51 protein-coding genes and 1 pseudogene are annotated in these 56,798 nt (G+C 65.4%); 23 read left to right on the forward strand and 29 right to left on the reverse strand.

What is annotated here, in order from left to right:
- Nucleotides 1-99: 99 nt before the first annotated feature.
- Nucleotides 100-414 carry a multidrug efflux SMR transporter gene (locus tag FHY18_RS12925; protein ID WP_005990694.1) on the reverse strand — a complete coding sequence of 105 codons (315 nt, stop codon included), beginning with the start codon at nt 412-414 and terminating at the stop codon, nt 100-102.
- Nucleotides 415-577: 163 nt separating this feature from the next.
- Entirely contained in the window at nt 578-1,372 is a 795-nt protein-coding gene (gene speD, locus FHY18_RS12930; protein ID WP_005990692.1) for an adenosylmethionine decarboxylase, read from the reverse strand.
- A gap of 137 nt (nt 1,373-1,509) precedes the next feature.
- On the opposite strand from speD, the gene crp reads away from it, so the two are divergent.
- A complete protein-coding gene (gene crp / locus FHY18_RS12935) occupies nt 1,510-2,202 on the forward strand; it encodes a cAMP-activated global transcriptional regulator CRP (RefSeq protein WP_029218612.1) in 693 nt (230 codons plus the stop codon).
- A 295-nt stretch (nt 2,203-2,497) separates the two neighbouring features.
- Here the strand turns inward: crp and FHY18_RS12940 are convergent, their stop codons facing one another.
- The 12 genes from FHY18_RS12940 to rpe all read right to left on the reverse strand — a co-directional run bounded on the left by FHY18_RS12940 (nt 2,498) and on the right by rpe (nt 13,019).
- On the reverse strand, nt 2,498-3,214 hold the full coding sequence (locus FHY18_RS12940; protein ID WP_259155798.1) for a haloacid dehalogenase-like hydrolase: 717 nt from the start codon (nt 3,212-3,214) through the stop codon (nt 2,498-2,500).
- On the reverse strand, nt 3,207-4,004 hold the full coding sequence (gene trpC / locus FHY18_RS12945; protein WP_259155799.1) for an indole-3-glycerol phosphate synthase TrpC: 798 nt from the start codon (nt 4,002-4,004) through the stop codon (nt 3,207-3,209). The genes FHY18_RS12940 and trpC overlap by 8 nt, the downstream gene beginning before the upstream one ends.
- A gap of 142 nt (nt 4,005-4,146) precedes the next feature.
- The gene (trpD, locus tag FHY18_RS12950) at nt 4,147-5,184 is read right to left on the reverse strand and encodes an anthranilate phosphoribosyltransferase (RefSeq protein ID WP_259155800.1); all 1,038 of its coding nucleotides are present in this window, start codon (nt 5,182-5,184) and stop codon (nt 4,147-4,149) included.
- 125 nt (nt 5,185-5,309) lie between these two features.
- The gene (locus FHY18_RS12955; protein WP_259155801.1) at nt 5,310-5,942 is read right to left on the reverse strand and encodes a flavin reductase family protein; all 633 of its coding nucleotides are present in this window, start codon (nt 5,940-5,942) and stop codon (nt 5,310-5,312) included.
- Nucleotides 5,939-6,136, reverse strand: a complete 198-nt coding sequence (locus tag FHY18_RS12960) for a hypothetical protein (RefSeq protein ID WP_259155802.1) — start codon at nt 6,134-6,136, stop codon at nt 5,939-5,941. The genes FHY18_RS12955 and FHY18_RS12960 overlap by 4 nt, the downstream gene beginning before the upstream one ends.
- Before the next feature lie 5 nt (nt 6,137-6,141).
- Complete coding sequence (locus FHY18_RS12965; RefSeq protein ID WP_259155803.1) at nt 6,142-6,720, reverse strand: aminodeoxychorismate/anthranilate synthase component II; 579 nt, start codon at nt 6,718-6,720, stop codon at nt 6,142-6,144.
- 10 nt (nt 6,721-6,730) lie between these two features.
- Entirely contained in the window at nt 6,731-7,513 is a 783-nt protein-coding gene (locus FHY18_RS12970) for an SIMPL domain-containing protein (RefSeq protein WP_259155804.1), read from the reverse strand.
- A gap of 18 nt (nt 7,514-7,531) precedes the next feature.
- Entirely contained in the window at nt 7,532-8,608 is a 1,077-nt protein-coding gene (locus FHY18_RS12975; protein ID WP_259155805.1) for an aminotransferase class I/II-fold pyridoxal phosphate-dependent enzyme, read from the reverse strand.
- Nucleotides 8,608-10,083, reverse strand: a complete 1,476-nt coding sequence (gene trpE, locus FHY18_RS12980) for an anthranilate synthase component I (RefSeq protein WP_259155806.1) — start codon at nt 10,081-10,083, stop codon at nt 8,608-8,610. Before trpE ends, FHY18_RS12975 begins: the two co-directional genes overlap by 1 nt.
- A gap of 455 nt (nt 10,084-10,538) precedes the next feature.
- The gene (gene yegS / locus FHY18_RS12985) at nt 10,539-11,468 is read right to left on the reverse strand and encodes a lipid kinase YegS (RefSeq protein WP_259155807.1); all 930 of its coding nucleotides are present in this window, start codon (nt 11,466-11,468) and stop codon (nt 10,539-10,541) included.
- Nucleotides 11,469-11,829: 361 nt separating this feature from the next.
- The gene (locus FHY18_RS12990) at nt 11,830-12,321 is read right to left on the reverse strand and encodes a GNAT family N-acetyltransferase (protein ID WP_259155808.1); all 492 of its coding nucleotides are present in this window, start codon (nt 12,319-12,321) and stop codon (nt 11,830-11,832) included.
- The gene (gene rpe, locus FHY18_RS12995; RefSeq protein WP_259155809.1) at nt 12,318-13,019 is read right to left on the reverse strand and encodes a ribulose-phosphate 3-epimerase; all 702 of its coding nucleotides are present in this window, start codon (nt 13,017-13,019) and stop codon (nt 12,318-12,320) included. Before rpe ends, FHY18_RS12990 begins: the two co-directional genes overlap by 4 nt.
- A gap of 289 nt (nt 13,020-13,308) precedes the next feature.
- Here rpe and FHY18_RS13000 point away from each other — a divergent pair, with 289 nt between their 5' ends.
- A complete protein-coding gene (locus FHY18_RS13000) occupies nt 13,309-14,148 on the forward strand; it encodes an outer membrane beta-barrel protein (protein ID WP_259155810.1) in 840 nt (279 codons plus the stop codon).
- 117 nt (nt 14,149-14,265) lie between these two features.
- Here the strand turns inward: FHY18_RS13000 and FHY18_RS13005 are convergent, their stop codons facing one another.
- Nucleotides 14,266-14,595: a J domain-containing protein gene (locus FHY18_RS13005; RefSeq protein WP_046963407.1), complete on the reverse strand. Its 330-nt coding sequence runs from the start codon at nt 14,593-14,595 to the stop codon at nt 14,266-14,268.
- Nucleotides 14,596-14,802: 207 nt separating this feature from the next.
- On the opposite strand from FHY18_RS13005, the gene FHY18_RS13010 reads away from it, so the two are divergent.
- From FHY18_RS13010 to FHY18_RS13030, 5 genes are all read left to right on the forward strand, one after another.
- Nucleotides 14,803-15,729 (forward strand): phosphoribosylaminoimidazolesuccinocarboxamide synthase, encoded by a 927-nt coding sequence (locus tag FHY18_RS13010; protein ID WP_259155811.1) that lies wholly within the window; start codon nt 14,803-14,805, stop codon nt 15,727-15,729.
- A gap of 118 nt (nt 15,730-15,847) precedes the next feature.
- Nucleotides 15,848-16,534, forward strand: a complete 687-nt coding sequence (locus tag FHY18_RS13015; protein WP_259155812.1) for a hypothetical protein — start codon at nt 15,848-15,850, stop codon at nt 16,532-16,534.
- 290 nt (nt 16,535-16,824) lie between these two features.
- Nucleotides 16,825-17,331, forward strand: a complete 507-nt coding sequence (locus FHY18_RS13020) for a hypothetical protein (RefSeq protein WP_259155813.1) — start codon at nt 16,825-16,827, stop codon at nt 17,329-17,331.
- Between the two features lie 546 nt (nt 17,332-17,877).
- Nucleotides 17,878-19,476, forward strand: a complete 1,599-nt coding sequence (locus FHY18_RS13025; RefSeq protein ID WP_259155814.1) for a M4 family metallopeptidase — start codon at nt 17,878-17,880, stop codon at nt 19,474-19,476.
- A gap of 110 nt (nt 19,477-19,586) precedes the next feature.
- On the forward strand, nt 19,587-20,072 hold the full coding sequence (locus FHY18_RS13030; RefSeq protein ID WP_259155815.1) for an Mpo1-like protein: 486 nt from the start codon (nt 19,587-19,589) through the stop codon (nt 20,070-20,072).
- Between the two features lie 116 nt (nt 20,073-20,188).
- Here the strand turns inward: FHY18_RS13030 and FHY18_RS13035 are convergent, their stop codons facing one another.
- The gene (locus FHY18_RS13035) at nt 20,189-21,091 is read right to left on the reverse strand and encodes an NAD-dependent epimerase/dehydratase family protein (protein ID WP_259155816.1); all 903 of its coding nucleotides are present in this window, start codon (nt 21,089-21,091) and stop codon (nt 20,189-20,191) included.
- Between the two features lie 167 nt (nt 21,092-21,258).
- Between FHY18_RS13035 and FHY18_RS13040 the strand changes: the two genes are divergently transcribed.
- From FHY18_RS13040 to FHY18_RS13065, 6 genes are read left to right on the forward strand one after another with little or no spacing between them, the layout of a single operon-like run.
- Complete coding sequence (locus tag FHY18_RS13040) at nt 21,259-24,087, forward strand: monovalent cation/H+ antiporter subunit A (protein ID WP_259155817.1); 2,829 nt, start codon at nt 21,259-21,261, stop codon at nt 24,085-24,087.
- Complete coding sequence (locus tag FHY18_RS13045) at nt 24,087-24,461, forward strand: Na+/H+ antiporter subunit C (RefSeq protein ID WP_259155818.1); 375 nt, start codon at nt 24,087-24,089, stop codon at nt 24,459-24,461. The genes FHY18_RS13040 and FHY18_RS13045 overlap by 1 nt, the downstream gene beginning before the upstream one ends.
- A complete protein-coding gene (locus tag FHY18_RS13050; RefSeq protein ID WP_259155819.1) occupies nt 24,458-26,002 on the forward strand; it encodes a monovalent cation/H+ antiporter subunit D in 1,545 nt (514 codons plus the stop codon). The genes FHY18_RS13045 and FHY18_RS13050 overlap by 4 nt, the downstream gene beginning before the upstream one ends.
- Nucleotides 25,999-26,505, forward strand: coding sequence for a Na+/H+ antiporter subunit E (locus FHY18_RS13055; RefSeq protein ID WP_259155820.1), 507 nt, complete (start codon nt 25,999-26,001; stop codon nt 26,503-26,505). Before FHY18_RS13050 ends, FHY18_RS13055 begins: the two co-directional genes overlap by 4 nt.
- Entirely contained in the window at nt 26,502-26,786 is a 285-nt protein-coding gene (locus FHY18_RS13060; RefSeq protein ID WP_029218577.1) for a K+/H+ antiporter subunit F, read from the forward strand. The genes FHY18_RS13055 and FHY18_RS13060 overlap by 4 nt, the downstream gene beginning before the upstream one ends.
- Nucleotides 26,783-27,205 carry a Na+/H+ antiporter subunit G gene (locus FHY18_RS13065; protein ID WP_259155822.1) on the forward strand — a complete coding sequence of 141 codons (423 nt, stop codon included), beginning with the start codon at nt 26,783-26,785 and terminating at the stop codon, nt 27,203-27,205. Before FHY18_RS13060 ends, FHY18_RS13065 begins: the two co-directional genes overlap by 4 nt.
- A gap of 389 nt (nt 27,206-27,594) precedes the next feature.
- Here FHY18_RS13065 and FHY18_RS13070 read toward each other — a convergent pair whose 3' ends face one another.
- Nucleotides 27,595-28,218 (reverse strand): lectin, encoded by a 624-nt coding sequence (locus tag FHY18_RS13070; RefSeq protein ID WP_259155983.1) that lies wholly within the window; start codon nt 28,216-28,218, stop codon nt 27,595-27,597.
- 164 nt (nt 28,219-28,382) lie between these two features.
- On the opposite strand from FHY18_RS13070, the gene FHY18_RS13075 reads away from it, so the two are divergent.
- The gene (locus tag FHY18_RS13075; protein WP_259155823.1) at nt 28,383-28,940 is read left to right on the forward strand and encodes a hypothetical protein; all 558 of its coding nucleotides are present in this window, start codon (nt 28,383-28,385) and stop codon (nt 28,938-28,940) included.
- A gap of 341 nt (nt 28,941-29,281) precedes the next feature.
- On the opposite strand, the gene hmgA is transcribed toward FHY18_RS13075, so the two are convergent.
- The 3 genes from hmgA to hppD all read right to left on the reverse strand — a co-directional run bounded on the left by hmgA (nt 29,282) and on the right by hppD (nt 32,447).
- The gene (gene hmgA / locus FHY18_RS13080) at nt 29,282-30,595 is read right to left on the reverse strand and encodes a homogentisate 1,2-dioxygenase (RefSeq protein ID WP_259155824.1); all 1,314 of its coding nucleotides are present in this window, start codon (nt 30,593-30,595) and stop codon (nt 29,282-29,284) included.
- Nucleotides 30,596-30,697: 102 nt separating this feature from the next.
- Nucleotides 30,698-31,090 (reverse strand): endonuclease domain-containing protein, encoded by a 393-nt coding sequence (locus tag FHY18_RS13085; protein WP_259155826.1) that lies wholly within the window; start codon nt 31,088-31,090, stop codon nt 30,698-30,700.
- 241 nt (nt 31,091-31,331) lie between these two features.
- Nucleotides 31,332-32,447 (reverse strand): 4-hydroxyphenylpyruvate dioxygenase, encoded by a 1,116-nt coding sequence (gene hppD / locus FHY18_RS13090; RefSeq protein WP_259155828.1) that lies wholly within the window; start codon nt 32,445-32,447, stop codon nt 31,332-31,334.
- A 122-nt stretch (nt 32,448-32,569) separates the two neighbouring features.
- Between hppD and FHY18_RS13095 the strand changes: the two genes are divergently transcribed.
- Nucleotides 32,570-33,058 (forward strand): MarR family transcriptional regulator, encoded by a 489-nt coding sequence (locus tag FHY18_RS13095; RefSeq protein ID WP_005990619.1) that lies wholly within the window; start codon nt 32,570-32,572, stop codon nt 33,056-33,058.
- Between the two features lie 256 nt (nt 33,059-33,314).
- Here the strand turns inward: FHY18_RS13095 and FHY18_RS13100 are convergent, their stop codons facing one another.
- The 3 genes from FHY18_RS13100 to FHY18_RS13110 form a co-directional block, all read right to left on the reverse strand.
- Entirely contained in the window at nt 33,315-33,905 is a 591-nt protein-coding gene (locus tag FHY18_RS13100; RefSeq protein ID WP_259155829.1) for a thioredoxin family protein, read from the reverse strand.
- Nucleotides 33,906-33,916: 11 nt separating this feature from the next.
- Nucleotides 33,917-35,437, reverse strand: a complete 1,521-nt coding sequence (locus FHY18_RS13105) for an oligopeptide:H+ symporter (RefSeq protein WP_046962817.1) — start codon at nt 35,435-35,437, stop codon at nt 33,917-33,919.
- 627 nt (nt 35,438-36,064) lie between these two features.
- Complete coding sequence (locus FHY18_RS13110) at nt 36,065-36,961, reverse strand: tryptophan 2,3-dioxygenase family protein (RefSeq protein WP_259155837.1); 897 nt, start codon at nt 36,959-36,961, stop codon at nt 36,065-36,067.
- Nucleotides 36,962-37,546: 585 nt separating this feature from the next.
- Here FHY18_RS13110 and FHY18_RS13115 point away from each other — a divergent pair.
- The 6 genes from FHY18_RS13115 (at nt 37,547) to FHY18_RS13140 (ending at nt 47,611) form a co-directional block, all read left to right on the forward strand.
- Complete coding sequence (locus FHY18_RS13115; RefSeq protein ID WP_259155839.1) at nt 37,547-41,134, forward strand: lamin tail domain-containing protein; 3,588 nt, start codon at nt 37,547-37,549, stop codon at nt 41,132-41,134.
- A gap of 177 nt (nt 41,135-41,311) precedes the next feature.
- Nucleotides 41,312-42,400, forward strand: a complete 1,089-nt coding sequence (gene pdhA, locus FHY18_RS13120) for a pyruvate dehydrogenase (acetyl-transferring) E1 component subunit alpha (protein WP_259155841.1) — start codon at nt 41,312-41,314, stop codon at nt 42,398-42,400.
- Nucleotides 42,393-43,463, forward strand: a complete 1,071-nt coding sequence (locus FHY18_RS13125) for an alpha-ketoacid dehydrogenase subunit beta (protein ID WP_259155845.1) — start codon at nt 42,393-42,395, stop codon at nt 43,461-43,463. The genes pdhA and FHY18_RS13125 overlap by 8 nt, the downstream gene beginning before the upstream one ends.
- Nucleotide 43,464: 1 nt before the next feature.
- Complete coding sequence (locus FHY18_RS13130; protein ID WP_259155847.1) at nt 43,465-43,848, forward strand: SH3 domain-containing protein; 384 nt, start codon at nt 43,465-43,467, stop codon at nt 43,846-43,848.
- Nucleotides 43,845-45,440, forward strand: coding sequence for a dihydrolipoamide acetyltransferase family protein (locus FHY18_RS13135; protein WP_259155852.1), 1,596 nt, complete (start codon nt 43,845-43,847; stop codon nt 45,438-45,440). The genes FHY18_RS13130 and FHY18_RS13135 overlap by 4 nt, the downstream gene beginning before the upstream one ends.
- An 881-nt stretch (nt 45,441-46,321) precedes the next feature.
- Complete coding sequence (locus FHY18_RS13140; RefSeq protein WP_259155853.1) at nt 46,322-47,611, forward strand: DEAD/DEAH box helicase; 1,290 nt, start codon at nt 46,322-46,324, stop codon at nt 47,609-47,611.
- Nucleotides 47,612-47,919: 308 nt separating this feature from the next.
- On the opposite strand, the gene FHY18_RS13145 is transcribed toward FHY18_RS13140, so the two are convergent.
- Together FHY18_RS13145 and FHY18_RS13150 are read right to left on the reverse strand one after the other, a co-directional pair.
- The gene (locus FHY18_RS13145) at nt 47,920-48,252 is read right to left on the reverse strand and encodes a DUF6172 family protein (protein WP_115045272.1); all 333 of its coding nucleotides are present in this window, start codon (nt 48,250-48,252) and stop codon (nt 47,920-47,922) included.
- Nucleotides 48,253-48,647: 395 nt separating this feature from the next.
- Nucleotides 48,648-49,052 (reverse strand): helix-turn-helix domain-containing protein, encoded by a 405-nt coding sequence (locus tag FHY18_RS13150; protein ID WP_259155854.1) that lies wholly within the window; start codon nt 49,050-49,052, stop codon nt 48,648-48,650.
- A 130-nt stretch (nt 49,053-49,182) separates the two neighbouring features.
- On the opposite strand from FHY18_RS13150, the gene FHY18_RS13155 reads away from it, so the two are divergent.
- Nucleotides 49,183-49,938, forward strand: coding sequence for an SDR family oxidoreductase (locus FHY18_RS13155; protein WP_259155855.1), 756 nt, complete (start codon nt 49,183-49,185; stop codon nt 49,936-49,938).
- A gap of 161 nt (nt 49,939-50,099) precedes the next feature.
- Here FHY18_RS13155 and FHY18_RS13160 read toward each other — a convergent pair.
- The 4 genes and pseudogenes from FHY18_RS13160 to FHY18_RS13175 all read right to left on the reverse strand — a co-directional run.
- Nucleotides 50,100-50,192: pseudogene (locus FHY18_RS13160) on the reverse strand (short-chain dehydrogenase/reductase); the annotation flags it as partial.
- A gap of 47 nt (nt 50,193-50,239) precedes the next feature.
- Complete coding sequence (locus FHY18_RS13165) at nt 50,240-53,332, reverse strand: efflux RND transporter permease subunit (protein WP_259155856.1); 3,093 nt, start codon at nt 53,330-53,332, stop codon at nt 50,240-50,242.
- Nucleotides 53,329-54,477, reverse strand: coding sequence for an efflux RND transporter periplasmic adaptor subunit (locus FHY18_RS13170; protein ID WP_259155857.1), 1,149 nt, complete (start codon nt 54,475-54,477; stop codon nt 53,329-53,331). The genes FHY18_RS13165 and FHY18_RS13170 overlap by 4 nt, the downstream gene beginning before the upstream one ends.
- A 77-nt stretch (nt 54,478-54,554) precedes the next feature.
- On the reverse strand, nt 54,555-55,172 hold the full coding sequence (locus FHY18_RS13175; RefSeq protein WP_259155858.1) for a TetR/AcrR family transcriptional regulator: 618 nt from the start codon (nt 55,170-55,172) through the stop codon (nt 54,555-54,557).
- 89 nt (nt 55,173-55,261) lie between these two features.
- Here FHY18_RS13175 and FHY18_RS13180 point away from each other — a divergent pair, with 89 nt between their 5' ends.
- Nucleotides 55,262-56,734: an efflux transporter outer membrane subunit gene (locus tag FHY18_RS13180; protein ID WP_259155859.1), complete on the forward strand. Its 1,473-nt coding sequence runs from the start codon at nt 55,262-55,264 to the stop codon at nt 56,732-56,734.
- Nucleotides 56,735-56,798: the final 64 nt, after the last annotated feature.

The following is a 56,798-nucleotide window of genomic DNA, read 5'->3' on the forward strand; positions in this document are numbered from 1 at the left end:
AAGGGGGCGCGCCGAAGGCGCGGGGATAGGTAGCCACGAAGTCGGGGCCCAAGATTTGCAAAGCAAATCTTGGGGGTCAGAACCGCGAAGCGGAGCTGACTACGACACCAACTTCAATCCAATCACCCCGGCGACGATCAGCCCGATGCAGGCCAGACGCGACCACGATGCGCTGTCGCCAAACAGGGCGATGCCGGCAATGGTCACGCCCAGTGCGCCGATGCCGGTCCAGATCGCGTAGCCGGTACCGACCGGAATCGTCTTCAGCGCCTGGGTCAAGAACCACAGGCTGATGCCGGCCAGGCCGATCGTCAGCACGGTTGGCCACAGCCGCGTAAACCCGTCGCTGTATTTCAGGCCCATGGCGAAGCCGATTTCGAACAGGCCGGCCAGTACAAGATAGATCCAGGGCATTGCAGTACTCCTCACAGAAAAAACGGACAAAAAAAAAAGCGACCCAGTGTCTGCACACTGGGCCGCCGTCGGCTGTGGAACGCGAGGTCATCGCGTGGCGGGCCGTCCCGCCTTGAGTCGTTGACGCACCTGAAACAAGGGCGCAACCGGTCGTTCTTTACGATTACTCGCTCAGGTTACGCCCATGGAAAAGCTCTTCGATCTCGCGCTTGAGCAGCGTCTCGATCTTCATGCGCTCCTTGAACGACAGGTTCTTGGCACGCTCCTCGAACAGGTACTGGTCCAGGTCGAAATCCTTCAGGTGCATCTTGGTGTGGAAGATGTTTTCCTGATAGACGTTCACATCGAACATCTCGTAGCGCGACTTCACGTTCTTGGCGAGGAAGTGCTGGATCGAGTTGATCTTGTGGTCGATGTAGTGCTTCTTGCCCTTCACATCGCGGGTGAAGCCACGGACGCGGTAGTCCATGATCACGATGTCCGATTCCAGGCTTTCGATCAGGTAGTTCAGGGCCTTCAGCGGCGAGATGACGCCACAGGTGGCGACATCGATGTCGGCGCGGAACGTGGCGATGCCTTCCTGCGGATGCGTCTCCGGGTATGTATGGACAGTTATATGGCTCTTGTCCATATGAGCAACCACGGCGTCGGAGATCAGCTCCTTACCGGCCTGCTTCTTGTCGATCACCGGTTCTTCGGAGATCAGGATCGTCACCGATGCGCCCTGCGGATCGTAGTCCTGACGTGCGATATTGAGGATGTTGGCGCCAATGATCTCGGCCACATCGGTCAGGATCTGCGTCAGACGATCGGCGTCGTACTGCTCATCGATATACTCGATGTAGCGCTGACGCTCTTCTTCGGTACGCGCATAACAGACGTCGTAGATGTTGAAGCTCAACGCCTTGGTGAGGTTGTTGAACCCCTGTAGCCTCAGGCGAGGCAACGGCTTGACCACGTCGGTCTGTCCTTATGGAAAGCGGGAAAGGAGTCAATTATGAGCCAAAGATCCCAGCAACGAAATGCCGATGTTGAGAATGGTTTACCTTGCATGACTCATGCCGTTAAGCTTCAGGAATTACACGCGGAACTACCATGAGCCCAGGAAACACGACGGTTGTCACTACGACGGTACGTAACGCTACCCCTTCACTGGCGCTGGACGCGGGCACCATCGAGCGTTTTCTGGCGCACAGCCACCGCAGGCGCTATCCGACCCGGACCGATGTGTTCCGGCCAGGAGACCCGGCCGGCACCCTCTACTATGTGATCAGCGGCTCGGTGAGCATCATTGCCGAGGAAGATGACGATCGTGAGTTGGTGCTGGGCTACTTCGGTAGCGGCGAGTTCGTCGGCGAGATGGGGTTGTTCATCGAATCCGACACGCGCGAAGTGATCCTGCGCACCCGCACCCAGTGCGAATTGGCGGAGATCAGCTACGAGCGCCTGCAGCAGCTGTTTCAGACCAGCCTGTCGCCGGATGCCCCCCGCATCCTGTACGCGCTGGGTGTTCAGCTTTCGAAACGGCTGCTCGATACCACAAGGAAAGCCAGCCGCCTGGCGTTCCTGGATGTGACCGACCGCATCGTGCGCACCTTGCACGATCTGTCCAAGGAACCGGAAGCGATGAGCCATCCACAGGGCACGCAGCTGCGTGTTTCGCGGCAGGAGCTCGCACGCCTGGTCGGTTGCTCGCGCGAAATGGCCGGACGGGTGCTCAAGAAGCTGCAGGCCGATGGCTTGCTGCATGCACGCGGCAAGACCGTCGTGCTGTACGGCACGCGCTAAGCGCACGGCGCAGCCAGTGCCCAGTGCACTGGCTGCCTGCCGATGTCACAACCAAGACAGTGCCGCTCTGTGCTTTAGCGCTCGCTTGGCACCACTCGATGGCGCGGTTTTGCGCGATACCTCTTATAAGAGAGTTTGCAACCGATCAGGCCGCACGGTCTGTACTGCGATTGCATCACAGTCCTGACGATCCGTTGATCGCAGCAGCCTCAGGCGTCTGCCGACCAATCACCTGCGAGACGGGCGGTCTGTCGGTGCGACTGGGCAATGTCTTGGCCAGACGCTTGCGCCTGTCTCAGAGCGCCTTGCCTCCACGGTCGCGGCAACCCCAGTTGAGGATCGGCGTGCCGGCGGGCAGCACCTGCCGGAACAGCTCTTCGCGATTGGCCTTGGGATTGACCACCACCGGCGCGCGTGCAGCCTTCAACAGCGGCAGGTCTGCGGTGCTGTCCGAATACGCGATGGCGATGTCGGCGTAACCGCGCTCGCGCAGCATGCGCATCTTTTCTTCGTTGTGGCAGTGGCGCCGCGCGGTGACCGCGCCCAGCCGCGGCCCGACCAGGCTGCCGATCACCGGCACGTCCTGATGGGCCACGAACCCGAGAATCGCGCGCGCCAGCTCGGGCGGCGCGCCGGTGGCGACCACCACGCGATCGCCGGCAGCGCGGTGGTCGGTGAAGACCTTCAGTGCGTGCGGAAGCAGGCGCTGCCGGATCTGCGCTTCATGCTTGAGCACGTAAGCGTCGATGAAACGATTGAACTCGCGCGCACGGTGCAGGCCGAAGGTGGCAATCCAGACGTAACCGGATACGCCGCGGCGGCGGGTGGGCAGCATCGCCACCATGGGTCCGAGAATCGGCGAGGCCAGCAGCGCAACCAGCAGACGCAGCGGGTTGCGCTTGATCAACCAGGCGAACAGATGGCTGCCCGAATCGCCATCGTACATGGTGTGGTCGAAATCGAAGACCACCAGCGGCGCATCGTCGCGCGGTGCGGGAAACGACTCAGTCATGCGCGAAGAATAGCTGACGCAGCGACTCGCCGGGTTCGGGCGCACGCATGAAGGTCTCGCCGACCAGAAACGCGTTCACGCCATGGCTGCGCATCAGCTGGACGTCGGCATGGGTGACGATGCCGCTTTCGGTGACCAGGATGCGGTCGCGCGGCACTGCAGCGCGCATGTCCAGCGTGGTCTGCAGCGACACTTCGAAGGTGCGCAGATTGCGGTTGTTGATGCCGATCAGAGGCACCGGCACCTGCACCGCGCGCTCGAGTTCGTCGATGTCGTGCACTTCCACCAGCACGTCCAGCCCCAGTTGCATCGCCAGGCCGGAGAGATCGGCCAGCTGCGCGTCTTCCAGCGCCGAGACGATCAGCAGGATGCAGTCGGCCCCCAGCACGCGCGCTTCGTAGACCTGGTACGGGTCGACGGTGAAATCCTTGCGCAGCACCGGCAGCGTGCAGGCGTCGCGCGCCTGGCGCAGATAGGCATCCGAACCCTGGAAGAAATCCACATCGGTCAGCACCGACAGGCAGCTGGCGCCGCCGAATTCGTAGCTGACCGCAATGTCGGCCGGATGGAAATCCGGGCGGATCACGCCCTTGGACGGGCTGGCCTTCTTCACTTCGGCGATCACGGCAGGCTCGCCAGCGGCGATACTGGCCTGCATGGCGGCGGCGAACCCGCGCGTGAGCGGCAGGTCTGCGCTGCGTGCGACCAGTTCGGCCAGCGGCACGCGCACACTGCGCTCGGCGATTTCTTCGGCCTTGCGGGCAAGGATGGTGTTGAGGATATCGCTCATGGTATCGGGTCCTGGCGGGCGGGCATTATCGGTCAAGACGACCACAACGGGCCGTTGCTGCACGCGAACATGCGCAGCATGCCCATTGGAGGGGTGAGGATGCGGCCGCGCGATTGCCGCAACGTTGCGGCCGGATGCATGGTCAGCGCGATGCACCGAGCTGACGCGTAAAGGCGACATACGCGTCCAGACGGGCGCGCGCCGAACCATCGGCCAGCACCGCACGCGCACGCACCACGCCGGCAGCGATGCTGTCGGAGACGCCTGCCACATACAAGGCCGCGCCCGCGTTGAGCGCGACGATGTCCAGTGCCGGGCCGGGCACGTTGTCCAGCACCTGCAACAGCATCGTGCGCGATTCGGCCGCATCGGCCACCTTGAGGTTGCGGCTGGCCGACATGGCGATGCCGAAATCTTCCGGATGCACTTCGTATTCGCGCACCTGGCCATCGCGCAATTCGCCGACCAGGGTGCCGGCGCCGAGCGAGAGTTCGTCCATGCCGTCGCGCCCCCACACCACCAGCGCGCGTTCGGCGCCAAGTTCCTGCAGCACGCGCGCCTGGATGCCAACCAGATCCGGATGGAACACGCCCATCAGGATGTTGGGCGAACCGGCCGGGTTGGTCAGCGGGCCCAGGATGTTGAAGATGGTGCGCACGCCCATTTCGCGACGGACCGGCGCTACCACCTTCATGGCCGGGTGATGCACCGGCGCGTACATGAAGCCGATACCGGTCTGTGCCAGCGATGCGGCAACCTGCTCGGGCTGCAGTTCGATCACCGCGCCCAATGCTTCCAGCGCGTCGGCGCTGCCGGATTTGGAGGACACGCTGCGGTTGCCATGCTTGGCGACCTTGGCGCCGCCGGCTGCAGCCACGAACATCGCGCAGGTGGAGATGTTGAAGGTATGCGAGCCATCGCCGCCGGTGCCGACGATGTCGACCATGTGCTGGCGGTCGGTCACTTCCACGCGGCGCGAGAATTCGCGCATCACCGTGGCGGCGCCGGCGATCTCGCCGATGGTTTCCTTCTTGACCCGTAACCCGGTGAGGATGGCGGCGACCATCATGTCCGAGACCTCGCCACGCATGATCTGGCGCATCAGCTCGACCATTTCGTCGTGGAAGATTTCGCGGTGTTCGATGGTGCGTTGCAGGGCTTCTTGGGGCGTGATGGGCATGGAAACGGCCATAGACAGGTGGAAAACGGCTGCAGGCGAGGCCTGCAGTGTGTCGCGCAAGGGTGACCGCACAGGGCTGGCACAGGCAGCCAGGTGCGCAGGACCGAATCGACGCGGTCAGTCGGTCATTGCCCGGGCCGATGCATGCGGAAGCGCGCCTGCGGCTGCACTTCGAAATAATCGGCCGGACCACCGGCCCGCAGAATGGTCTGCACCCTGGCCGGGTCGTAGACGCCGTCATCGAGCGCGGCATGCGCAAGATGCACACCTACCACTTCGCCGAGCACCAACCAGGTTTCTACGGCCTGGCCGCTTGCGCTGTGCAGCTGCAGCAGTTGACTCAACCGGCACTCGAAACTGACCGGGCTTGCGGCCACACGCGGCGCATCGATCACACGCGACGGCGCCATCTGCAACCCCGCAAGTGCGAACTCGTCGACCTCCGACGGCACCATCGCGGCGCTTGCGTTCATCGCCTCGGCAAGCGGGCGTGTGGCCAGATTCCAGGTGAACTGGCCGGTGGCTTCGATGTTACGCAGGCTGTCCTTGCGCCCGATGCTGGCAAAACCGACGATCGGCGGAGTGTAGTTGAAGGCGTTGAAGAAGCTATACGGCGCCAGATTGGCGATGCCCTCGGCGCTGCGCGAGCCGATCCAGCCGATCGGGCGCGGGCCGACGATGGCATTGAACGGGTCGTGCGGCAGCCCGTGGCCTTGCGCCGGCTCGTAGAAATGCATGCTGTCGTTGGACGTGTTCATCGCGAAATGACCTTGGGTAACTGCGAGGCATGCAGGCCTTGCTCGGCGATGCAGCGATGTCTGCGTGCGGCAGTGAAGCCGTCAGCGAACCACTGCGCCTTGCGCTGGCGGCAGCCATGCCGGCGCCGGTAACGCGCTGGCGCATGGATGTCGATGAAAGCCGTGCCGCCGGCGGCAACATGCGTTGCGAGCATCGCGATCAACGCTCCAGAAAGTTTTTCAGCAGGGCATGACCATGCTGGGTCAGGATCGACTCGGGATGGAACTGCACGCCTTCTACCGGGAACTGACGGTGGCGCAGACCCATGATCTCTTCCACCGAACCATCCGGATTCTCGGTCCAGGCGGTGACCTCCAGTGCATCCGGCAGGGTGGTCTTGTCCACCACCAGCGAGTGATAGCGCGTGGCCTCGTAGCTGTCCGGCAGGCCGGCGAACACGCCCTTGCCTTCGTGGCGGATCGGCGAGGTCTTGCCATGCATGATGTTACCGGCACGGATCACATCGCCGCCATAGACCTGGCCGATGCTCTGGTGGCCCAGGCACACGCCCAGGATCGGCGTGGTCTGGCCCAGCTGTTCGATCAGCTGCAGCGAAATGCCTGCCTCGTTGGGCGTGCACGGGCCGGGCGAGATCACGATGCGCTCGGGCTTGAGCGCAGCGATTTCATCGACGCTCATCGCATCGTTGCGCACCACCGTGACCTCGGCGCCCAGCGCCTGCAGGTACTGCACGAGGTTGTAGGTGAAGCTGTCGTAGTTATCGAGCATCAGCAGCATGGCAAGGGACTCATTGCGCGATCAGGAAGACCGCATAGATGTTTTCTGTGTAGGTGATGGTGCCGGTCAGCAGGCTTTCGCCCACGCCCTGCACGCCAGCAGCCGGTGCGGGCGGCGGCGGTGGGGCCGGCGGCGATGGCGGAGAGACCACCGAGCCCGGCCTTGGCGCATTGGGTGCCGACCAGGTGCCTGCTTCGACACCGTAGGCAAAGCTGGGGGCAACATCGGAGATGCTGTAGATCCCGCCAAGCCGCACACCGTAGGCGGCGGCAAGCCCCTGGGCAGATTCGCGCGACTGCGTGGCCGCTTCGCGCTTGAGGGCTGCACGCAATGCGGCCGCATCGGCGAACGCTGTCTGCATCGACAGCACCTGGACATTCTCGTTGGCATCCAGTCCGCCGAGAAAGGCACGCACATCCTTCAAGGACGTGAAGGTGCCGCGGATCTTGCGCTCCACCTGGGTTCCCTGGAAGGCCAGCTTGCCGTTCTCGTAGCGGGATTGCGGAGAGATCGACAGTGCCGAAGCGTAGAGCGAATCCTTCATCACGTGATTGCGCTGAAGCCCCTGCAAGACCTGCTTGGCGCGCTCCTCGACGAATTGCCGTGCCAGATCCGGCTGCAGGTCGGTCTTGCTGATCTTCAGATCGACGATGAAACGATCCGGATCGACGGTACGAAATGCCTGCCCTTTCACCAGCAAATGCGGTTGCGATGGCAAGGTATTGATCTGCGCCGATGCCATCGCGGGCAACATCAGGGCGCCAGCGATCATCCAACCTGCGAGTCTTTTCATCGTCATCATCCTTGTATCCTAGAAGCGGTCCTGAAATAGGGGATCTTGATGAAGAACTGCGACATCCGCACACAGGCGATCGACCGCATCGGCCGTGGTCGCCCATGAGGTCACCAAGCGAATGACCAGCCGCCCATCGCTGCGCGTTTCCCAGCGTTCGAAGTCGTAGCGCTGCGCGAGCCCCTCGGCCTGCTGCGCGGTGACGGCGACGAATTGCTGATTGGTTGGCGAGTCGCTGGTGAATTCCACGCCTGCGGCCAGCAGGCCGGCGCGCAGGCGCTGCGCCATGGCGTTGGCGTGCGCGGCAAGCTCGAAGAACAAGCCATCTTCGAACAAGGTGGCAAATTGCACGCCGAGCACCATGCCCTTGGCCAACAGCGCGCCACGTTGCTTGATCAGATAGCGCAGATCGGCCTGCAGGGCGGGATGGATCACGACCAAGGCTTCGCCGAGCAGCGCACCGTTCTTGGTGCCGCCGATGTAGAACGCATCGGTGAGCGCGGCAATGGTCGGCAGATCCAGATCGTTACCGTTGGCAGTCAGCGCTGCGCCCAGCCGCGCGCCATCCAGATACAGCAGCAGATCGCGTTCGCGACAGAAGCGCGACAGCGCTTCGAGTTCGGCACGCGTGTAGATGGTGCCGCTTTCGGTACTGTTGGAGAGATAGACCAGCCGCGGCTGCACCATGTGCTCGTTGCTGTGCACCGCAAGCACCGGCGCGATCACCGCAGGCGTCAGCTTGTCGTGCAGCGCCGGTACGGTAAGCACCTTGTGGCCGGTTGCCTCGATGGCGCCGGTCTCGTGCGTTGCGATGTGCCCGGCTTCGACCGCAATCACCGCCTGGTGCGGGCGCAGGAATGCGCTGATCGCAATCAGGTTGGCCTGCGTGCCGCCCACCAGCAGCTGCACGGCGGCCTGCGGCTGCGCGATGGCATCGCGAATCAATGCCGCCGCACGCTCGCTATGCCGATCGGTGCCATAGCCGCCGTTCTGCTCGACACTGGCCTGCACGACCGCCTGCAGCACACGCGGATGCGCGCCTTCGCTGTAATCGTTGCGAAAACTGATGCGCGCAGCGCTGCCCTGCCCGTCCATCACAGCCCCTTGGCGGCCTGGGCGACGGCGCGGAACAGCGCGCGTCCCTTGTTCATGGTCTCCTGCCATTCCAGGTCCGGGTCGGAGTCGTAGACCACGCCGCCGCCGGCTTGCACGTACAGATAACCGTCCTGGATCACCGCGGTGCGGATCGCAATCGCAGTGTCGGCATCGCCGTGCCAGCCGATATAACCGACCGCACCGGAATACACATTGCGCTTTACCGGCTCCAGCTCACGGATGATTTCCAGCGCGCGGATCTTCGGTGCGCCGCTGACGGTGCCGGCCGGGAAGGTGGCGCGCAGCACGTCGCTGTAATTGAGGCCGGCCTTGAGCGTGCCAGTGACCTCGCTGACGATATGCATGACATGGCTATAGCGTTCGATGACGAACTGCTCGCCCACCTTGACCGTGCCCGCTTCGGCGACGCGACCGACGTCGTTGCGGCCCAGATCGATCAGCATCACGTGCTCGGCGCGTTCTTTCGGGTCGGCCAGCAATTCTTCTTCCAGCGCCTTGTCCAGCTCGGGCGTGGCGCCACGCGGGCGGGTGCCGGCGATCGGCCGCACGGTGACCACCCCATCGCGCAGGCGCGCCAGGATTTCCGGCGACGAGCCCACCACCTGGGTGCCGCCGACATCGAGAAAATACATGTACGGCGAGGGATTGAGCGCGCGCAGCGCGCGATACACATCCACCGGGCGCGCCCGAAACGGCACGCGCAACCGCTGCGATGGCACTACCTGGAAGATATCGCCGGCGCGCACGTATTCCTGCGCCTTGCGCACCACCGCGTGGTACTCCTCGCGGGTAAACGAGGAATGGAAATCCGATTCGTCGATGGCATCGGAAATCTGCGCCTGCGGATACCCGGCGCCGCCCTGCCGCAGGCGGTGCGCCAACTCGTCCAGTCGACGGTTGGCGCGCACATAGGCCTGCGGCTGGCGCGGGTCGGCATGCACGATCAGGTACAGCCGGCCCTTGAGGTTGTCGAACACCGCCAGCTCTTCGGAGAGCATCAGCAGGATGTCGGGCGTGCCCAGCTCATCGGGTTTGTCGCCCGTGCCCAGGCGAGGTTCGATGTACTGGATGCATTCGAAGCCGAACCAGCCCACCAGCCCGCCGGTGAAGCCGGGCAAGCCGTCGAGTTGCGGCACCGAATGCTCGGCGCGCAACGCGTCGACTTCGGCCAGCGGATCGGCGACCTGCCGGGTGTCGATGACCTCGCCGTGCTCGCTGACTTCCAGCGTGTGGCCGCGGAAGCTGTACACACGCCGCGCCGGCAGGCCGATGATGGAATAGCGCCCGAAGCGCTCACCGCCTTCGACCGATTCGAACAGATAGGTGTAAGCGCCGTCGGCGAGCTTCAGATAGACCGACAGCGGCGTGTCCAGGTCGGACAGCACTTCGCGGACAACGGGGATACGGGTGTGACCTTCAGCGGCCTGGCGCTGGAACTGCTCTGCAGTGATCAAGACGACTTTCCTTCCGGGACTCTGTGGCGGGGCGGACGACGGCAACGGGCCACCATCGCCACCAGCGGCGAGCGGAAGAGAAGGAGCGTGGAGTCGTCAGGCGGGACACGCCACTACTGTAGCGCAAGTGCCGCTCCAGGGCAGCAGGCGCACAGGCAACTGCGGTGCACATTGCGAAGTTGGGTTGGGTTGGGTGTTGTCGGGCAGGCCGTCCGATGCGGACTGGCGGCGCTGCGGGCAGCGCGTGCCGTTGGTCATGCGTCTGTGCGCCGCAGGTCAGGCGTTGTTGGTCGCCGGTGCAGGGCAAGGTGCGCCTGGTGTCGGCATGGGTGTTGGCGCAGGAACCCTCACCCCAACCGCTCTCCCGCAGCGAGAGGGGCTTAAAGCAGTGCGCACCGCATGGTCAGGTTCTATCAATCCCCACTCCTGGCTCACCAATCACGACACCCAGGCGCTCACTCGCTGAGCAACGGGCAGTCCACCGGCAAATGCATCCGCAGCCGTGCCGGCACGCAGTCGATATGGAAATGCAGCGAGGTTTCCGGTTCGCCATCCAGGTTCAGCGTGAGCGGTTGCTGCGAGAGGATTTCCAGCCAGGGCAGCCGCGCGCGCACGGCGACGCGTTCCAACGCCGCCTGCTTTCCGCCGGTGACCAGGGTGCCAAGCGTGGCGGCCACCTCGCCGTTGAGCGCTGGCACGATGGTGACGTCGAGCAGTCCATCGTCGATCAAGGCCTCCGGGCACAACGCCTGACCGCCGCCGGCCTGGCGCCCGTTGCCCAGGCCCAAGGCGATGAACTCGCCTTCCCAGCTGAAATCCGGACCTGAAAAACGGGCACTGATCGGGTCGATCCGGCCCAGCCGCGACATGCCGGTAATCAGGTAGGCCAGGCCGCCAAGCATTTTTTTCAGGCCTTCGTCGGTTTCCACCGTGACCTGGGTCCCGAAGCCGCCGCTGGCGACATTGGCGCACCAGTGGGGGCCATGTGCGGTGTCGATGCGCAGCAGGTCGATCGCGTGCGCGGGGCGCTCGGCAATCAGGTTCAGCGCGTGGAGCGGTTCGATCGGCACGTTGGCGGCCGTGGCGAAATCATTGGCGGTGCCCAACGGGACCAGGCCCAGCGATGGCAGGCTGTCGGCATCGCCGTGGTGGTGCGCGAGCGCGGCGGCCACCTCGCTCAAGGTACCGTCGCCGCCGGCGGCCACCACCGTCTGCACGCCATCGGCAACCGCTTCGGCAACGTAACGTTCGGCGTCACCCTCTTCCCAGGTGACGCGCACTTCGAGCTGCACGCCGCGGTTGCGCAACTCCCCCACCGCCTCACGCAGGTCCAGATTATCGGTGGACTTGCCGTTGAGGATCAGACGCCAGTGGGACGGGGCCATGCGCGCTGCCGATGCTGTGAGGGTGGTGGCCGCAGGCTAGCAGCGCGCCGATGGGTGGATCGTGAATACGTAATGCCATCGGGCTGTCATGGGCATGTCATCGACAACCCGGAGAGTAGAAGGCCATAGCAGGGACGACGGGCGGAGGCAGGATCAGCCTCCAATTTTCTTGAAGGCCGCTCCGGGTGGAGCGGCCTTCCTTTTGTGCGCGCTGCGGGGCGCGCAGCGACCAACAACGACTGCGCTCAGCGTCAGGCGGACTGGCGGTGCTCGTAACGGCATGGACCACGGGCAGATTCCGGCGCTGAGTGCGCCGCCCGTGTCCAGCTTTCGACTGCTCGCCCGGGTCTGCCGGCCGCTGTCAACCGCCCGCGGCAAATGCGGCCAGGCGCTCGCCATCGAGCCGGTACACCGTCCAACCGTCCATCGGGCGGGCGCCGACCGCCTGATAAAAGTCGATGGCCGGCTGATTCCAGTCCAGCACCGACCATTCGAAGCGTCCGCAGCCACGCCGCACCGCCAACCGGGCCAGATACCGCAGCAGCATCAGGCCGGCGCCCTTGCCGCGCGCTTCCGGGCGTACGAACAGGTCTTCCAGGTACAGGCCGTTGCGGCCCAGCCAGGTCGAGTAGTTGAAGAAATACACCGCAAAGCCCAATGCCTGGCCGTCTTGCTCGCAGATCAGCGCATGCGCGGTGGCGCGCTCGCCGAACAGGCTGGCGTGCAGGTCGCCGGGAGTGGCCTTGACCGCGTCGGGCTCGCGCTCGTAGACGGCCAACGCGGTGATCAGCTCATGCAACAGCGGCACATCGTCGGGTGTGGCGGGACGGATCTGCGGCACCGGCTGGCTCATCGCACCGCATCCACCGCCGCGCGCATCTGCGCGATCACCTGCGCATAGTCGGGCGCATTGAAGATCGCCGAGCCAGCCACGAAGGTATCGGCGCCGGCGGCAGCAATTGCGCCGATATTGTCGGCCTTGACCCCGCCATCGACCTCCAGCCGGATCGGCTTGCCCAGCGCATCGATCTTGCTGCGGATGGCGCGCAACTTATCCAGTGCCGACGGGATGAACGCCTGCCCGCCGAAACCGGGGTTGACCGACATCACCAGCACCAGATCCAGCTCCGGCAGCACCCAATCGAGAATATCCACCGGGGTGGCCGGGTTGAGCACCAGCCCGGCCTGGCAGCCGTGCGACTTGATCAGCTGGATCGTGCGATGCACATGGCGGCTGGCTTCGGGATGGAAGCTGATGGTCGTGGCGCCAGCCTCGGCGAAATCCGGCACGATGCGATCCACCGGCTCGACCATCAGGTGCACGTCGATCGGCGCGGTGATGCCGTGCTTGCGCAGGGCCTGGCACACCATGGGGCCGATGGTCAGATTGGGCACGTAATGGTTGTCCATCACGTCGAAGTGCACCCAGTCGGCGCCGGCCTTGAGGACGTTGTTCACCTCTTCGCCAAGACGGGCGAAATCGGCGGACAGGATGGACGGGGCGATTGCCGTCGGTTGCATGGGCAGCTCGGGAAAATGCAGGAGCCCCATTGTCGCAACCAGGGACCGGCGAGGAAAGCCGAGCCCGGCCGGAGGTTTGACCCAACCATCGCATGGATGGCAGGGGTCCGGCCGTGCCTGGCATCCAGGCGAGCATCGGTAGCGCCGCAGGGGGCGCCCCCCCCTCCCCAAGTCCGCATCGTCCGGATAGCGTCCTGGCGTGCGCCCGGCGGGGCCGCACGGACGAGCGCGTCGCAAAACGCAGGCGCCGGTGCATCCGTAGCGGACGCGAGCGCGTACGTACCAGACCGGCGCGCCGCGCCAGATGCAAGGAGACCGCATGAAAACCACCCCGCTCGCTTCCGCCGCTCTCGTCCTGCTGGCCCTGGCCCCTTCGGCCTGGGCACAAACCGGCCCGGCCGACTGGTCCGGCTTTTCCCTAGGCGCCAATGTGGGCGGTGCCGATCCTGCCGGGGTGTCCGGCGGCCGTTTCGGCTTCGACACCAACCTGGATGGCCGCGACGGCGACCAGGTCAGCACCGCCACCGGTACCGATGCGTTCTCGCCCGGCTTTTGCGGCGGCGCGGCGGCCGGGCGCACGCCGGCCAGCGGCTGCAGCAAGGACAAGGGCGGCGCCGAATACGGGGCGCGGCTGGGCTACGACTGGCAGGCCGGCAACTGGGTCTATGGCGTCGTGGCCGAGTACACCCGCAACGACATCCGCGACAGCGTCAGCGCCTTCAGCACCACGCCTGCGCTGTACACCTTCACCCGCCAGCTCAACCGTACCGCTGCGTTGCGCGGCCGGATCGGCTATGCCTTCGGCCAGCAGGGCGATTACCTGGCGTACTTCACCGCCGGCGTGGCGCGCGGCGAGTTCGACCACAGCTTTGCCAGCAGCAACACCGCCAACAGCTTCACCGGCAGCGGCGGCGACAGCGCCGACGGCTATCAGGCCGGCGTCGGCCTGCAGCGTCATTTGAGCGACCATGTCTCGGTGGGCGTGGAATACCTGTTCACCCGCCTGCAGGACGAAGACACCCGCGTGCGCGTGGGGCCGGGCACCGCGCCGGCCACCAACCCGTTCCTGCGCGTCAATCCGGCCGGCACCGACCTGCGCCGCACCGACACCGACTTTTCGACCAATGCGGTACGGCTGACGGCGACGTATCGCTTCTGATGACTGCCTGATGGCAGCGCCCCCCGGGCTGGGGCTGGGGGCGCTGTTTTTTTGGGGATGCGCGGCGACCCGGCGTGCTGCCAACTTTAGAACGCGCTAGACAGTCCCCTCATCCAGTCAGCGCTTGCGTAGCCGCTGGATCCGGTCGTAGGCGGCGTTGATCTGGCTGGCTTTTTTTTCGGCTTGGCGACGGGCTTCCGGGTCGGCGTTGGCCACCTTGTCCGGGTGGTAGCGCGACATCAGCCGGCGATAGGCCAGATCGATCTCGGCCGTGGTGGCGTCCGGCTCCAGTCCAAGGGCTTCGTACGGGTTTTCCGCGCGCCGCTTGAACCAGCCGGCATCCACCGCGTGCCCGATGGCCAGGCCGATCATCAGCCCCACGAAGGGCGCGCCGCGGAACAGCAGGGCGCCGGCCAATGCGCCGAGCAGTTTTCCGTACCAGGACATGAGCGATCGGGGGCGGCAAGGCGGGCTGGCGATCTTACCCGAACGCCCGCCCGGCCTGGCTGACGGGCCGTCGACACCGAGTGTGCGGCGGCGGCCAATAAATCCAGCGGGGCGCGCCGAAGCGCCGTACACTACGCGGCCCGCTGCACACCCGCGGGCCCGCCGGGTCCCGGGGACAGCGTCATAGCGACGTCCTTAGGAGTGCCTGTGTCGACCACGCTGTTGCAATCCGATCTGCCCGGCCTGCCGTTGCGTCATCGTGGCAAGGTCCGCGATGTCTTCGATATTCCCCGCGAGCGCCTGCCCGCCGATGCGCCGCCCGGCGACTACCTGCTGATGGTGGCCACCGACCGCCTGTCCGCGTTCGATGTGGTGTTGCCGGACCCGATCCCCGGCAAGGGCGAGATGCTGTGCCAGGTCTCCAATTTCTGGTTCCACAAGACCGACCACCTGATGCCCAACCACCTGGTCAACATCGCGGTGGAGCAGGTGCTGCCCGACGGTGTGGACCCGACGCTCTATGCCAAACGTGCAGTGGTCACGCGCAAGCTCAAGCCGGTGCCGGTGGAAGCGATCGCGCGCGGCTATCTGATCGGCAGCGGCTGGAAGGACTATCAGCGCACCGGCAAGGTCAGCGGCATCGAATTGCCCGACGGCCTGCGCCAGGCCGAGAAACTGCCCGAGCCGATCTTTACCCCATCGACCAAGGCCGCCGTCGGCGACCATGACGAAAACATCGACTTCGACGCGATGGTCAAGACCGTGGGCGCCGAACTGGCCGAGCGCGTGCGCGATGCCACCTTGCGCATTTACCGCTTCGCCGCGGATTTTGCCGCCGAACGCGGCATTCTGCTGGCCGACACCAAGTTCGAATTCGGCACCGACGCCGATGGCCGCCTGTACATCATGGACGAGATGCTGACCCCGGACTCGTCGCGCTACTGGCCGGCCGATCAATATGAAGTGGGCACCAGCCCGCCAAGCTACGACAAGCAGTTCGTGCGCGATTATCTGGAGACGCTGGACTGGGGCAAGACCGCACCGGGCCCGAGCCTGCCGGCAGAAGTGATCGAACGCACGCGCGCAAAATACGCCGAGGCACTGCAGCGGTTGGCGGGTATTTCGGTCGATTGAGTTTTGGAGCCCCGCTCTCGGGGCTTTAGCACTGCACTGAAGCAGCAATGGTGGGCAGCGCTCTTTATTGAGCGCTGAAGGACGCACCTGACGCGGTCTGTTGGCCAAGGAAGTCGCAATGGCACTCTCACATTTTTCATTCCGCAAATTGCCGGCGTTACGCAACACACTGCTGCCCGGGCTGCTTGCAGTAGGCGCGTGCAGCGCCGGCGAATCAGCAACCCCTGCCGCGCCGCCAGTCACATCGACGGCATCGGCATCGGCGTCTGCCGCAACCCGCGCATCGGCGTCTGCTGGCGCTTCCGTCGCTGACCGGCTCGCGACGTTTCTCCAGGCAAGCGGCGTGCAGTGTGCCGATGCGAACATGGCAAAAGGCTGCACGGCCGGAAATGTCGATGCCGGCGATTTCTACGACGTAGAGCTCTCGCCTGCATGTGGCGATGCGGGCTTGTTTGCCGGCGTGGCGCAGGTAAGCGGGGTGGAGGCACTTGATGCGGCGCCGACCACTGGCAGTCGTGCGGTCGCCAGAGCCAGGCTGGCGCAGGGCCAGCTCGTCTGCATTCAAGCGATCGGCCGTGCCGGACAGAATCCTCTGTATTACTACGTCATTGCGATTCCTGCAGACAGTGTTGCCGGATGCAAGAACAACCCGGCATGCGGAACATATGGCGACAGGCCGATCCAACGCTCGAAGAGCGTCCCCGGCGGGAGTTGCCATGCCGCCGCCCCAGGCCAGTATGTCGGCGACTGCGCACAGGGATGGGTGGGTGCGGATGCACTCGATGTATTTTCAAACGGGATATAGTCAGCCGCGCCATGCCGGATACATCTCCGGCCAAACCACGATCAAATCATGATGATCTTTGCGCAGGCTCGATCGAGACAACCTGGCCTCGCTGACAGCAATCAACGGCCACGGACTCACGCAAGCACCGGGGCCATCGTCAGGCTGCTTGTTCTGCAAGGACAGTGGCCTGCTGCATGCCGGCAAGTTTGCGCAACCCACGACGCCGCAAGCTTTCACACATTGGCAAGCAGCGCGCGTATAGCATCCCGCCCGCGCTCCAGCTGCCCCGCTACGATCAGGAGGATCCCTTGGCCCTTTTCCGAACGTCCCTGCACGCTCTCGCACTGAGCCTGGCGCTGGCTGCCTGCAAGCCGCAAGCAGAGCCTGGCGGCGCTGCGACGCCTGCTGCGAATGCAGCACCTGCAGTTTCGGCATCCGCCACCGTTCCGGCCACGCCTGCGCAGACGACAACCTGCCCCAGCGCCGACTTCTCTGCGTTTCTGAAAAGCTTCAGTGCAGACATTGCGGTACAGGAAAAGGCCACGGCCGATCCGCTGACGATGATTGAACTCGACCCCGACGCACAGCCCGAGCCGACGCCGGTCACCCGCACGGTTGCGCTGGCCAATGTCCAATGGCCTGTCATCCCGAACCTGGAAGCAGCCCGCAACGGCGGCCGCGAGGTCACGATTTCCGAAGAGGCCGATGGCCGACAGGTACTGGTCCGCACGCCCGACACCGGCGATCAGCAGGTCTACCACTTCGCCCGGCGCCCGTGCTGGATGCTGGTCGAGGTGGACGACCAGTCTCTGTAATCAGCGCGCTAGCGACGACACTGGTAATGGCATGCCCGCCAACGTTTCAGCAGAGAACCGTGCGTCCTTTCCGATTGATCTGCCCTGTTATGCGTGACCTGCCCGAATCCGAATCCGAGACCGAACAACACAGCACACTGGAATTGACCGCCAAGGATTTCGGTACGTTAGCGTTCCCGGAATTCGGGGGCGCAGACGCAGGCGGGTAGACGACGGCGTTGACAAGCTGCCGCAGGAACTCAATCGTCTTGATGTGCGCGATGCACAGGGCAATCGGCTTGCCGAGGATGGTTGCTTGGGCGACAGAGAGATTGCGCGGATGCACGCCGGACGATGCGCTGCGTGCAATGGGACGGGCAGATCTCTGCGATGCGCTGCGCAGCGCAAAGTGGCCGGGCGCACAGAACGCGATACATCTGTAACTTTTACTACTGTCCAGTTAGGGACTGTGCAAGCGTAGCTGACGGCACCCGAGGTGCCATCGGCGACCGGCTGTCGGGGGGTGCCGCCGGTCTTTGCATCGCACGTTTTCTGGAGAGAGTCGTCATGCATTTTCATCGCCTGGGCGCGGCCATCTGCTGCGCGCTATCGTTTTCTGCTGTCGCTACTGCGGCTGATCTATCCACTACTACTGCAGCGGTATCGCGCGCGCAGTCGCTGCTGGGGAACAACGCCGCAGCGCTGGCCAATCGTGCGCCAGCCGATGCCTTCATCGCGCGCGACAGCATCGTCGATGCCGATGGCACCGAGCATGTGCGCTTCGATCGTACCTATCAGGGATTGCCGGTCATCGGCGGCGATGTGGTGGTGCATTCGCGGCGCGGCGTGATGCGCCAGTTGAGTCAGACCATGGAGACCAGCGTCCGTCCCAGCCTGCTGCCGGGCATCGATGCCGCCACCGCCTTGCGCGTGGCAGGTGGGCAGTTCGACGTACCGCAAGCCGCCGCACCACGCGCAAGCCTTGCGCTGTACGCGCGCCAAGGCACGCCGCGACTGGTATATGAGGTGATCTATAGCGGCATCAAACCCGATCAGACGCCCACCGAAATGCATTACATCGTCGATGCAGTGGATCAACGCATCCTCGAATCCTGGGACACGGTGCATACCGCGTGCGCAGGCGGTACCAGCGCGGCCGGCACCGGGCGCTCGCTGTATGCCGGCAGCGTGGCGTTGGCCACGACGCGTTGCAGCAGCGGTTACGAATTGACCGATCTGAGCCGCGGCAGCGGTGCCACCTACAACATGCGCAACAGCACCTCCGGCAACGGCACCTTGGTCACCGATGCCGATAATGCATGGGGTAGCGGCGCCAACAGCGATACGGTGACCGCAGCGGTGGATGCGCATTACGGCGTGGCGTTGACCTGGGACTACTACCGCACCGCGCATGCACGCAGCGGCATCGCCAACGATGGCGCCGGTGCGCGCAGCCGCGTGCATTACGGCAGTCGTTACAACAACGCCTTCTGGCAGGACAGCTGCTTCTGCATGACCTTCGGCGATGGCGACGGCAGCACCTTCACGCCACTGGTGTCGGTGGATGTGGCCGGCCACGAGATGACCCATGGCGTGACCAGCCGCACTGCGCGATTGGTGTACTCGGGCGAATCGGGAGGCTTGAACGAAGCCACGTCCGACATCATGGGCGCGATGGTGGAGTACTCCGCCAACAACAGTGCGCAGCCGGGTAACTATCTGATCGGCGAAAAGATCATCCCCGGCAACAGCAGCGGCACGCTGGCATTGCGCTACATGTTCAAGCCGAGCCTGGATGGCGATTCGCCCGATTGCTACAGCAGCAGCCTGGGCTCGCTCAACGTGCATTACAGCTCTGGCGTGGCCAACCATTTCTACTATCTGCTGGCCGAAGGCGCGGTAGTGCCGAGCGGCTTCGGTGCCGGCACCAGCTGGAACGTAACCCCGGCCGGGCTGGTCTGCAACGGCAATACCGCGTTGACGGCGATCGGCCGGACCGCGGCCAGCCGCATCTGGTATCGCGCGCTCACCGTCTACATGACCTCCTCCAGCAACTACGCCGCCGCACGCAGGGCCACGTTGAGCGCGGCCACCGATCTGTATGGCGGCACCTCCACCCAGTACCGCGCCGTGGCAGCCGCCTGGAGCGCGGTATCGGTCAACTGATGCTATCCGGGCCTCGCCATGCCAGTGTTGCGTGGCGGGGCCCGGTTACCGGTGGAGCGCCACCGCAGCCGTTCGCACGCGTATGCTTGGGGTCATTCCTGGGAGGGAACATGACCGAACGCACCACGACCGCGCGACCGATCGAGCGCTATTTCGCCAGCTATTCCGACGATCACCGCAACGACACCAATCAGCTGATCCATGTGGTCGCGGTGCCGGCCATCCTGTGGTCGGTGGTGGGCCTGCTCTGGTGCATTCCGGTGGGCGGCACCTGGTTCAGCAGCGGGGTGTGGGCAGCGCTGTCGATGTTTGCGGCGTGGTCGTATTACAACCGGCTGTCGCGCCCGCTCGGGCTGGGCATGCTGGGCATCTTCTTTTTCTTCGGCTGCCTGTGCCGGTTGATCGAAGGCCGCATCGGGCTGACCGGATTGTTCGCCACCGCACTGTCGGTGTTCGTGCTGGCATGGATTGCGCAATTTGTGGGCCACAAGATCGAAGGCCGCAAGCCGAGCTTTCTGACCGATCTGACCTATCTGCTGATCGGGCCGATCTGGGTGCTGGCCAAGGTGTATCGCCAGTTGGGGTGGCGGTACTGAGTCCGGCGGCGACGTGCCTGGCATGTCTCGCAGGACTGTAGGCGTGGTCTGATGTCATTGCACACTGCACTGCGGCTGCGCACATCGAGCGCACCACGCGCCACGCGCGCACGGCATTACTCGCCGATACCGAGCTCTTCCGGCAGCGGGCGAAATACGCGCGGGGCATAGCCGAAATCGCGACGTGCCGGTTCCAGGTCGAATACCAGGTCGTCGCGCATGCGCTGCAGCGCCGCCGCGTTCATGCCACCCAGGCGGCCCAGGCGTTGCGCGGCAGTGAGCGCAAGCCCGAACAGGCTGGGCGGCACCTGATAGAGCCGCGCCGGCCGTGGCAGCGCCTGCAGCACCCGTTCCACCATCTGCGTGTAGGCCAGCACTTCGCCGCCGCCCACCGCGTAGCTGCGTTGCTGGGTCGCCGGTTGGCCGATCACCGCCAGCGCCGCGCTGGCCAGATCGTCCACATGTACCGGCTGACGCAGACCGGTGGCATTGGCCGGCAGCACGAAGGCGCCGGTGCGCTGGGCCAGGCCGGCAATCTGGGTGAGCGTCTTGTCGCGTCCGGCACCGTAGACCAGGGTCGGGCGCAGCACGGTGGCGGTGGCGCCGCGCGCCATGGCCGCAGAAAACAGCGCCTGTTCGGCATGCGCCAGCCGTCGCGCCACGTCGCGCTCGGCCGCATCGATCGAATGCTCCTTGACCTCCACGCTGGTGGAACCGAACGCCACGATGCGCGATGCGACCACCGGATTTTCGGCATACCAGCGGGCGAAGTGATCCAGCGGCCCGCAGCTGAAGATCACCTCGAAGGCATCGCCTGCGGCGGCCGGCACAGCCAGATCGCCTTGCCGCCAGATCAACCCGGAACGCGCCGCACGCGGCTGCCGCGACCATGCCGTCACCTGCCACCCGCGGCTCAGCAGCCGGGTCAGCAGACGCTCGCCAATCTGCCCGCTGCCGCCAAAAACCAGGGCGCGCGGCGCAGACACAGCGGTGGACGGAGCGGGATGGGTGGCGGTCACGGGGCAACGACATGGTCCTGAATGACAGCAGCATACCCAGTCCCCGACGTCGATGCGCGCGCCGTTTGGCCGGCAATTGCGCCTGTGCGCGGCGCCGGCGTTGACACTGACGTCAGTCAACGGTTTGTTAAGCTCTCTGGCCTGCTCGCGAATCCTGTGTTCCCTGCATGCCTTTTCCGCTGGAAATTATGCTGGCGCTGCCGTTCCTGATGGCCGCCGCCGTCGCGCTGTTCTCGCGCACGCCACGTTCGATCACTGCGTGGTTGGCTGCGGCTGCGCCATTGGCCGGTCTGCTGGTGCTTGCCACGCTGACGCCGGCAGTGCTGCGCGGCGAGGTGATTGGCAGCGAGCATGCGTGGTTGCCGCAGATCGGTTTGATGTTCTCGCTGCGGCTCGATGGGCTGGCCTGGATGTTCGCGCTGCTGGTGCTGGGCATCGGCGCATTGGTGGTGATGTATGCGCATTACTACCTGAGCGCACGCGATAGCGCTTCGCGCTTTTTTGCCTATCTGTTGCTGTTCATGGGCGCCATGCTCGGCATGGTGCTGTCGGGCAATCTGCTGTTGCTGATGGTGTTCTGGGAGCTCACCAGCATCAGCTCGTTCCTGCTGATCGGGTTCTGGTCGCACCGCAAGGATGCACGCGAAGGCGCACGCATGGCATTCGTGCTGACTGCTGGCGGTGGTCTGGCGCTGCTGGGCGGGGTGCTGATGCTCGGCCGCATCGTCGGCAGTTTTCAGCTGGATGCCGTACTGGCCGCCGGCGATGTGATCCGCGCCAGCCCGCTGTATCCGTATGCACTGGGATTGGTGCTGTTGGGCATCTTTACCAAGAGCGCGCAGTTTCCGTTTCACTTCTGGTTGCCGCAGGCGATGGCCGCGCCCACGCCGGTGTCGGCGTACCTGCACTCGGCCACGATGGTGAAGGCCGGGGTGTTTTTGCTGGCGCGCCTGCATCCCGCACTGGCCGGCACCGACCTGTTTTTTTACACCGTCACCAGCATCGGCGCGATCACGCTGTTGCTGGGCGCGTGGCATGCGATCTTCCAGCACGACCTCAAGGGCGTACTGGCGTACTCCACCATCTCGCATCTTGGCCTGATCACGATGCTGTTCGGCCTGTCGACGCCGATGGCGGTGGTGGCGGGCGTGTTCCACATCCTCAACCACGCCGTGTTCAAGGCGTCGTTGTTCATGGCTGCGGGCATCATCGACCACGAGACCGGTACGCGCGACATGCGCAGGCTGGGCAATCTGCGCCGGCTGATGCCGTTTACCAGTGCATTGGCGATCATCGCATCGTTGGCGATGGCGGGCATTCCGCTGCTCAATGGCTTCCTGTCCAAGGAAATGTTCTTTGCGGTGGCGCTGGAGACCCAGGCGCCGGAACCGATGCGCATCCTGGCGAGCATCGCCGCGTTGCTGGCCGGCCTGCTCGGGGTGGCTTACAGCCTGCGGTTTGTACACGACACCTTCTTCGGCCACGGCCCACGCGATCTGGAAACCACACCGCACGAGCCGCCGCGCTGGATGAAGATCCCGGTGGAAGTGCTGGTGCTGATCTGCCTGGCGGTCGGCATCGTGCCGGCATGGACGGTGGCGCCTGTGCTGCGCGCCGGAGCCGGCGCGATTCTTGGCGATCGATTGCCCGACTACAGTCTGGCGCTGTGGCACGGCTTGAACTGGCCGTTGGCAATGAGCGTGGCCGGCATGATCGGCGGCACGCTGCTGTACATGGCGATCCGCCGCCTGCTGGATCTGTATGCGGTGCAGAACCGCTCGCCCGGCAAGGCCATGTTCCACTGGAACCTGCGTGCGCTGTTTAGCGCCACCACGCACATGACCGACGCGATCACCAACGGCAATCTGCAGCGCATGCTGATGTTGCTGGTGCTGAGCGCGGTGGTGGTGGCGCTGGTGCCGTTCCTGCAGGGCGGCGCGCTGCCGGCCTGGCCGGCACCCACGCCGATGCCGCTGCTGGGCTGGACGGTCTGGCTGCTGATGATCGCCTGTGCGTTGGGCAGCCTGTTCCTGTACAGGCAGCGCCTGCTGGCGGTGCTGGTGCTCGGCGGCACCGGGCTGGCGGTGAGCCTGACCTTCGTGTTCCTGTCGGCGCCGGACCTGGCGCTGACGCAGCTGCTGGTGGAGATGGTGACACTGGTGCTGATGCTGCTGGCGATGAACTACCTGCCCGAACGCTCGCTGCCCGAGCGCGCGCGGCTGCGCAAGATCCGCGACGCCTGCCTTGCGATCGCCGGTGGCGCCGGACTGGCCGCGCTGTCGTACACCTTGATGACGCAGTCCAGCCATACCGTTGCCGGCGAACTGCTGCAGCGCGCGTTGCCCGAGGCGTATGGGCGCAACGTGGTCAACGTGATCCTGGTGGATTTCCGCGGTTTCGATACGTTTGGCGAGATCACGGTGTTCGCGATTGCCGGGTTGGTGGTGCATGCGCTGTTGCGACGCTCGCGCATGGCACCGGAACGCAGCATGCCCGGGCCGCCGATCCGGTTGCCGGTGCCGGCGGATCTGGCGCAGATCATGTTCCCGCTGACGCTGACCGTGTCCCTGTTCCTGTTCCTGCGCGGTCACAACGCGCCCGGTGGCGGCTTCATCGCCGGGCTGGTGCTGGCGGTGCCGTTGCTGATGCAGTACGTGATCCAGGGCACCGCGTCGGTGGAATCGCGCTTCGGCTTCGACTACATCCGGCTGATCGGCATCGGCCTGTTGTGCGCGCTGCTCAGCGGTGCCGGCTCGCTGCTGTTCGGGTTGCCGTTCCTGAGCAGCGGGCATGTGGAGATTCCGCTGCCGCTGCTGGGCGATCTGGAACTGGCCAGCGCATTGGGGTTCGATATCGGGGTGTATCTGGTGGTGTTCGGTGCGGCGATGTTGATGCTGTCGATGATGGGCACGATCAAGCCCTCGCGTACGCGCAGTTCGCAGCGCGGCGAGATCGACCCCACCCAACGTTCGACACGCACCGCGGAGCAGCATTGATGGAACTGGCAGTGGCAAGCGCCATCGGCGTCCTCACCGCATTGGCGATCTATCTGTTGCTGCGCGCGCGCAGCTTCGATGTGATCCTGGGGATGACCTTCCTGTCCTACGCGACCAACCTGCTGATCTTCGCCGGCGGACGGCTGCGCAGCGGCCAGCCGCCGGTGTTGCGCGAGGGCGTGCCGGTGGACCTGCTGCACTACACCGACCCGTTGCCGCAAGCGCTGGTGCTGACGGCGATCGTGATTGCCTTTGCGATGACGGCGGTGAGCCTGGTGCTGGCGATCCGCAGCCGCAGCGACAACGGCAGCGATCACGTGGATGCGCATGAAGATGCCGCCACCGGCGTGGATACGCGGCAGGCGCGGCGATGAATCATCTGTTGATCCTGCCGATTCTGATCCCGATGCTGGGCGCGTCCGCATCGCTGTTTGTCGAGCACCGCCGCTACGGGCCGCGCGTGCAGCGCAGTGTGGCGTGGGCGAGCATGGCCTTGCTGGCAGCGGCGGTGGTTGCGTTGTTCGCACGTGCCGCGGAGGGCGGCGTGCTGGTGTATCTGCTCGGCGACTGGCCGGCGCGGTTGGGCATCGTACTGATGGGCGACCGGCTGTCGGCATGGATGCTGTTGACCACCCTGGTCCTGGGCTCGGCCTGCCTGCTGCATGCCTGCGCCGGCTGGGATCGTCGCGCGCCGCACTTCCATGCCTTGTTCCAGTTCCAGTTGATGGGCTTGAACGGCGCATTCCTGACCGGCGACATCTTCAACCTGTTCGTGTTCTTCGAGGTGATGCTGATCGCCTCCTACGGGTTGCTGCTCAGTGGCGGGCGCGGCCTGCAGATGCGCGTCGGCCTGCATTACGTGGTGTTCAACGTGTGTGCGTCGACGCTGTTTCTGATTGCGCTGGGCCTGCTGTTTGGCGTCTTCGGCACGCTCAACATGGCCGAATTGTCGCAACGTATTGCCGACCTACCGGCGCAGGACGTGCCGCTGGCCAAGGCATCGTTGGGCTTGTTGCTGCTGGTGTTCTGCAGCAAGGCTGCGTTGCTGCCGCTGTACCTGTGGTTGCCGGAGACTTATTCGCGCGCGCCGGCAGCGGTAGCGGCATTGTTCGCGATCATGACCAAGGTTGGGCTGTACGCAACGTTGCGTGTGTCCTCGCTGTGGTTTGGCGCCAGTGCCGGCGCGCTGCATGGGTTTGGCCGGCATGCGCTGCTGTGGCTGGGCATTGCGACGCTGCTGATGGCCGCCTTCGGGGTGATGGCCGCATCGCGGTTGCGGGTGATGGTGTCGTATCTGGTGGTGTTTTCGGCTGCGACCTTGTTCATCGCCTTCTCGCTCGACGATGCCGGCGCGTTGGGTGCGGGCCTGTACTACCTGCCGCACAGCAGCTTTGTGGCCGCGGCCCTGTTCATGGTGTCGGACCTGATCCGGCGCCGCCGCGGCAGCGCCAGCGATCGCAAGGAAGTGGTCGCACCGCTGCCGCGGCGTGGGATACCCGGCGCGATGTTCATGATCGCTGCGGTCGCGGTCGCCGGCCTGCCGCCGCTGTCCGGATTCCTCGCCAAGGCGGCCTTGCTGCAGCATGTGCCCGACGGCCTGGTCGGACCGGTCTGGGGCGCGATTCTCGGCAGCAGCCTGTTGGTGGTGATCGGCTTGACCCGCGCCGGCGTGCGACTGTTCTGGCGCGTGCCGGAGGCAGTGGAAGACACGCCCGAACTCCAGCCGCAACGCCGTGGCCGCATGCGACCGGTGGAAACCGCCGCAACGGTTCTGCTGCTGAGCGGCCTGGTGGCGATGACGGTCGGTGCCGAACCGCTGATGCGCTACACCGATGCCGCCGCTGCCCAGTTGCGCGACCCCGGTGCGTATGTGGATCAGGTGCGCGCCACCACGCCACAACGGAGGCAGCCATGAGCGCGCGCATGCCCTTGCGGCGCCGGTTGCTGCCCTCGCCGTCGTTGACTGTCACCGTGTTCGTGTTCTGGCTGCTGCTCAGCGACAGCTTCGGGCCGCAGCAATGGGTGCTGGGCGCACTGCTGGGCGTGGTTGTGCCGATCTTCGCCGCGCGGCTGGACCGCGAATTCGCCCGCATCGGCTCGCTGCGCTCGGTCCCGCGCATGTTGCTGGTGGCGGCCGGCGACATCGTGCGCTCCAACATCAAGGTCGCCATCCAGGTACTCGGGCCGGAATCGCGCATCCACCCCGGCTTTATCTGGGTGCCGCTGGATATCGCCAATATCCACGGCATTGCGGCGCTGACGAGCATGATCACGCTGACGCCTGGCACGGTGTCAGCGGCGTTGTCGGACGACCGCAAATACCTGTTGGTGCATGTGCTGCATCTGGACGACCCGGACGCGTTGATCGCCGAGATCAAGACCCGCTACGAAAAACCTCTGATGGAGATCTTTCCATGACCGGTCACATGTTCATCGAATCGACCATCGTCATCTGCATGCACGCGGTAGGCCTGGCCATCCTGATGGCATTGTGGCGGCTGCTGCGCGGCCCGACGGTGCCGGACCGCATCCTGGCGCTGGATACGCTCTCGGTCACCGCCATCGCCGAACTGATGTTGCTGGGCATGTATCTGGATTCGCCAATCTATTTCGAGGCGGCGCTGGTGATTGCGATGCTGGGCTTCGGCAGCACCGTGGTGTTGAGCAAATTCGTGCTGCGTCGGGATATCGTCGAATGATCGCGCTCACCGAATACCTGCTGAGCGCGCTGTTGCTGGTCGGCACCTTCTTCATCCTGATCGGTGCGTTCGGTCTGGTGAAACTGTCGGACTTCTTCAAGCGCCTGCATGCGCCGACCAAGGCGAGCACGCTGGGCGTGGGCTGCGTGCTGTTAGGCTCGGTGGGGTATCACCTGTTCCTGGGCGTGGACCCGCAGCCGCGCGAGTTGCTGATCACCGTGTTCCTGTTCATCACCGCGCCGATCAGCGCGCACATGATGGCCAAGGCCGCGCTGTCGCTGATGATGGAAAACCGCCCGGAAGTGCCCAACCACGGCGACATGGAAAAGGAAGGCCTGCCCTCGCCGACGGCCGAAGGCGATGTCGGCGAGAACGCAGAGACCGCCAAGCAGCATGAGCGACCTGCAGCGGAGCGCTGATCTCGCGCGGCACCGGTGACGCGAGTGCGTGCAGCGGCCTTGTTACGCGTAACGCAGTTCCCCGGCAGTACTGCTCCAGTCGCAATGGATGCAACGGTGCTTCGGGGGTGCGATACGGCATCTGTACGCATTGCACAAACCCCTGCGTCCGAGCGTGCATCGATAGCACTCCTGCAGACCTCGACCGCTGCCTTTGCATCGGCGCCGCCCCGCAGGCGGGCGAACCAGCACGTGCTGCCTATCCATGGGCTGCAGTGCCGCAGCGACGCTACGCTAGCAGCGCTATGCGAGCGAGCGTGGATCATCCATCTACCGAGCGCTGCAGCGTCAGCATCTGCGTGTGTGCCTGCGGCGACAGGCCGACACCGACATGCCACGCGACACGCAGCTCAGCCGCAGCCTTCCACATAATCCACCTGCGGCGACCGCCCTACCCGCCAGCTGCTGACCCTACCGTCGGCATCGGTCTCGAAGACCACCGCAGACTGCGTCGCGGCGCTGGCGTGGCGCAGCGTCTGCGCGCCGGGCAGGTACTTGTGTGGCTGTGCATCCAACCCGTCGGGATACAGCGCGCGCAGCTGCGCGAGCGTCATGCCGACCCTGCCGCCACCGGGCGCGACTTCCTTCGCCTCGTTGGTCTGATAGCGCAGCAGACGATCGCCTTCGAACATGAAACCGAACCGACGCGCGTCATCGGCCCACTGCGGGCGCAAGAAGTAGCACCCGCCGTCGCTGGCCGCATCGCCGCGTAGTTCGCCACCCCAGGCCTTGCGTGCCTGTTCGGCATCCATGCCCAACCGCAGGTCGCCGTAGCCGTCCATCCGCGCAAGCGTGGTCGGCTGCTGACGCAGATGCGGCGGAAACGTGCCAGGCGGGGCGGTCGCCGGCGGCACTGCATCTGCGGGCTGATCGTTGGCAGACGCGACCGGCGCATGCGCGGCCTCGGCCGGCGCTTGCGCAGCCGGCGCGTCGTCGCCGCGATGACAGCCGGCCATCACCAGCACCATCCCTATCAAACCCAGCAGTCTGCATGTCATCGCTGCACTCCCTATGTCCTGGCCCAGCGTACACAGCCGGCATCGCGGCAATGTGCAGGGCGCGGTCGCATCCCGTCGCGGCGATGTCATCGGCGCTTCATTGACAGCGATCACGCTGTCGGCTTCGCAGGACTGCCGCCATGACCCCACGCAAGACCGAGCTCGCCCTGACCGCGCTGCAATCGCACCGCAGCCCGCTGACGTTATTGCAGCGTCGCGCGTTGATCCTGGCCGACGGTCAACGCGACCTGACATCGCTGGCGCTGCTGCTGGGGGATCACGGCGCCGCCCTGGTGCAGACGCTGTGCGCAATGGGATATCTGACCGACACCGACGATGCGCAAGCCAGCGCATCGCGCTCGACTGCGCCCATGGCCGCGATGGCGCCGACTGCCACGGCGCCTGCCACCTTGCAGACACCGCCGGCCACCGAGCCCACCGAAGAGGATCTGCAACGCCAGCGCCGTCGCGCTGCCACCAACGCGCGCCTGTACCTGCTCGACATCCTGCAGTTGCAGCGCAATCCGGTTGCGGTGGTACTGCACCGGCAGTTGCAGGCCGCACGCGCGGAAGAGGCGATCGGTGTCGCCATCCATACGGCCTTGCGCGAGCTACCGCAGTTCACCTCGGCCTCGTATGCACAGCGTGTGCGCACGCGGATTGAAGAGCTGCTGCCGGATGCAGAGCAGGCTGCGTAATGCCGACGGCATAGGGTGTCGCAGGTACGTCGCTGCGATGATGCAAAGCCGCTGGCCAGGGGCGCGCCACTGTGCGATTGCGCTGGGCGTGCGTGCGGTCGATGCCGGTGAAGCGACAGGAACGACCGTGCCCGTCCGGGAAACGCTGGGCTTGCCCGCCGATTGAGCGCCAATGCCGGTAGCGCAAACCGGTTTGATCGGCTCGATTGGAGCGGCCAGGAAAACGTGGCGGGCAGTCATGTGGACAGCGCACCCGGAACCGGATCGCCTGGGCGGGACATGTCGCAGCGCGCACCTAGCGCGTCCGCCTGACGGTCAGCCAGGCCTCGTGTTGCACGCGCTTAGTCAGCCGGGCCAGAAGTCGGTGCCTTGAACCCTGCACGCAATCCGGACCAGCATTGCTGATAGTCGCCTTGCCGGTGGCTGGCCTGTAGCGCCTGCTGGGTGGGCCGCAATACCGCTCGGGTTTCGAACATGAAGGCCATGGTCTCGGCGATCACGTCGGGACGCGACAGGTCCGCCTGCGAGGCCTTGTCGAAGGTCGCCGCATCCGGGCCGTGCCCGCTCATGCAGTTGTGCAGCGACGCCCCGCCCGGCGCGAAGCCTTCGGCCTTTGCGTCGTAGACGCCATGCACCAGGCCCATGAACTCGCTGGCCACATTGCGGTGGAACCACGGCGGGCGAAAGGTGTGCTGCGCCACCAGCCAGCGTGGCGGAAAGATCGCAAAATCCATGTTGGCCGTGCCGTGCGTGTCGCTGGGCGAGGTCAGCACGGTGAAGATGCTCGGATCGGGATGATCGAAACTGATCGAGCCGATGGTGTTGAAGCGGCGCAGATCGTAGCGATACGGCGCGTAATTGCCATGCCAGGCCACCACATCCAGCGGCGAATGACCGATGTCCGCACGCCATAGATGACCCTGGAATTTCGCCACCAGTTCGAACGCGCCTTCGCGCTGTTCGAAGGCGGCATGTGGCGTTTCGAAATCACGCGCATTGGCCAGCCCGTTGGAGCCGATCGGCCCCAGGTCGGGCAGGCGCAACAAGCCACCGAAGTTCTCGCAGACATAGCCGCGGGCCGTGTCATCGAGCAGCTCGACGCGCAAGCGCACGCCGCGCGGAATCACCCCAATCCGCTGCGGCTCCAGCTCCAGCACGCCGAGCTCGGTGTGCACCCGCAGACGGCCCTGCTGCGGCACCAGCAACAACTCGCCATCGGCGTCATAGAAGAAGCGATCGTGCATGGAGGCATTGGCCGCATACAGATGCACGGCCACGCCGGTCATCGCCTCCGGGCTGCCATTGCCGGCCATGGTGTATAGACCATCGACGAAATCGGTAGGCGTAGCCGGCAACGGCAGTGGACTCCAGCGCATCTGGTCTGGCGGTACCGGGCCGCTGCCGAAGTCGTTGTGGAACTGCGACTGCTCGATCAAGGAGAAGCTGCCATGCACGGCGGCCGGGCGAATGCGGTATAGCCAACTGCGCCGGTTCTCGCCGCGTGGCGCGGTGAAGGCGGTGCCCGACAGCTGCTCGGCATATAGCCCGTGCGCCACACGCTGCGGCGAGTTCTGCCCGACCGGCAGGCTGCCTGGCACCGCCTCGGTTGCGAACTCGTTGCCGAAGCCGGTCATGTAGTGCTCGTTGTTATGCATGGCATGCGTCCGGATTTTGGCCCTCCCTCCCCGGATGCAGAAGGTTGGGATTGAGTTGAATCAGGCCGCTTTCCTACCGAAGAAGAGCTGAGGCCTGGCGGATTAAGCCCCTCTCCCCGCGGGAGAGGGGTTGGGGTGAGGGTACGGCGTAGCGACCACCTTGAAGATCATCTCGACCACCGCATCCAGCGAAAGCAACACATCGTTGTTCCAGAACCGCAGCACTCTCCAACCCTTCGATTGCAGCCACCGCGTTCTTGCCTGATCGCTGGATGTCTGATGCTGCGAGCCATCCAGTTCAACAATCAACGCCGCATCAATACAACAAAAATCTGCGATGTAAGGCGGAATCGGATGCTGACGCCTGAACTTGAAACCTTGTAGCTGATTGCTGCGGAGACAGCGCCAAAGTGCGCGCTCTGCTTCTGTCATCCCTGTCCGTGACGCACGCGCGTTGGTGAGCGCAACCGTGGGTAATGGCGGTTTGATTTTCATCGCTCCACCGTACCCTCACCCCAACCCCCGCTCCGCGCCCCGGCCCGCGCTTGCGGCGCGGGCGCTCCAAGGCACGCGCCCCAGGGGCGCGCAAGGTTGACTTCTCGTCCCGTGGAGAGAGGGGCTTTAACTGCGTGAGCTCTTACTGGTTTGTCTTGTCAGACAACCGTGTCCTGATGATGTGGCGCTTGAACGTATTGCCTTCGGCAAATCCCGAACAGCGAATTCCCAATCCCCGCCCTCAAAGCACCCCACGCTTGATCTGATCGCGTTCGATGCTTTCGAACAATGCCTGGAAATTGCCCTCGCCGAAGCCTTCGTTGCCCTTGCGCTGAATGATCTCGAAGAAGATCGGGCCGATGCAGTTGGTGGTGAAGATCTGCAGCAGCTTGCGTTGCTTGGTGTCCACATCCGCATCGATCAGGATCTTGTTGCGGCGCAGGCGCTCGACATCTTCGCCGTGGTCGGGAATGCGCAGATCCACCACATCGAAGTAGGTGTCCGGCGTATCCAGGAACGTCACCCCGGCCTCGCGCATCTTTTCCACGCTGGCGTAGATGTCGTCGGTGAAACAGGCGATGTGCTGGATGCCTTCGCCCTGATAGGCGTCCAGATACTCGTTGATCTGGCTCTTGGGGTCGGACGACTCGTTGAGCGGAATGCGCACGATGCCGTCCGGCGCGGTCATCGCCTTGGACACCAGGCCGGTCTTGGCGCCCTTGATGTCGAAGTAGCGGATCTCGCGGAAGTTGAACAGGCGTTCGTAATAGTCCGACCAGCGCTGCATGTTGCCGAAATACAGGTTGTGCGTGAGATGGTCGATGAAGGTCAGGCCGAAGCCGCTCGGCTGCTGGTCGGCGCCTTCGATCGGTTCGAAGTCGGCGTCGTAGATGCTGCCGGCATCGCCGTAGCGGTCCACCAGATACAGCATGCAATCGCCGATGCCCTTGACCACCGGTGCGGGCACCGCGCGCGTCTGGGGCTTGTTCTGCACCGCTTCGCCGCCATTGCCCAGCACCGTCTGCAGCACGGTGTCGGCCGGGGTACGGAAGCGGATCGCAAACCCGCAGGCGCAGGGGCCGTGCGCGGCGGCAAAGTCGGCGGCAAACGAATCGGGCTCTTCATTGAGCAGGAAATTGACCCCACCCTGGCGATAGACGGTAATGGCGCGGCTACGGTGGCGCAGCACCGCGCTGAAGCCCATCTTGCGGAAATAGTCGTGCAGTTGCGCGGCCTGGCCGGCGGGCGCGGCGAATTCGACGAACTCGAAGCCGTCGATGCCCATCGGATTGTCGAAGGTGGTGACCTGCATCCCCGGGTCGGGGCGGGCTACAGTGCTGTTCGGTTGTGCGCTCATCGTCGTTTCTCCACGCTAGGCGGCCCGCAGGGCTATGCGGGGTGGCAGAAGACCCGCGAGAATGCGCAGGCCACCCCTCGTTTGTAGTTGCAAATGAAACCAAAATCAAGACACAGTGCAACATGAGCGATCACGACACCTCCAATGCGCCGCAACACCCCGTGCTGCTCAACCTCGAGCAGTTCCTGCCGTATCGCCTCAGCGTGCTGTCCAACCGCATCAGCGCCAACATCGCCAAGGTCTACGGCGACCGCTACGGCATGGCCATTCCCGAGTGGCGGGTGATCACCATCCTGGCGCTGTATCCGGGTTCTTCGGCCAGTGAGGTCTCCGACCGCACCGCGATGGACAAAGTTGCAGTGAGTCGCGCGGTGGCGCGCCTGCTGGAACGTGGCTTCATCCGCCGCGAGACCCATGGCGACGACCGCCGCCGCTCGATGCTGGCGCTGTCGCCGGCCGGACGCCAGGTGTACGAAACCGTCGCACCGCTGGTCAACGAGATGGAACAACGGCTGATGTCGGTGTTCAGTGACGAGGAACAGCAATTGCTGGAACGGTTGATCGACCGGCTGGCCAAGGATGGGCTACCGCGCATGGCGGGCAAGGACTGAGCTTGGCTCTGCAGTGCGATCCGATGGCGTTCGTGCGGCACTGCGCTGGCTGATGTCGACCCCGCTGGGGGGTTACGCAATCGCTGCGGGAACTGTGTTGTTGCAGGCAGCACTGCCAAAGCCGCTCACATCGCCCGGCATCGCATGCAGTGCCCATGTGCGTCTGCGCGCCCGTCAGACACCGCACCTGGACTGACGCACACAAAAAAACCCCGCAGCAATGCGGGGTTTTTTTGTACAACGCGCTCGCAGCGCATCAGGCTTCCGGCGGCGCCCATTGCTTGAGGAAATCGAACAGCTTCTTGCGATCGAAGCCTTCGCCCTTGCGCAGCTCCGGGCTGGTCTGGGTGGTCAGCAGCTTGCCGTCGTTGTCCAGCACCAGCAGCGACGGGTAGTCGTTGAGCTGGGCGAACTGCGACAGGAACGTGGCGTTTTCGTTGGCCGCATCGCGATTGACCTTGACTACCACAAAGTGCGCATCGCGGAAGCTGCGCAGCTCGGCGTCGCCGCCCATCAGCTCGTCCAGCGCCTTGCACGGCTCGCAGGCGGCATTGCCAACATTGAGCACGATGCGCTTGCCACCGCGCTTGGCCTCCACCTTGGCCGTTTCCAGATCGGCAGCCGGATCGCGCGACGGGTCGTACTGCGCATTGAGCGCGGCCGCTGCCGCGATATCGGCAGCAGTCGGCGTATTGCCCGAGGACACCGGCTGGCTGGGGTCGGCACTGGGTGGCTTCTGCATCGACGTATCCAGCGGCCGTGGCGCCTCCTGTTGCTCGGCGTGTTGCCCGCAGGCGCTCAACAGGCCGGCCAGCAGCAGGCCACAGACAATGGGGTTGCTCGGCATCGCTTTTCTCCTCACTTCACACCATGCATCAGTTTGTTGATCAGCGGCGCGATCAGGAACAGCAGCGCACCGGCGCCTACCAGCGCCCAAAACCCGAAGGTATACCCGCCCAGCGCCGAGGACACGCTCATGCCTTCGCTTCCGCTGACATGGCCGGCAAAGATACCCGACAGGTTGTTACCGATGCCGGTGGACAAGAACCAGCCACCCATGCCGAAACCGACCAGGCGCACCGGTGCCAGCTTGGTCACCATCGACAACCCGATCGGCGACAGGCACAGCTCGCCCACCGACTGGATGACGTAGACCATGAACAAGGTCCAGAACGGGATCTTGCCGGCGTCGTTGACCAGGCTGGACAAGGCAAACATCAGCAGCAGGAAGGCCAGGCCGTTGAACAGCAGGCCCAGGCCGAACTTGCGCGGAATCGACGGATTGAAGCGGCCGGACTTGACCCAGATCCAGGCAATGACCGGCGCCAGCGCAATGATGGCGATCGAGTTGACCGACTGGAACCACGCGGTCGGGAAGGTCCACTCGCCGAAATTGCGGTTGACGATGTTGTCGGCCAGGAAGGTGAACGAGCTGCCGGCCTGTTCGAAGAACATCCAGAACAACACGTTGAAGGCGAAGATGATCAGCATCGCGATCACCTTGTCGCGCTGCACCTTGCCCTCGCGGATGCCTTCGACCAGCAGCATCACCGACAGGCCGATGAACAGCACCGTCAGCACGATCTGCAGCACATCGGCACCGACGGCCAGCAGGAAATACACCACCGGAATCGCCAGTACGCAGCCGGCCAGCACCATCAGCACGCGGCCGATGCCCTGCGCGTTCGGTGCCGGCGCGCCAATGCCCTTGAGCTGGGCACGGCCGATCCAGAACCACACCAGGCTGATCAGCATGCCCGCGCCGGAGGCCATGAACACCATCTTGTACGACGGCATGGCCTGGGTGCCGAACACCTTCTCGGCCAGCAGCTGGGTCAACACCGGCGAAATCATCGCGCCCAGGTTGATGCCCATGTAGAAGATGGTGAAGCCGCTGTCGCGGCGCGGATCGGCCACCGAATACAGCTTGCCGACCATGGTGGAGATGTTTGGCTTGAACAAGCCGTTGCCCACCACCACGGTGGCCAGGCCGATCTCGAACATGGTGTGGTCGGGAATGGCGATCAGGAACAGGCCGGTCGCCATCACTGCTGCGCCCACCAGGATCGAGCGCTGGTAACCGAGCACGCGGTCGGCCACATAACCGCCGAAGATCGCCGCCGCATATACCAGCGCCAGATACGCGCCGTAGGTACGTCCGGCCGGTGCCTGGCCGGTGGCGTCGCCGCCAAAGAACTGCGCCACGATGTACAGCACCAGCGCCCAGCGAATGCCGTAGAACGCAAAGCGTTCCCAGAACTCGGTCATGAACAGCATCCACAGCGGCCGGGGGTGGCCAAGCAGCGTGGGGAACTCGGGAGGCGCAGGCGGCTGCGGCGGAGTGGAAGCGGATGTCGGCGCAGTTGCGTCAACGCTCATGTGGTGTCCCTTGCGTATTCAGTAATGGCTGGGTGCCCCAGGGCGGAACCCTGGGCGACGCGCGAGGATCACTTAGACGTCATGTACGCGTCAAATTCGCCGGAGTCGACGACCTGATGACGGTGGGCGGGAAGTGACGATTTTGTCGGGATTGGGGATTGGGGATTGGGGATTGGGGATTGGGGATTGGGGATTGGGGATTGGTTGAGTCTTGGCTGTGTTAACGGCAGACCAAGGATGAAGCTGCCGCGCACGATCGAACGTCTGCACCTTCTCCCTTCTCCCGTCGGGAGAAGGTGCCCGAAGGGCGGATGAGGGTGCGAAGTCGCCGGGCGGTGCCGGTTACCGATATCCCAGCATTGGCACGGTGGCTGGTCCCTGGGAATAACGCCCTTGCCCGTACCCTCACCCCCAAGCTGCGCGCCGCGCCCCGACCCGCACTCGCTCCAAGCCACGCGCGCCATTAGCGCGCAAGCCGTGCCTTTCGTCCCAGGGGAGAGGGGCTTGAGCGCGCTACGACTCACTGCATTGCCTGGCTTTCGCCGCGCTCAGCGTTGCCCTGCCCGGCTTGTCCCTCCCTAGCATGTCCCTGCTCAGCTTGGCGCGCTGCTAGGCGTGTCGCCCTGATCAGTCCTTGGCAGCGTCCGCATTGCCCTGTGGCGTCCGGCCTTCCACACCCACCGACGTGCGCACATCGAACAGTTCCGGGAAGAACGTCAGCGCCAGCGCCTGCTGCAAAAATCCCACGCCGCTGGAGCCGCCGGTGCCGCGCTTGAAGCCGATCACCCGCATCACCGTGCGCATGTGGCGGAAGCGCCAGAGCTGGAACTGGGTTTCCACATCCACCAGGTCCTCGCACAGCGCATATTCGCGCCAGTAGCGGTCGGTGTTTTCGTAGATGCGCTCGAACACCGGGCGCAAGGCGTCGTCGGCGACATGCGCGGCGGTCCAGTCGCGGGTTTGATACTGCTGCGGAATCGCGTGGCCGAAGCGCGCCAGGTAGCGCAGGAATTCTTCGTACAGGCTCGGCGCTTCGAGCACTTCGCGCAGGCGCTCCTGGCCCTGCCGGTCGTAGGCGAACACCTGCAGCATCTGCGGGTTCTTGTTGCCGAGCAGGAACTCGATGTAGCGGTATTGCAGCGACTGAAACCCCGACGAGGGGCCGAGCACATCGCGAAAGCCCATGTACTCGCTGGGCGTCAGCGTCTCCAGCACCGACCATTGCTCGGTGAGCTGGCGCAGCACCTGCTTGCTGCGCGCCAGCACCTTGCGGCACTGCCAGACCTCGTCGTTCTGCAGGTGCACCATCGCCGCGCGCAGCTCGTGCGCCAGCAGCTTGAGCCATAGCTCGGACGTCTGGTGCTGGATGATGAACAGCATCTCGTCGTGGTGCGCCGGCTCGGACAGCGGCTGCTGTGCGGACAACAACTGGTCCAGCCGCAGATAGCCGCCGTAGGTCAGCCGCCCCTCCAGGTCGGTGTGGATGCCGGGTTCCAGGTCACGCAGGTTCTTGTCGACGGGCATGGCAGTGCAGATGGATCGGGCCGGTCAGGGTAGCTCAGCGGCGGGGATTGGGGATTGGGGATTGGGGATTGGGGATTGGGGAATCGGGAATCGGGAATTGGGAATTGGGAATTGGGAATTGGGAATTGGGAATGGGAGGCGGAGGCGGGAGGCGGAGGCGGAGATCGAATGTCTGGCTGCCGAGAGCGGCGCTGGAGCTGGGTCTCCGCAACGCCATCTCCAGTGTTTGCCGTAGCGTCCTGCCGTGCAGACATGTCGGCTGACTGGCGCAGTTCGGGACTTGCCTGGTGGCTGCAGCGCGGTCACCCGGGTATGCCGCTGCATCGCGCCGTTGCCGCAGCGCTCGGTTGGCTCGGTGGCCTGTTTGCTCGGATGACCTCGTTATGCCGTGGCGTACGCGACCAGTACTTCACTCTTGAAAAAACCCACCGCTTTCGGCTGGGCAGTCGCAGCCGCTGCGCCGGTGTCACCGTATCGTCAACCAAGGTCTGCAAATTCATGCAGAATCGAACGGCGCTGCCGGCCAGGGACGTGGCCGGACCAGGGGAGCGTTTCACGTCTCAAGGATCAGGGGACTCTCATCTCATGCATGTGTTGCAGCGTCGTGCAGCCGTATTTCTCTGTGCGCTGGCAGTTGCCGGCCACGCCAATGCCCAGGTCGTCATCAGCCAGGTCTACGGCGGTGGCGGCAATAGCGGCGCCACCCTCCGCAGCGATTTCATCGAGCTGCACAACATCGGCAGCACCACGGTCAGCCTGGACGGCTGGTCGGTGCAGTACGCCTCGGCCGCCGGCAGCAGCTGGCAGGTCACCCCGTTGGCGGGCAACGTGCCGGCCGGTGGTTACTACCTGGTCAAGCAGGCCGATGGCAGCGGCGGCAGCGTTGCGCTGCCCACGCCCGACGCCACCGGCACCACCGCCATGAGCGGGACCGCCGGCAAGGTGGCGCTGAGCAGCACTGCGGCCGCGCTGAGCGGCGCCTGCCCCACCGGCAATGCCGACCTGGTCGGCTACGGCAGCAATGCCAGCTGTGCCGAAGGCAACGCGCCCACGCCGGCCCCCAGCAATACGCTGGCAGTGCTGCGCGGCGGCGATGGCTGCACCGACACCGACAACAACGCGGCCGATTTCGCCACCGGCGCGCCGGCTCCGCACAACGCCGCCAGCCCCGCACGCCTGTGCAGCGGCGGCGGACAGCCGATCGCCACGCTGGCCGATGTCAGCCAGGCCGAAGGCAACAGCGGCAGCCGCAGCTTCGTGTTCACGCTGAGCCTGAGCCAGCCGGCCGGCGCGGGCGGGGTGCGCTTCACCGCTGCCACCGCCAATGGCACCGCGGTAGCGGGCAGCGACTACGTGGCCTTGCCGGCAACCAGCGTGCAGATTGCCGCTGGCGAGCGCAGTGCCACCATCGCGGTGGAGGTGCTGGGCGATACCACGCCCGAGCCCGACGAGACCTTCGCGCTGCAGATCAGCGGCCTCACCGGCGCGCTGCCGGCCACGCTGAGCGCCACCGGCACCATCGTCAACGACGACTTCCAGCTGCTGCCGATCCACGCCATCCAGGGCAAGGGTGCACGCTCGCCGCTGGAAGGTCAGGTGGTCGCCACCTCGGGCATCGTCACCGCTCGCCGCAGCGCCGGCTTCTTCCTGCAGGCACCCACTGCCGAAACCGATGCGGACCCTGCCACCTCCGAAGGCGTCTACGTCTACACCGGCAGCGCACCGCCGGACGCAGCTGCCATCGGCAACCGGGTGCGCGTGCAGGGCACGGTGATCGAATACGTGCCCACCGCCGACCCGACCCAGCCGCCGCTGACCGAGATCGGCGGCACCTTGACCGTGCTGCTGGATTCGACCGGCAACCCGTTGCCCGATCCGATGCTGCTGAGTCCGGTGTTCCCCAACCCGAACGGTGCCTACGACCAGCTCGAAGCGCTGGAAGGCATGCGCGTCACCGCTCCGAGCCTCACCGTCAATGCGCCCACCGGTGGCAACGTCAACGAGGTCAACGCCACAGCAACCAGCAATGGCGTGTTCCATGCCGTGGTCACCGGGGTACCGCGTGCCTTTCGCGAGCCCGGCGTGCAGTTGCCCGACCCGCTGCCGGCCGGCTCCCCTGCCGGTGTGCCGCGCTGGAATACCAACCCGGAAGTGATCGCCGTCGGCAGTGCCGGCGTGGGTGCCGAGCGGCTGGATCTGGCATCGGGTTGTGTGGTGATCGGTGCCACCGGCCCGTTGGATTACAGCTTCCGCCGTTACACGCTGTACCCGGAACGCACCCCGCAGGTCTACTGCAACGGTGCCGACCTGCCGCGCCCGGCGCCGCGGCCGCAGGCCGACGATGTGGCCGTGGCCACCTACAACATGGAGCGCTTCTTCGACGACCAGAACGACCCGGCGATCGGCGAACCGGTACTTACGCCGGCCGCGTTCCAGGCCCGCCTCAACAAGGCCTCGCAGGCGATCCGCGGCTACCTGCATCTACCCGACATCCTGGGCACGGTGGAAGTGGAAAACCTCAGCGTGCTGCAGACCCTGGCCGCGCGCATCAATGCCGATGCAGTGGCCGGCGGGCAGCCCAATCCGCAGTACGTGGCCTATCTGCAGGAAGGCAACGACGTCGGCGGCATCGACGTCGGCTTCCTGGTCAAGACCGCCGAGGTGGCCAGCCGTGTGCCGCGCGTGGAAGTGGTGTCCATCGCCCAGGAAGGCAAGACCACCACCTGGACAGAACCGGGCGGCGGCGTCAGCCTGCTCAACGACCGCCCGCCGCTGGTGCTCACTGCCAACGTGCATCAGGCCGATGGCCGCGTGCTGCCGCTGACTGCCATCGTGGTGCATCAGCGCTCGCTCAACGGCGCCGAGACCGACGACGCGGCCGGCACCCGCATCCGCGCCAAGCGCCAGGCCCAGGCCGAGTATCTGGCGCGCCTGCTGCAGACGCGTCAGCAATTGAACCCTGACGAAAACGTGCTGGTGATGGGCGACTTCAACGCCTTCGAGTTCAACGACGGCTACGTGGATGCGATTGGCACCGTCACTGGCAAACCGGCGCCGGATGCGCAGACCGTGGTGGGCGGCGACGGCGTGGATCTGGTCGAGCCGGACTACACCGATCTGACCTGGTTCAACACGCCCGATCAGAGCTACTCGTACGCCTTCGACGGCAACGTGCAGTCGCTGGATCACATCCTGGCCAACGCTGCGCTGATGCGCGCACCCAACATCGCCTCGCTTTCGGTGGGCCATGCCCGCATCAATGCCGACTTCCCCGGCGCCGCGCGCAACGATGCCAACACGCCCACGCGCTTGTCCGATCACGATCCCACCGTGGTGCTGTTGCGCATGACCAAGCAGGTGAACGCGGACTTGCAGGTGGCTGTCACCGCCGCGCGCGACCAGGTGGTCGAAGGCGAACGCATCGACTACACCGTGGATGTAGAGAACCGAGGGCCGGACCGCGCGCCGTTCACCGCGCTGGCGTTGGTGTTCGACCTGCCGGCACGGGCGCGTCTGACTGCCCCGACGGGCTGGATCTGCCAGAACCAGACCAATGCCACGCAGACCACGTTTACCTGCAATATCCCGGTGCTTGCGGCAGGATCTGCGCAGAGTTTTGCAGTGCAACTGGATGCCGGCCCGGACCTGGCCGGACGCACCCTGACCCTGGCCGCTTCGGTGGCCTCGCAGTCGCCCGACCCGCAGCCGGACAACAACACCGACACCGCGGCCGTCGTGGTGCAGGCACGGCCGCAGCCGCGCAGCGACCTGGCGGTGCGGTTCGAAGGCCCCGCCAGCCTGCCGACCACCGCGTTCAACGCCAGCTACCGCGTGCTGCTGGACAACGTCGGGGCCGCGCCGGCACAGCGTCCCGGCCTGGTGATCGAAGGCAATACAGTGTCTGCGTTGTCGCAGTTGGTGCCGCCGCAGGGCTGGCGCTGCGACAAGCAGGTGCAATCGCTGCGTAATGCCCGCTTCTTGTGCAGCAGTGCGGCCGTCGTGCTGCCAGGCGCGCAGCTGGCGTTCCAGCTGACCGTGGCAGCCAAGCCCATCCCGTCCGATGGTGCGATCCGCGTGCAGGCCAGGGCCACATCGGCCTCACCGGATGCGAACCCGGCCAACGATTCGGCGCTGATCGTCACCCCGATCGGAGGCGGTGCCGGGCGCCGCTGATCGCAGTGCACCACGTCGCAGTTTCTTACTGCGACAAAGGGCGCGGCCTGGTCCGCGCCCTTTTTTTTGTGCAACCCAGCATCATTGTGTGCTGCGGTGCAGGACAGCGTTTTGCTTCGCCGTCCTTAACATGGCAACTCATATCATTTGAAACTTCTTGATGAAGGTGTCGCCGCAATGAGCGTAGCCGCGCAGTTCCAGATCGACTATCTGCAGTACATGGACGCGGACGGCAACTTCGTCCGCGACGACCTGCCGGCCGACGCCGCCAACCCGCAAACCCTGCTTGCCCTGTTCAAGCGCATGCTGTTCGTGCGCACCTTCGACAGCAAGTCGGTGGCCCTGCAGCGCACCGGCAAGCTGGGCACCTACGCCGCCTGCCTGGGCCATGAGGCCACGCATGTGGGCATCGGTGCGTCGATGCGCAGCGGCGACGTGTTCGCGCCCAGCTACCGCGAGTACGGCACCATGTTCGAACGCGGCGTGCGTCCGCGCGACGTGCTGCTGTATTGGGGCGGCGACGAGCGCGGCAGCGATTATCCCCGCGATGCCGATGCGGCCATCGACTTCCCGATCTGCGTGCCGATCTCCACCCAGTGCCTGCATGCGGCCGGCTCGGCGCTGTCGTTCAAGCTGCAGAACAAGCCGCAGGTGGCGGTGGCCTGCTGCGGCGATGGCGGCAGTTCCAAGACCGACTTCTATGCCGCGCTCAATTCGGCCGGCGCCTACAAGCTGCCGCTGATCCTGTGCGTGATCAACAACGGCTGGGCGATTTCGGTGCCGCGCTCGGCGCAGACCGGTGCGCAGACGCTGGCGCAGAAGGGTTTGGCCGGCGGCCTGCATTGCCTGCAGGTGGACGGCAACGACCTGATCGCGGTGCTCGAAGCGATGCGTCAGGCGCGCGAGCGTGCGCTGGCTGGCGACGGCGGCACGGTGATCGAGTTCATGACCTATCGCCTCACCGACCACACCACCGCCGACGATGCGCGCCGCTATCGCGGCGAAGACGAGGTCAAGCAGGCATGGACGCGCGAACCGCTGCTGCGGCTGAGGACTCATCTCACCGCGCAAGGTCTGTGGGACCAGGAGCAGGAAGACGCGTGGAAGGCCGAGTGCGGCGCGCGTATCGACGAAGAGGTCAACGCCTATCTCAATACCCCGGTGCAGCCGGTGGAAGCCATGTTCGATTACCTCTACGGCGACCCGCCGGCCCAGTTGCTGGCCCAGCGCGCCGAAGTGATGGCCCTGGAGGCGCGTCATGGATGAGCTCAAGCATTTGCACGCGGAAACCTCGCACCACGCCAGTGCCCCCTACAACGCCGCTGCCGCGCGCGGAGACAGTGCCATGAGTTCGCCCATCACCTTGATCGAAGCCATCACCCAGGCACTGGCCTGGGAGCTGGAACACGACCCCGCGGTGCTGGTGTTGGGCGAGGATGTCGGCGTCAACGGCGGCGTGTTCCGCGCCACCGCCGGCCTGCAGCAGCGCTTCGGCAGCAAGCGCGTGCTGGACACGCCGCTGGATGAAACCACCATCGCCGGCCTGAGCGTCGGCCTGGCTGCGCAGGGCATGAAGCCGGTGGCCGAAGCGCAGTTCGACGGCTTCGTGTACCCCATGGTCGATCACCTGATCTGCCACGCCGCACGCCTGCGCAACCGCACCCGCGGGCGCCTGCATTGCCCGATGGTGCTGCGCGTGCCGTGGGGCGGCGGTATCCGCGCACCGGAACACCACAGCGAAGCCAATGAGGCCATCTTCACCAACGTGCCCGGCCTGCGTGTGGTGTTGCCGTCCTCGCCGCAGCGCGCGTATGGCCTGTTGCTGGCCGCGATCCGCGACCCGGACCCGGTGATCTACATGGAGCCCAAGCGCATCTACCGCCAGTACAAGGAAGTGGTCGCCAACGATGGCGAAGCGCTGCCGCTGGACGTGTGCTTCGTGCTGCGCGACGGCACCGACGTCACCCTGGTCACCTGGGGCGCACAGGTCAAGGAAGCGCTGGAAGCGGCCGACAAACTCGCCGGCGAGGGCATCAGCGCCGAAGTCATCGACGTGGCTACGCTGCGCCCGCTGGACTTCGACACCATCGCCGAGTCGGTGGCCAAGACCGGCCGCTGCGTGATCGTGCAGGAAGCCCCGCGCACTGCTGGCTTCGGTGCCGAGATCGCCGCGCAGCTGGCGGAAAAATCGATGTACGACCTGCTCGCACCGGTCGAACGCGTCACCGGTTACGACACGCATATCCCGCTGTTCCGGCTGGAGATGAAATATCTGCCGAGCGTGGAGCGCATTGTCACCGCAGCGCGCCGCGCGGTGGCTGCGGGCTGACATGCGCGCCCGTCTGCTTTGCGAACATCGCGCCGCCTACGCCAACCCGGTCCGCTTTCAGGCGGGCCGGCAGGTGAGCGTGGGCGTACGCGATGAAGAATGGCCCGCGTTTGCCTGGGTCACTACCGACGACGGCCGTGCCGGCTGGGCGCCGCTGGCCTGGCTGCGCCCGCTCGGCGACGGCATGGCCGAAGCGCTGCGCGACTACGACGCACGCGAACTCGATGCCCGCCAGGGCGAGGACGTGTTGCTGCATCACGAACATGGCGGTTGGTGGTGGTCCGAGCGTGCCGATGGCGCGCAGGGCTGGCTGCCGGCAGCCGACCTGGAACTCCTCGACGACACCACGCCGCAGTTGCCTGCGGTGCAAGAGAATCTGCCATGAGCGAAGCTAAGAATTTTCATTTGCCCGACCTGGGCGAAGGCCTGCCCGATGCCACCATCGTCGAGTGGTTCGTCAAGGAAGGCGACAGCGTGCGCCTGGACGACCCGCTGGTCTCCATGGAGACCGCCAAGGCGGTGGTCGAGGTGCCGTCGCCGTTCTCAGGCACCGTGGTCAAGCTGGCCGGTGCAGCCGGCGATGTGATCGTGACCGGCTCCATGCTGGCGCAGTTCGCGCTGGACGCCTCGCAGCCGCAGCGCGCCGATGGCCAGAACACCGGGCATGGGCATGGGCACGGCGGCAACGCGCAGGCCGCAACCCCGAGTACCGGACAGAGCGCGGCTGGCCCCACCGAACGCGTGGTTGCCTCCGACAACGGTGGCGAAATCGCCGATGCCGACACAGACGCAAATGCAGCGTCCAATGCCGCAGGCGAGCGCGATGACGCCGGCACCGTGGTGGGTGCGATGCAGAGCTCCAACACCGTGCAGAGCGAACAGGCCATTGCGGTCGGCGGTGTCCGCGCCATGCCGGTCGTGCGCGCGCTCGCACGCAAGTTACGCGTGGACCTGGCCCAGGTACGCGCCACCGGCGCGGACGGCACGGTGACGCTGGCCGATGTAAAGCAGGCCGCAGCTGCGGGCACCGCGCAGCCCTCACCCGGCGCGCGTGGCGCGCCGACCTCTCCCGCAAGCGGGAGAGGTGGTCCGTTCAATGATCCCGCAAGCGGGAGAACTGATCCATTCGCCGATCCGGCAAGCGGGAGAGGTGGTCCGTTCGCTGAAGGTGACAGAGCCAACGGGATCGCTGACCACGGCAGGGATCGAGCGGGAACGGCGACCCTTCTCCCGCCTGCGGGAGAAGGTGCCCGCAGGGCGGATGAGGGCACCACTGCCCGCTCGCCGCTGTCGGCCAGCGGCAAGCCGATGCGCACCCAATCGCCCGGCACCAACGTCAAGGGCCAGCCCGAACAGCTCAAGGGCGTGCGTCGCAACATGGCGCGGGTCATGGCCGATGCGCATAGCAAGGTGGTGCCGACCACGCTCAACGACGATGCCGACCTGCACGCCTGGCAACCCGGCAACGATGTCACCGTGCGTCTGGTGCGCGCCATTGTGCGTGCGTGCCAGGCCGTGCCCGCGCTCAACGCCTGGTTCGACGGCGATGCGCTCAGCCGCACCCTGCACAACCAGGTCGATATCGGCATTGCGGTGGATACCGAAGAAGGCCTGTTCGTGCCCGCGCTGCGGAATGCCGACATGCTGGACTCGCACGGCATCCGCGAGAGCGTCAACCGGCTGCGTCAGCAGGTGGAAAACCGCAGCATCGCCGCCTCGGAACTCAGCGGCTACACCATCTCGCTGTCCAACTTCGGCATGTTCGCCGGCCGTTACGCCACTCCGGTGGTGGTGCCGCCGTGCGTGGCCATCGTCGCCGCCGGCCGCGCGCGTTACCAGCTCACTCCGGTGATGGGCGGGGTGGAAACCCACAAGGTGATGCCGCTGTCGCTGACGTTCGATCACCGCGCCGCCACCGGCGGCGAAGCCGCACGCTTCCTGCGCGCACTGCTGGACGATCTGGCGCTGGCCAACTAACGCGCGGACAGCAGGACCATCGCGCCCACCGCCAGGTGGGCCCGGCCGGTCTTGAGGATCTCATCCGCACGCGACCGGGTCGGCGCTTGCAGTGCACGCGCTGCTTGGGAACCGTTGGCGGCAGGCCACCATGTCGCCCTCCATGGATAAAGTTGCGACGTGTGACACGATCGGTAAGTGCGCCGCTCGGTAAGGGCACCGCGCAGTCGACCCACCGTTTTTTTGTTTCAAGCATCTGACCGCGGCGGAATAACGCCTTGGTTGAAGTATTGGTCGCTTTGCGTTGTGCCCCGATGAGGCTTGAACACTGCGGGTGGATCAGTTGCAGAGCAGCCGATCTGCGGGTTTTCTGTAGGCCCCCTGCCCGCCCACCATCGCGGGACACGCTGCAAGTACGTCCTTGTAAGCTCTTACGCGGCATCCATGCCGCGTAAGGTCCCGCGACGGTGAGCGGGCAAGGACCTGTCGAGATGGTCGGTGTACGGGTGCAAGCAATGCATGACGTGCACTGTTTGGATCACGGGGCGTTCGCTCGACCTTCCACCATTTTCCATTGCAAGCCAGGCGACAGACCGACCTCCAACACGTAACCTGCAAACGTCTCGTCTGCCACGCAAGCCGAGCACGCTTTCAGGAAAGCAGCCGACCAACTGTCTGGTGCGGTGGCCTCGCCGCTTGCGGGACCGTGTGGCGGCATGGATGCCGCCACCGAGCCCCCAGGGATGGGTTCACGGCGTGTCCCGCAAGCGGTGAGGACACCGCGCACTCGACGCTGCGAGTTTGCTGCAGGGCCCTTGCCCGCCCACCGACGCAGTACCCAGCGGCAACCCAGCATGACGTCCCACCGACCATTGCAGTGCAAATGCCTGGATAATCGGTCCATGTCATTTGCCCATCTCTCGCTGTCGCCACAGCTGCAGCCATTTTTCGACACGGCGCTGGCACGCGCCGGTCACCGCACGCCCACACCGATCCAGCAGCAGGCAATTCCGGCCATGCTGCAGGGGCGCGATCTGATTGCGATGGCGCAGACCGGCTCGGGCAAGACGCTGGCCTACGTACTGCCGTTGCTGCAGCAACGCTGCCTGGCGCCGGATGCTGCCCCGCGCGTGCTCGGTGCGCTGGTGTTGGTGCCCACGCGCGAACTCGCCGCGCAGGTCGAAGACAGCCTGCGCCAGCTGGCCGCGCATCTGCCGCGGCGGCTCAAGATCGTTGCGACCACCGGCGGCAGTTCGATCAATCCGCAGTTGCTTGCCCTGCGCGGTGGTGCCGATATCGTGGTCGCCACGCCCGGCCGCTTGCTGGATCTGGTGGATCACAATGCGCTGCGCCTGGGCGAAGTCGCCACGCTGGTGCTGGACGAGGCCGACCGCCTGCTCGAACTGGGCTTCGGCGCCGAGCTCGATCGCATCCTGGCCCTGCTGCCGGCGCAACGGCAGAGCGTGCTGTTTTCGGCCACGTTTCCGCCCAGCATCGCCTCGCTGGCCAAGCGTCGCCTGCGCGACCCGCTACGCATCACTGTTGCCGCCACGCCAGAGGCTGCGCCAGCGATCGAGCAACGCGCGATCGCCGTCGATGCCGGCCAGCGCACGCAGCTGTTGCGCCACCTGCTGCAGGAACACGGCTGGTTGCATGTGCTGGTGTTCGTCGCCAGCCGGCACACCGCCGACAAGGTCGCCGAAAAACTCACCAAGACCGGCATCAACGCGCAACCGCTGCATGGCGAGCTGAGCCAGGGCCGCCGCGAGCGTACGTTGTACGCCTTCAAGCAGCGCGAGCTGCAGGTACTGGTTGCCACCGATCTTGCCGGGCGCGGCATCGATATCGACGCGCTGCCGGCGGTGGTCAATTACGACGTGCCGCGCTCGACGGTGGACTACACCCACCGCATCGGCCGCACCGCACGCGCAGGTGCAAGCGGCCTTGCGATCAGCTTCATCACCGCAGAGAGCCAGCCGCAATGGCGTTTGATCGAAAAACGCCAGGGCCTGCGCATACCGATCAGCGTTGTCGCCGGTTTCGAGCCGACCCCGGTGGCAGCGACGCCTGCGCCGCAAACGCCGAACAACGGCACGCGCGTTCCGGACGACAACGGCGGCATCAAGGGCAGGCGGCCGAGCAAGAAGGACAAATTGCGTGCGGCGGCGTCACAGGCAGGCAAGCGGGACTGAGCGTGGTCAATCACGCGTCACGCGCTGTCGGCGCGCGGATCTGGAGGGAGCAGGAGCCACGCTTGAACATGCGGCACATGCGCAGGCCGGACAGCGTCAGCATGCGTCGATGCCGGTCTTGCGCACTCTTGGCACGTTGCGGCTGCGCAGATGACGGACATCGACTGCCGATGCCTGCCGCGTGCACACCATGCGATCTGATTTAGATCCGCTTAGGCCACCCGCGGTGACGGCAAGGCGCATTGCCGAAGACGGCCATGCAAGGGTGCGAACGTAGCGGCAATCCACTGCCACGCCGGTGCAGCGCCTCAGTCCTGCTCGAAATCCAGCTCGCCGCCCGGGGCGCTGTCGCCATCGGCACGCGGGGTACGCTTGCCGGGCTTGCGCAGGATTTCCACGAAGAACTGCTCGCCACCTTCACTGGTGAGCGCATTGATCGCCCGGATCAGCTCGGCCGGCGGCAGCGGCGCGGCACTGGCCTCGTCCACCCCGAAGCGCATGTCGAAGTCCCAGTAGTCCGCGCCCTCGGGCAGGTCCTTGCGGCGCTCGCGACGGATGTACTTGCGGATATCGTTCTTGCTGGCTTCCAGCAGACGGTCGCGGTTCTTGCCTTCGAGGTTGAGCTGGTAGGTCTTGCGCATGGGGACATCGGTTGGGAACTGGCCGCCTATTGTGGGGCCATGCGGCCAATCTGGGTGAATCATCGGCCGTTGGCACGGACCGAGCAGGCGCCGGCGGGTGCATGCGCTCGATGGCGTGGTCGCCTTCGTGCCGGGGGAGCACACCGGTTCCGGCACGCCGATCGTGCATCGCTTCGAGCTCGCTGCGATCAGCGCAACGCAGCGCCGGCGTGGTGCATATCGCGCGCGCTTGCCCTTGCCGCCGCCTTGGCCGCCGAGGTGCCTGCCCATGAGCGATCCGCCGTCTCCCTCGACGCGCCGACCCGATTCGCTCCCGGCCGATGCCAGGCAGCGCCACGTGCGAGCCTCTGCCACGTCAACTCGGTATGGCGCACGTGTGCATCAGCCGCAGTCCCTCACTCCACAGTTGCCATTGCTGGCGCCAGCGCTTGCGTGCCCGCCACGAACGCCTGCTCGGCCGCAATCACTTCATCGGCATGGTCCTGGCACCAGTGCAGCAGCGCCATCAGCGGCGCTTCCAGAGTGTCGCCCAACTGCGTGCGCCGGTATTGCACGGCCACCGGGGACGAGGAAATCACTTCCCTGCTGATCAAGCCGATCCGCTCCAGCCGCCGCAGCGCTTCGGTCAACGATTTGTGCGTCACCCCGTCCAGTTGCCGTTTGATCTGATTGAAGCGCGTCGGCCCGTTGCACAGCACCGTCATGATCATGACCGACCACTTGTTGGCGATCGGCTCCAGCACGGTGCGGATATCCGAGATGCGATAGAGGTCGCAGGGCGCAGTGGTTTCCTCGGCCATATCTAGTTACCTCAAGGTGCGTAATTGAAACTAAGTATAGGATGGATATCATCTCGCCGGTACTGAAAACCGATTGGACGCGGTATCGCTGCGTCCAATCCCGCATCGACAACCAGCGAAGAGACTGTCCATGTCAACGAATGAGCTCCACGGCAAAGTGGCCCTGATTACCGGCGCCTCCAGCGGCATCGGTAACGCAACGGCCAAGAAACTCGCAGCGGCAGGAATGAAGGTGGGCCTTGCCGCCCGTCGCATCGACCGGCTGCAGGCATTGAAGTCAGACATCGAGCAGGCGGGCGGCCAGGCCGTGGTGCTGGAAATGGATGTCGCCAGCAAGGACTCGGTCGCTGCCGGCGTCGCAACGCTGATCGCCGCTTATGGCGCCATCGATGTGCTGGTCAACAACGCCGGCATCATGCCGCTGTCCAGCATCGATGACTTCCATACCGACGAATGGGACCAGATGATCGATGTCAATGTGAAAGGCGTGCTCAACGTGGCCGCCGCGGTGCTGCCGCAGATGATCAAGCAGCACTCCGGCCACGTCTTCAATACGTCCTCGATCGCTGGGCGCAAGGTGTTTGGCCAGGGATTTGCGGTGTACTCGGCAAGCAAGTTTGCAGTGACCGCATTCACCGAAGGCCTGCGCATGGAAGTCGGCAAGAAGCACAACATCCGCGTCACCAGCATTCAACCCGGCATCGTCGCAACCGAACTTCCGGCACAGACCACCAGCGCGGAATATCAGGCAATGATGGCCGGTTATGCCGGCACGGTGCGGATGCTGGATCCGATGGATATTGCCGACACCATCCTGTTCGCTGCGCAGGCACCGGCGAACGTCAACATTGCCGAAGTGTATGTGGTGCCCACCGACCAGGTGTAACGGGTACCCGACCACTCCATGCAGCCTGCCCCCCGGCGGCGTAGGGCACGCGTTGCTTTGGAGCCGCAGACAACACCACTGTGCGCACCGCCACGCGGGCGTGGTCGATGCTCGGAATCGGCATGCAGCATGCGCATTGACCAGTCGCCGCACGTGGATGCGGTGGTGGCCACGTCCTGCGGTTCCGGCGCGTTGTCGATGTAGCCGGTGACCGCACGGCTGGCCACCCCACGTTCGCGGTCATACTCGGCAAGCACTACACGCCTGGGGCGGCGGCATCGCTGCCGCCGCCCCAGGCGCCTTACGCGTGCTGTGCCACCGCCGGCGTGCCGTTGCCGGTATCAGGGCGGATCTTGAACCAGATCGAATACATCGCCGGCAGGAACACCAGCGTCAGGATCGTGCCGGCCAGGGTGCCGCCGATCAGCGTATAGGCCAGCGTGCCCCAGAACACCGAATGCGTAAGCGGGATGAACGCCAGGATTGCCGCCAGCGCGGTCAGGATCACCGGGCGGGCACGCTGCACCGTGGCTTCCACCAGCGCTTGGAACGGGTCCAGACCTTCGGCCTCGTTGTGATGGATCTGCCCGATCAGGATCAGCGTATTGCGCATCAGGATGCCCGACAACGCGATCAGGCCCACCAGCGCATTGATGCCGAAGGGTTGCTGGAACAGGATCAAGGTCGGCACCACGCCGATCAGGCCCAGCGGGCTGGTCAGGAACACCATCACCATCGCCGAGATCGAACGCACCTGCAGGATGATGATGAGCAAGGTGGCCGCCAGCATGATCGGAAACAGCGGCAGCATCGCCGTGCTTGCCTTGCCGGATTCCTCGATGGAACCAGCCTCCTTGATCTGATACCCGCTGGGCAGTTTTTCGATGATCGGCTGCAGTTGCCTGGTGATCGCCGCCGAGACATCCGGCGGCTGCAACTCCTCGCCGACATCGCCACCGACGGTGATGGTCGGCACGCGATCGCGACGCCGCATGACCGGCTCTTCCATCCGCACATCCACCTTGCCCACCTGCGACAACGGCACGCGCTGGCCATTGGCACCGGCCAGGGTGAAGTCGGCGATGCGTGCCGGATCGAAGCGCGTCTCGCCGGCAGAACGCGCCATTACCTGCACGCTGCGGATATCTTCGCGCACCAGCGTGACCGGCACGCCACTGAGCAGGAACTGCAGTTGCTGGGCGACGGCGGTCGAGGTCAGCCCCACCGCCTGCAGGCGGTCCTGGTCCAGGGTGAAATGCAGCGTGGGCGTGCGGGTGCCCCAGTCGGTGTTGACGGTGCGCAGCATCGGGCTGTCCTGCATCACCTGCCTGACCTGCGCGGCGATGCCACGCAACACCTGCGGGTCCGGCCCACTGACCCGGTACGCCACCGGGAACTGCGAGTACGGGCCGAAGGTGAGCTGGGTGACACGCACGCGTGCTTCGGATGCGAGGCCTTCGGAGATGGCCTTGCGCAAACGCAGCTTCAAGGCATCGCGCTGGCGCTGGTCATCGGTGCGGATCACGATCTTGGCAAACGACGGGTCCGGCAACTCCGGGCCCATGGCCAGGAAGAAGCGCGGCGCGCCTTGCCCGATGTAGGCGGTGACGATCTTGGCCTCGTCCTGCCGGGCGAGCCAGGCTTCGACCTTGGCGGTGGCCGCGCTGGTCTGGGTGATCGAGGTCCCGTACGGCAGTTGCACTTCGACCAGGACTTCGGGGCGATCGGAGATCGGGAAGAACTGCTTCTTGACGATGCCCATGCCAACGATTGCGAGCACGAACAAGCCCACTACCGAGCCGGCCACCAGCCACTTGCGCGCAATCACGCGTGCCAACGCAGTGCGAAAGCGGTTGTAGCGCGGCGTGTCATACATCGCGGCGTGGCCGCCTTCGACCTTCTTCAGATCCGGCAGCATCTTGACGCCCAGATATGGCGTGAACACCACCGCCACCACCCACGACACGATCAACGCAATGCCCACGATCCAGAACATGTTGCTGGTGTATTCGCCGGCGGTGGAGGCGGCAAAGCCGTTCGGCATGAAGCCGACGGCGGTCACCAGCGTGCCGGACAGCATCGGCGCGGCGGTATGGCTCCACGCATAGGCCGATGCGGCGACGCGGCTGTAGCCTTCCTCCATCTTCACCACCATCATCTCGATGGCGATGATGGCATCGTCCACCAACAGGCCCAGCGCCAGGATCAACGATCCCAGCGTGATGCGGTCGAAGTTCTTGCCGGTTGCCAGCATCACCACGAACACCGCCGCCAGCGTCAGCGGCACCGCCGCCGCCACCACGATGCCCACGCGCCAGCCCATGCTGACGAAGCACACCAGCATCACCACCAGCAAGGCGACGAAGAACTTGGTCATGAACTCGCCGACCGATGCGTCGATGTTGACCGCCTGGTCGGTGACCTTGCTCAGCGTCATGCCCAGCGGCAGCTCGGCATTGATCGCGCTGACTTCGCTGTCCAGCGACTTGCCCAACTCCAGCCCGTTCCAGCCATCGCGCATGATGATGCCCAGCAACAACGCCGGCTCGCCGCCGCTGCGGATCATGAAGGTGGACGGATCTTCATAGCCGCGCTTGACCGTGGCGATATCGGACAGTTTCAGGGTGCGGCCCTGCACCACCAGCGGGGTGTCGCGAATCTTCTGCAGGCTGTCGAGCGCACCGTCCAGGCGAATGAACACCTGCGGCCCGCGCGTCTCCACCGAGCCTGCCGCATTCAAGGCGTTGCGCGCATTGAGCGCGGCAAACACGTCCTGCGGACTGATGCCCAGCGTAGCCAGGCGCTCGTGCGAGAACTCCACGAAGATGCGCTCGGGCTGCTCGCCGATGATGTTGACCTTCTTGACGCCCGGCACGTGCAACATGCGCTGGCGCAGGGTCTCGGCATCGCGCGCGAGCAGTCGTTGCGGCTCGCCCTTGGCCTTGAGGGCGAACAGCGCGAAGGTGACGTCGGCATATTCGTCGTTGACCATCGGCCCGATCACGCCGGCCGGCAGGTTGCCGACTTCGTCGCCCACCTTCTTGCGTGCCTGGTAGAACTGCTCCTGCACCTGGCTGGGCGGCGTGCTGTCCAGCAAGGTCAAGGTGGTGAACGCCAGCCCGGGGCGCGTATAGGTTTCGCTACGGTCGTACCAGCGCAGTTCCTGCAGGCGCTTTTCGAGCTTCTCGGCGACCTGGTCCTGCATTTCCTGCGGCGTTGCGCCCGGCCAGGCGGTCACGATGGTCATCACCTTGACGGTGAAGGCCGGGTCTTCGGCGCGGCCCAGCTTGAGAAATGCGACCAGGCCGGCCAACGAAATCAGGAAGATCAGGAACAGCGTGATCGAGCGCTCGCGCACCGCCAGCGCGGAGAGATTGAACCGGCCCTCGCTCACGGCTGCGCTCCTGCCGCGGTCGCGGTGTTGGCGCCGGTCGCACTGCCATTGGCGGGCGCGATCGTGGTGGCGACGCGCACCTGCTCGCCGTCGCGCAACAGGTGCGCACCCAGCGCCACGATGCGCTCGCCGCGCGCCAGCTTGCCGGCGACATTGGCGTGGTCGTCATCCAGGCCCAGCACCGTCACCGGCCGCCAGCGCACCTTGGCCGGATTGCCGGCAATCACCCACACGCCCGGCCCCTTGCCGGCGTCGAACAGCGCGGCCAGCGGCACCTGCAGCCCGGCCTGCGTGCCGGCAGCGGTGCCATCGGGAATGCGGATGCTCACCGTCGTTCCCAGCGGCGCCTGCGCGAGCGCACCGTCGAGCACGTAGCGCGCCTCGAAGGTGCGGGTCAGCCGGTCGGCGCTTTCGGACAGCTGGCGCAAGGTCGCCGGCACGCTGACCGCGGCGTTGCCGAACAAGGTGGCCTGCGCCACCGAGCCGACCTGCGGGCGCAGGGTTTCCGGCAACTGGATCACCGCCTCGCGGCGGCCGGCATGCGCCAGCCGCACCACCGGCTGGCCGGCCGGGACGACCTGGCCCTGTTCGACCAGCGTCTCCATCACCACGCCGTCGGCATCGGCCAGCAGGTCGGTATAGCGGTTGGCATTGCGCGCCACATCGGCCTGGGCCTGGGCGGCGCTCAGCTGCGCCTTGGCCGCATCGGCGGCAGCCTTGATCTGGTCGTAGGCCGAGGCGGAGATGGCGCCGGTGCCGCGCAGGTCGCGATAACGGGCTTCATCTTCGGCGGTCTGCAGGGCACGGGCGCGGGCAGCGGCCACCGCGTCCTGCTGCGCACGCGCGGCCAGTTGCAGATCCACCGGATCGATGCGCATCAGTGGCTGGCCGCGCTTGACGCTCTGGCCGGCATCGACCAGCCGCTCGGACACCTTGCCTGCAACCCGGAAGCCCAGGTCGCTCTGCACACGCGCCGCGACGGTGCCGGAAAAACTCCGCGCCGCCGAGCTGGCATCGCCCACCGTGGCCACCCGGACCAGCGGGGTGGCGGTGCGTGGATCAGGCTGCGCCTTTCCGCCGCAGGCAACCAGTGCCAGCGGCAGGACAGACAGGACGAGGGGGGTAACGACGCGGCGCCGAAGCATGGGAATCCCGAAGCGATCTGATGAAGGCTCGCATCCTGGGACTTGTGACCAAATCAGTCAATAGTCACAAACAACTTTTAGGGTGACAGGCTGCGCAGCACCAGGCCCGACAACAGCGCAGGCATCTCTTCGATGTGCTCCAGGCTGTATTGCAGCATTGCCGGATTCATGTACGGGCGCAGTACCGCGTAGACGGCCTGGGCGGCCTCGTCCAGCGGCGTCTTGCGCTCGAAATCGCCATTGAGGCGGCCCTGCTGCAGCACATCGTGCACCAGTTTCTGCATGCGGACCTCGTAGGCGATGACCGATTGCCAGCGCTCGCTTGCTGCCGATGCGGCAATTTCGTAGAGCTTGCGATCCTGGAAGCACAAGCGCAGGCTGGCTTCGGTCATCACCTTGAAAAGTCTACGGATTTTCTCAGGCGCCTGGTCGGTTTCGTCCATCGCGGCGCAGACCTCGGTCTCGATCTGGCGCATGCAGTTGGTACAGATCGACTCGCCGATGGCCTGCTTGGACTCGAAGAACTTGTAGATGTAGGCCTTGGAGAACCCGATCGCCTTGGCCAGGTCCGAAACGGATGTCTTCTCATAGCCATAGCGGCTGAAGTGGTCGGTGGCGGCAACGACGATCTGGTCGCGCACGTCATGATCGACCGGACCTCGGCCTGAAACGGGGTAGCTGGATGCGTTATTCATTTCGACAGCTTAGCGCCGTCGCCCCCGACTTACAAAAGTGACCATTTCGTATTAAAGTCACTCAACATCTCCGCCACTCTGGTTTCGTCATGCCGTCACTCCGCACCCTTGCAGCGCTCATTGCCTCCAGCCTGGCCGCAGGCTGCGCGGTCGGCCCCAACTACGCCCGCCCGGACGCGCCGTTGCCGGACCACTACATCGGCCAGGCGGAAGTCGCTGAACGGCAGGCAACCGCGCGGGCGGATCTGGCCACCTGGTGGAACGGCTTCAACGACCCGGACCTGAGCCGCTATGTCACCGCCGCACTGGCGCAGAATCTCGACCTGGCCCAGGCCACCGCACGCGTCACCCAGGCCCGCGCCGGGCTGACCGCCGCCACCGCCGCGCTGCTGCCTTCGGGCAACATCAGCGGCAACGCGACCCGCGCCTACCAGTCGCTGGAAACGCCGCTCGGCCAGGTGATCAGCAGCACGCCCAACTTCGACCGCTACGCCACGCTCTACGAGGCCAACCTGGGCGCGAGCTGGGAACTTGACCTGTTCGGCGGCCTGCGTCGCGGGCGCCAGGCCGCGCTGGCCGATTACCAGGCCAGCGAAGCCGGTGCCGCCGCCACCCGCCTGGCGGTGGCGGCGCAGACCGCCGATATCTACATCAGCATCCGCGGCCTGCAGGGGCGGCTGGAGGTGGCGCAGCGCCAGGTCGCCACCCAGCAGGGGCTGGTGTCGATGGTGACGCTGCTGCATGGCAAGGGACTGGCGCCCGAGCTGCAACTCCACCAGGCGCAAGGCGCGCTTGCGCAGGCGCAGGCGTCGGTGCCTGGCATCGAAAGTGGCCTAGTCGCGGCGATGAACGCCCTGGACGTGATGTTGGGTATGCCGCCTGGCACGCACCGAGCGGAACTGGCCGCCAGCAAGCCGATTCCGCTTGCACCGCAGATCGCCGACAGCGGCTCGCCGGCCGACCTGCTGCGCCGACGTCCCGACCTGATCGTGGCCGAGCGCCGCCTGGCTGCGTCCAATGCGCGCATCGGCGTGGCGATGTCCGAGTACTACCCCAAGTTCTCGCTCAGCGGCCTGCTCGGCAGCGCCACGGCCATCTCCGGCGGCAACCTGTTCACCGGCAATGCCGCGCAGTCGTCCGGTGTGCTGGGGCTGCGCTGGCGGCTGTTCGACTTCGGCCGCATCAATGCGCAGATCGCCCAGGCCAAGGGTCAGGAGGCCGAACAACTGGCGGCGTATCGCCTGGCCGTGTTGCGCGCCACCGAGGATGTCGAAAATGCGTTCACCGCGCTGGTCAAGCGTGAGCAGCAGGCAGCGGTGCTGTCACAGGGAGTGGATGCACTCGGCAAGGCGCGTGGCGCATCGGCCCTGGCCTATGAGAAAGGCACGGTGAGCCTGATCGAAGTGTTGAATGCCGACGACACGCTGCTGCGCGCGTCCGATGCACAGGTGCAGGCGCGCACGGACGCGGCGCGCAGTGCGGTGGCCACCTTCAAGGCGCTGGGCGGTGGCTGGCACTCCAATGCCGCCGCGGTTGCGGTGCAACAGTCGTCACCGCGGTAACGTCGACATAGACAAGATGCGGCCATGCAATCGCCGACCGCGGCCATTGCATGACATCGGCACG

It is taken from the genome of Xanthomonas sp. 3793 (genome assembly GCF_024806835.1).
Lineage (GTDB): Bacteria > Pseudomonadota > Gammaproteobacteria > Xanthomonadales > Xanthomonadaceae > Xanthomonas > Xanthomonas arboricola_F.

Excerpts from the sequence above, each read along its gene's own strand:
- FHY18_RS12925 (WP_005990694.1), bottom strand. The coding sequence starts at position 414 with ATGCCCTGGATCTATCTTGTACTGGCCGGCCTGTTCGAAATCGGCTTC.
- crp (WP_029218612.1), top strand. The coding sequence starts at position 1,510 with ATGAGCCCAGGAAACACGACGGTTGTCACTACGACGGTACGTAACGCT.
- FHY18_RS12940 (WP_259155798.1), bottom strand. The coding sequence starts at position 3,214 with ATGACTGAGTCGTTTCCCGCACCGCGCGACGATGCGCCGCTGGTGGTC.
- trpC (WP_259155799.1), bottom strand. The coding sequence starts at position 4,004 with ATGAGCGATATCCTCAACACCATCCTTGCCCGCAAGGCCGAAGAAATC.
- trpD (WP_259155800.1), bottom strand. The coding sequence starts at position 5,184 with ATGCCCATCACGCCCCAAGAAGCCCTGCAACGCACCATCGAACACCGC.
- FHY18_RS12955 (WP_259155801.1), bottom strand. The coding sequence starts at position 5,942 with ATGAACACGTCCAACGACAGCATGCATTTCTACGAGCCGGCGCAAGGC.
- FHY18_RS12960 (WP_259155802.1), bottom strand. The coding sequence starts at position 6,136 with ATGCTCGCAACGCATGTTGCCGCCGGCGGCACGGCTTTCATCGACATC.
- FHY18_RS12965 (WP_259155803.1), bottom strand. The coding sequence starts at position 6,720 with ATGCTGCTGATGCTCGATAACTACGACAGCTTCACCTACAACCTCGTG.
- FHY18_RS12970 (WP_259155804.1), bottom strand. The coding sequence starts at position 7,513 with ATGAAAAGACTCGCAGGTTGGATGATCGCTGGCGCCCTGATGTTGCCC.
- FHY18_RS12975 (WP_259155805.1), bottom strand. The coding sequence starts at position 8,608 with ATGGACGGGCAGGGCAGCGCTGCGCGCATCAGTTTTCGCAACGATTAC.
- yegS (WP_259155807.1), bottom strand. The coding sequence starts at position 11,468 with ATGGCCCCGTCCCACTGGCGTCTGATCCTCAACGGCAAGTCCACCGAT.
- FHY18_RS12990 (WP_259155808.1), bottom strand. The coding sequence starts at position 12,321 with ATGAGCCAGCCGGTGCCGCAGATCCGTCCCGCCACACCCGACGATGTG.
- rpe (WP_259155809.1), bottom strand. The coding sequence starts at position 13,019 with ATGGGGCTCCTGCATTTTCCCGAGCTGCCCATGCAACCGACGGCAATC.
- FHY18_RS13000 (WP_259155810.1), top strand. The coding sequence starts at position 13,309 with ATGAAAACCACCCCGCTCGCTTCCGCCGCTCTCGTCCTGCTGGCCCTG.
- FHY18_RS13005 (WP_046963407.1), bottom strand. The coding sequence starts at position 14,595 with ATGTCCTGGTACGGAAAACTGCTCGGCGCATTGGCCGGCGCCCTGCTG.
- FHY18_RS13015 (WP_259155812.1), top strand. The coding sequence starts at position 15,848 with ATGGCACTCTCACATTTTTCATTCCGCAAATTGCCGGCGTTACGCAAC.
- FHY18_RS13025 (WP_259155814.1), top strand. The coding sequence starts at position 17,878 with ATGCATTTTCATCGCCTGGGCGCGGCCATCTGCTGCGCGCTATCGTTT.
- FHY18_RS13030 (WP_259155815.1), top strand. The coding sequence starts at position 19,587 with ATGACCGAACGCACCACGACCGCGCGACCGATCGAGCGCTATTTCGCC.
- FHY18_RS13040 (WP_259155817.1), top strand. The coding sequence starts at position 21,259 with ATGCCTTTTCCGCTGGAAATTATGCTGGCGCTGCCGTTCCTGATGGCC.
- FHY18_RS13045 (WP_259155818.1), top strand. The coding sequence starts at position 24,087 with ATGGAACTGGCAGTGGCAAGCGCCATCGGCGTCCTCACCGCATTGGCG.
- FHY18_RS13050 (WP_259155819.1), top strand. The coding sequence starts at position 24,458 with ATGAATCATCTGTTGATCCTGCCGATTCTGATCCCGATGCTGGGCGCG.
- FHY18_RS13055 (WP_259155820.1), top strand. The coding sequence starts at position 25,999 with ATGAGCGCGCGCATGCCCTTGCGGCGCCGGTTGCTGCCCTCGCCGTCG.
- FHY18_RS13060 (WP_029218577.1), top strand. The coding sequence starts at position 26,502 with ATGACCGGTCACATGTTCATCGAATCGACCATCGTCATCTGCATGCAC.
- FHY18_RS13065 (WP_259155822.1), top strand. The coding sequence starts at position 26,783 with ATGATCGCGCTCACCGAATACCTGCTGAGCGCGCTGTTGCTGGTCGGC.
- FHY18_RS13075 (WP_259155823.1), top strand. The coding sequence starts at position 28,383 with ATGACCCCACGCAAGACCGAGCTCGCCCTGACCGCGCTGCAATCGCAC.
- hmgA (WP_259155824.1), bottom strand. The coding sequence starts at position 30,595 with ATGCATAACAACGAGCACTACATGACCGGCTTCGGCAACGAGTTCGCA.
- FHY18_RS13085 (WP_259155826.1), bottom strand. The coding sequence starts at position 31,090 with ATGAAAATCAAACCGCCATTACCCACGGTTGCGCTCACCAACGCGCGT.
- hppD (WP_259155828.1), bottom strand. The coding sequence starts at position 32,447 with ATGAGCGCACAACCGAACAGCACTGTAGCCCGCCCCGACCCGGGGATG.
- FHY18_RS13095 (WP_005990619.1), top strand. The coding sequence starts at position 32,570 with ATGAGCGATCACGACACCTCCAATGCGCCGCAACACCCCGTGCTGCTC.
- FHY18_RS13100 (WP_259155829.1), bottom strand. The coding sequence starts at position 33,905 with ATGCCGAGCAACCCCATTGTCTGTGGCCTGCTGCTGGCCGGCCTGTTG.
- FHY18_RS13105 (WP_046962817.1), bottom strand. The coding sequence starts at position 35,437 with ATGAGCGTTGACGCAACTGCGCCGACATCCGCTTCCACTCCGCCGCAG.
- FHY18_RS13110 (WP_259155837.1), bottom strand. The coding sequence starts at position 36,961 with ATGCCCGTCGACAAGAACCTGCGTGACCTGGAACCCGGCATCCACACC.
- FHY18_RS13115 (WP_259155839.1), top strand. The coding sequence starts at position 37,547 with ATGCATGTGTTGCAGCGTCGTGCAGCCGTATTTCTCTGTGCGCTGGCA.
- pdhA (WP_259155841.1), top strand. The coding sequence starts at position 41,312 with ATGAGCGTAGCCGCGCAGTTCCAGATCGACTATCTGCAGTACATGGAC.
- FHY18_RS13125 (WP_259155845.1), top strand. The coding sequence starts at position 42,393 with ATGGATGAGCTCAAGCATTTGCACGCGGAAACCTCGCACCACGCCAGT.
- FHY18_RS13130 (WP_259155847.1), top strand. The coding sequence starts at position 43,465 with ATGCGCGCCCGTCTGCTTTGCGAACATCGCGCCGCCTACGCCAACCCG.
- FHY18_RS13135 (WP_259155852.1), top strand. The coding sequence starts at position 43,845 with ATGAGCGAAGCTAAGAATTTTCATTTGCCCGACCTGGGCGAAGGCCTG.
- FHY18_RS13140 (WP_259155853.1), top strand. The coding sequence starts at position 46,322 with ATGTCATTTGCCCATCTCTCGCTGTCGCCACAGCTGCAGCCATTTTTC.
- FHY18_RS13145 (WP_115045272.1), bottom strand. The coding sequence starts at position 48,252 with ATGCGCAAGACCTACCAGCTCAACCTCGAAGGCAAGAACCGCGACCGT.
- FHY18_RS13150 (WP_259155854.1), bottom strand. The coding sequence starts at position 49,052 with ATGGCCGAGGAAACCACTGCGCCCTGCGACCTCTATCGCATCTCGGAT.
- FHY18_RS13155 (WP_259155855.1), top strand. The coding sequence starts at position 49,183 with ATGTCAACGAATGAGCTCCACGGCAAAGTGGCCCTGATTACCGGCGCC.
- FHY18_RS13170 (WP_259155857.1), bottom strand. The coding sequence starts at position 54,477 with ATGCTTCGGCGCCGCGTCGTTACCCCCCTCGTCCTGTCTGTCCTGCCG.
- FHY18_RS13175 (WP_259155858.1), bottom strand. The coding sequence starts at position 55,172 with ATGAATAACGCATCCAGCTACCCCGTTTCAGGCCGAGGTCCGGTCGAT.
- FHY18_RS13180 (WP_259155859.1), top strand. The coding sequence starts at position 55,262 with ATGCCGTCACTCCGCACCCTTGCAGCGCTCATTGCCTCCAGCCTGGCC.